The following is a 57102-nucleotide window of genomic DNA, read 5'->3' as shown; positions in this document are numbered from 1 at the left end:
GCTGGCCAAGGGCGGCAACGTCTCGCTGAGCAAGGAGGCCCCGGGCCTGACGTCGGTCATCGTCGGCCTCGGCTGGGACGTCCGCTCGACCACGGGCGCCGACTTCGACCTCGACGCCAGCGCCCTGCTGTGCGGCGAGAACGGCCGGGTGATGACCGACCAGCACTTCGTCTTCTACAACAACCTGGCCAGCCCGGACGGTTCGGTCGAGCACAGCGGCGACAACCTGACCGGTGGCGGCGACGGCGACGACGAGCAGATCAAGGTCGACCTGGTCGCCGTGCCGCTCGCCGTCTCGAAGATCGTCTTCCCGGTGTCGATCTACGACGCCGAGAGCCGGCTGCAGAACTTCGGCCAGGTCCGCAACGCCTTCATCCGCGTGGTCGACCAGGCCACCGGCCGCGAGGTCGCCCGCTACGACCTCTCCGAGGACGCCTCCAGCGAGACCGCGATGGTCTTCGGCGAGCTCTACCGGTACGGCACGGACTGGAAGTTCCGCGCGATCGGCCAGGGCTACGCCTCGGGTCTGCGCGGCATCGCGCTGGACTACGGCGTCAACGTCTGATCCGTCCTACAGGTCCAGCCGGTAGTGGCAGAGGCGGCGCGTCTGACGGTAGCCGAAGGCATCGTTGGCGCGCCGCATCGGCGTGTTCTCCTCCGCGGTGTCGGTCATCAGGCCCTCCAGCGCCGGGTGCCGGCGGCGGGCGTTGCCGATCGACGCCGCCTTCATCCAGCCGGTCAGGCCGCGGCCGCGGTGGGCGGGCAGCACGCCCGTGCCGTAGTGCTGCCCGTCGCCGGTGCCGTCGCCCGGCACCACCAGTTCGGTGAAGGCCACCATGGCGCCGTCCTCCTCGGACAGCACGGCGACGGTGTGCAGCAGGTCCCCGCGCTCGGCGACCTGTTCGGCCGCGAGACGCAGCCGCTCCGCCGTCCAGCGGACCGGGGCGTGGCCCGTTGCACCGACCGGCATGTCGTCCATCGCCGGGCGGGCGGCCAGGTAGCGCTCCAGCAGATCGTCCGGGACGGCGCCGTCCCAGTCCACCAACCGGTAGCCGGGGTACGGCCGTTCGACGCGGGCGGCGAGCTCCGCCTCGTCCGTGTCGGCCAGCGGCAGCCGCGCCTCGACCAGGACCAGCACCCGACGCAGCCCGCGGGCGGCGAGGAAGGCCTCGCCGGGGTCGCCCTCCTCCGCCACCGCGAGCAGGATCTCCCGGCCGTCCGCCCGCGCGGCCGCGGCGGCGGCCTCCAGCAGCAGGCTTCCGGTGCCGCGGCGGCGCTCGGCCGGGTGCACGGTGATCTCCACCTCGGCCAGCCGGGACTGCTCCTCACGGTCGGACAGCCGCAGGAAGGCCGATCCCACCGGCACCCCGTCGCCGTCGGCGGCGAGCCAGGCGGTCCGGCGCCGGTACGGGCCGGCGGAGGGATCGGTGAGGACGGTGAGGCGGATCGGCACGGCGGCTCCAGGCGCTGCAGGCGGACGGCGGCCCGGCGACCGTAGGCAGCATCCGGCCTGCGCCGCAAAGCGTTTACGGCTCCGCATCCCCGCCCGCCGCGGCGGGCACCAGGGCCTGGCCCGCGTCGTCCGGCCGTCGGCGGGAGCCGGTGGTGACCACCAGGACGGCGGCGAGCAGCACCAGGTTCTTCACCACGAACTCGCCGACCAGGGTGAGCAGCAGCGGGTTGCCGTCGTCGAAGGCGGTGCCGGGCATGAACAGCAAAACGCCGAAGGTGCCGCACAGGTGGGCGCCGAGCACCGGCAGGGCGACCACCAGGCCGCGACCTGAGAGCAGCCAGAGGCCGAGCAGCACCTCGACCCAGCCGAGGGCGGGGACCACCCAGCCGCCGGGGTGGCCGGGGATGGTGCCGGTCACCAGGACGCCAGCCGGGCTGCGGTCGATGATCTTCAGAATGCCGAACCACACGTACAGCACGCCGAGTCCGGCCCGCAGCAGGGTCAGGCCCCAGCGGTGCAGGGCGGGGCGCAGGCGGGCGGTCAGGGTCTGCGGCGCGGGCGCGGCGGACAGCAGCGGGCCGGGCGGCTTGAGCTCGGGGGTCACGGTCACGACGCATTGCCTCCAGAACACGGCTGATGACGGGTCGGGACGGGTCTGCGCGGGCAGGGCGCACCGGCCCGCGGTCCAGCGGGCGGAGCGGTGTGGGTGGCCGCGCGGACGGGTCCTGGGAGTTCTTCCAAGTGCGCTCGGGGGGTCCTTTCACGCGCCCCTGAACGACCTCCCGAGTGCCTTTTGAAGACAGGCCCTGGCTAGGGGGCGTCCTGGCGGCCCGTGGAGGGCCGGTGCAGGCTTCGCAGGCTGCGGATGCCCTGCTCGCCGCCGTCGTGCGGCCCGCCGGGCCGGCCGCCCGTGTCGCGGGCCGCCGGCTCGCGGCCGCCGAGCTCCCGCCGGAGCAGGTCCCGGTAGGTGGCCCGGTAGGTGGTGGCGGCGATCCGGTTGCCGGCCGCCAAGTAGGCGGCGACCAGCGTCTCGTGTGCGCTCTCGCGCAGGTTGTCGGCGTGGATGGCGATCAGTGCGGCGTCCACCGCGGCGCCCACCCAGCCGGCCTGGACGAGCCGGAAGGAGAGTGCCTCCAGGGTGTGCAGGCGCTGTTCGCGCCAGCGCATCCGGTGGTGGTCGAGCCAGTCCTCCTCCCAGTCGGGCAGCAGGTCGTGGCCGAAGTCGCAGGCGGCGGCCCGGCCGAGTTCCTCGGCGTCCAGGGGGAGCGCGAGGTTGAGCACCCGGGTGGCGGTGGCGCGCAGTTCGCCCAGGTCGGTGGCCACGTCCGGGGCGAGCCGGAGCCGTTCCCGGCCTTCGTGCAGCAGGTCGGCGCGGCAGCCGGGGAGCCGGTGCAGCGCGGTGCGCAGTGCCGCTCCGGCGCGGGCGGGTTCCAGGCCCGGCCAGAGGACGGCGGCGGCCCTGGCGCGGGTGAGGCCGCCGGGTTCGACGGCGAGCAGGGCGAGCAGGCGGCGGGCGCCGATGCCCGGTTGGACCTCCTCGCCGTCGAGGTGCAGCGCGAAGCCGCCCAGCAGGTCGATCCGCACCCCCCTGGCCGGGCACGGGCGAGGGCCGTCCGGGCCGTCGGCGGGCCGCAGGGCGCGTGGGCGCGGTGGTGGTGGAGGGAGTTCGGCCGCGGCGCTCCGACGCGCCTGGCCGCCCCCGGCGGTGGCGACGCTGCGGATGCCGGCGCCGCCCGGAAGTGCTTGGATCATGGCTTGCCCCCGTGTTCGCACCGTGGTCCGCCCGGGGGCGGTCCACGGCGTCGCGGCGCCGGGGGCGGGCACCTCGCCGCGGTGTCGTCCGCGCTGCGGTGCCGTGCCCGGTGCCGCTCGTCGGTCCCGCTCCCTGGTGTCGGGCGGCCTGTTTTCCACGCTAACCACCACGGGTCGGCGGCAGCGAGCGCCATCGCCGCATTGCATGGGAGCCATAGAAGAAGCCGATCGGCCTCCGGGCGGGCACCGCTCGTCTGAGCAGCATCGATTCCGGCCCGTACAAATGTTTGACGAGACACCGTCAGCTCCCGTGCAACACGGTGCAATGCGGCTGCAACGTTCATGCCACGAACCGTCACATACCTTCCGCACAAAGCCGCTTCCCCGGCCGTCGGCCCGAACGCGAGAAGGAACGACACCGATGACCCTTCCCCTCCCCACCCGAAACACCACCCGCCGCCGGGTCATCGCCGCCGGACTCGGCGTGGCCGGCGCGCTGGCCCTGCCCGCCACCGCGTGGGCCTCGGAGGCCCGGACCGGCCGCCGCGCGCCGGGCGCGCACCAGGTCAGCGTCATCGTCCGCTGGAACCAGGCCGTGATGGACGCCATCCTCGCCGAGTACAAGCTCGCCGGCACGGTGTTCGGCCCGGCGACCATCAACGCGCGGGCGCTGGCCGTCATCCACAACGCGATATTCGACGCCTGGGCCTGCTACGACTCCTGCGCCGTCGGCACCCGGTTCGGCGGCTCGCTGCGCCGCCCGCGCCGCGAGCGCACCCTCGCCAACAAGAACGAGGCCGTCAGCTACGCGGCGCACCTCGCGATGCGCGACCTCTTCCCGAACCAGGCGGCCGCCGCGGACTCCTTCATGCTCAGTCTCGGCTACGACCCGAACGCCCAGGCCGGCCCGAACACCCCGGCCGGCATCGGCCGCCGGACGGCCCGGGCGGTGCTCGACTTCCGCCACCAGGACGGCGCGAACCAGGGCGGCGGCTACGTCGACACCACCGGCTACACCGCGGTGAACCAGCCGCAGGCCGTCGCCGCCTTCGACCCCGCCCTGGTCACCGCGCCCGAGCACTGGACCCCGCTGATCGTCGGCGGCAAGACGCAGAAGTTCCTGACCCCGCAGTTCTCCGTGACGACGCCGTTCGCGCTGAGCCGGCCGGACCAGTTCACCGTGGCGGCGCCGCCGGCCTACCCGTCGACCCGGATGTCGGACGCGATCGAGGAGCTGGTGGAGATCAGCGCCGGCCTCACCGACGAGCACAAGGCGATCGCCGAGTTCTGGCTGGACAACGACGTCACCCCGCCCGGCGCCCAGCAGTCCTGGGCCCGGTTCGTGTCGGCCCGCGACGGCTACGGCATCGACGAGGACGCGCCGTTGTTCTTCGGCCTCAACATGGCCGAGTGCGACGCCGCAATCGGCTCCTGGGCGGTCAAGCGGCAGTTCGACTTCGCCCGCCCGTCCACACTGGTGCCCTACGACCGGCGCGGCCAGCAGATCCGCGCCTGGGGCGGTCCCGGCCAGGGCACGGTCACCATGGACGGCGTGCACTGGCGGGCCTACGTGGCGGTGCCGGGCTTCCCCGCCACCGTCTCCGGCCACTCCACCTTCTCCGGCGCCGCGGCCGAGTTCCTCCGCCGCTTCACCGGCACGGACTCCTTCGGCGACTCTTACCTGTTCAAGGCCGGCACCTCGACCGTCGAGCCCGGGCTGACCCCGGCCGTGGACGTGAAGCTCAGCTGGCCCACCTTCACCGCCGCCGCCGAGCAGGCCGGCATCTCCCGGATCTACGGCGGCATGCACTGGAGCTTCGACAACGGTCCCGGCCTGGAGATGGGCCACAAGATCGGCGGCGTTGTGCACCGCAAGGCCATGGACCTCCTCCACGGCTCGCACAACTGACGCCGTCACCACGGGAGCTGACACACCATGACGAACCAGACCGCCAACCGGCCGGCCTCCGCCCCCGCCCCGGCCGCCGGGTCCGGCGGCGGCCTCGGCGGCCGCGCGCCGGCCTTCGCCGGCACCCGGGCCACCGTGTCCGGCACGCTCGCCACCATCGTGTCGCTGCTGGTGCTGGCGGCGATCGGCAGGGCGACCGACTCGCTGCTGCTGATCGCGCCGCTCGCCGCCACCGCGATGATCATCTGCGCCAGCCCGGCCCTGCCGCCGGCCCAGCCGCGCAACGTGCTGCTCGGCCAGATCGGCTCAGCGGTGATCGGCTACGCGGCCGCCGCGGCCGCCGGCCACTCGCTGTGGACGGCCTCGGTCGCGGCCGGCCTGTCGGTCGGCCTGATGGGCGTGCTGCGGGCCGTCCACGCCCCGGCCGCCGCCACCGCGGTGCTGGTGGTCGTCCAGCACCCGGCCCCGGCGCGGTTCCTGCTGCTGCTCGCAGCGGGCAGCGTCCTGCTGATCCTCGTCGGCCTGCTGGCCTCCCGGATCGGCGCGATCGGCAAGTACCCCACCTACTGGTGGTGACCGCACCCGGCGGACCGGCGGCCCTCGGCCGCCGGTCCGGCCGGCCCAGCGATCCGAAGGGAGAAACGATGGACCGCGAGAGCGTCCTGGTCGACTGCGACTGGGTCCGGGCTCACGGCTCCGACGAGGGCGTGGTCCTCGTCGAGGTCACCGACGGCGGCCCGAACCCGGGCGGCCGGATACCCGGGGCGGTCAGCCTCGACTGGACGACCGACCTGCAGGACCGTGTCCGCCGCGATCTGATCGGCCCGGAGGCGTTCGCCGCCCTCCTCGGCCGGCACGGCATCGGTCCGGACGACACGGTCGTGTTCTACAGCGGCAACAGCAACTGGTGGGCCGCGGCCGGCTTCTGGCAGTTCCGGCTGCACGGCCACCGCGAGCTGCGGCTGCTGGACGGCGGCCGGGCGCGGTGGGAGGCGCTCGGCGGCGACCTGACCGTCGAGGCCCCCGTCCGGACGCCCGTCGAGTACCCCGTCCGCCCGGTCGAGGAGTCGTTGCGCGCCCACCGGGACACCGTCCTCGGCGGCATCGGCGCGATCAACCTGGTGGACTGCCGCTCCCTGGAGGAGTACCTCGGCGAGCGCACCGCCCCGCCCGGCGTCCCGGACGACCAGGGCGTGCGGCCCGGCCACGCCGAGTCCGCCCAGCACATCCCGTGGAGCGCGACCGTCCGCCCGGACGGCACCTTCCGCGACGCGGAGGAGCTGGAGGCGCTCTACAGCCAGCTCGACAAGGACGCGCCGACCGTCGTCTACTGCCGGATCGGCTGGCGGTCCGCGCACAGCTGGTTCGTGCTGAGCGAGCTGCTCGGACGCCCCGGCGTCGCCAACTACGACGGCGCCTGGCGGGAGTTCGGCTCCCTGATCGGCGCCCCGATCGTCTCCGGGCCGCTGCCCTGGGGCGTCGTCCGCGCCTCGGAGGTGGCCCGTGCCTGACGTGACGGTGATGCGCGACGTCCTGCGCAACGGCTTCGACCAGACCGACCTGCCCTGGGTGCCGTGGACCGAACCCGGCCGCGTGGGCGTCGAGTTCGTCGTCCTGTGGGGCCCGGACGCGGAGCGGGGCGAGGACTCTGCGGCCCTGCTGCTGCGCTTCCCGCCCGGCGCGCACGGCGACTTCCACGAGCACCTCGGCCACGAGCTGATGCTCGTCCTCGACGGGGTCCTCGACCACAGCGACGGCCGCCGCTTCGTCCGCGGCGACCTCGTCGTGGAGGAGCCGGGCACCCGGCATCAGATGTCCAGCGCCGAGGGCTGCACGGTGCTCGCCGTCCGGGCCCGCCCGGCCTCGGCCCGCACGCCCGAGCCGGACGAGATCACCACCGGGGTCGGCGCCGGCGCCTGACCCGTCGTCCGCACCGCTGCCGGGTACCGGAGGCGCGCCCACCACGGCGCCCCGGTACCCGGCCGCCGCACGACGGGCGCCCGTCACCCGCGACCGCGCCCGTACCCGCCCGGCACAGCCCCGTCGCCACCCGAGGAGTAGCCATGTCGCCCACCCGAACCCTGACGCCGTACCCGCTGCGCCCCGCCGCTGCCGCGCCGGAGCCCGCCGAGAGCCGCCGCGTGCTGCTCACCACCGGCTCCTCCGACGCGCACACCTGGAACCTCGTGTACCTGCAGCTGCTGCTGGAGGAGAACGGCCACTCGGTGCTCAACCTGGGCCCGTGCGTGCCGGAGCAGCTGCTCGTCGACACCGCGCAGCTGACCCGCCCCGACCTGGTGGTGTTCAGCTCCGTCAACGGCCACGGCCACCTGGACGGCCTGCGGGCGGCCCGTGCGCTGCGCGCCGAGCGCAGCACCAGCGACATCCCGCTGGTCATCGGCGGCCTGCTGGGCATCTCGCCGGACGGCGCCGAGCAGCGCACCGCCGAGCTGCTGGCGGCCGGCTTCGACCAGGTGCACAGCGACGGCACCAAGCCCGACGTGCTGCTGTCGTACCTCGCCCAGCTGCCCGCCACCTGTACCGAGCGGGCCGCCGCGTGACCCGCTCACCCGCCTCCCCACCGGACCTCGGTTCCTACGTCCGCGCCGCCGCGGGCGCCGGCGAGCTCGTCGTCCAGCCCCGCATGGGCATGGCCGTGCCCAGCGAGATGGCGGCCGGCCTGACCGCCGTGGCGGGGCTCGCCGAGCGCACCGTCGGCACCATCACCCTCGACAGCTACACCCGGGTCGGCGACCACAGCGCCGCCGTCGCGGCCGTCCGGGCCGGCAAGCCGCTGAACGGCTTCCCGCTGGTCGGGCACGGCCCCCGGATCACCGCCAAGGTCGCCGCCGCGGCCGGCCGGCACACACCGGTGCAGGTCCGGCACGGCTCCGCCGACCCACGGGCGATCTTCCGCACCATGGCCGCCGCGGGCCTGGGCACCAGCGAGGGCGGCCCGGTCTCGTACTGCCTGCCGTACGGCCGCACACCGCTCGCCGAGTCGGTCGCCGCCTGGCGGGAGGCCACCCGCTTCCTCGCCGAGGAGAGTCGCGCCAACGGGATCCGCGCGCACCTGGAGTCCTTCGGCGGCTGCCTGCTCGGCCAGCTCTGCCCGCCCTCGCTGCTGGTCGCGATGTCGGTGCTGGAGTGCCTGTTCTTCGCGCAGAACGGCATGACCAGCGTCTCGCTCAGCTACGCGCAGCAGACCAGCCCGCAGCAGGACGTCGAGGCGCTCGCCGCCCTCCGCCTGCTCGCCGAGGAACTGCTGCCGCCGACCGTCGACCGGCACGTCGTCCTCTACACGTACATGGGCGTCTTCCCGCGGAGCGTGGCCGGGGCCGGCCTGCTGCTCAAGCGCAGCGCCGACCTCGCCGTCCGCGGCGGCGCCGAGCGCCTCATCGTCAAGACCGAGACCGAGGCGCACCGGATCCCCACCGTGGCCGAGAACCTGACCGCGCTGCGGGCCGCCGCCGCGCAGGCCCGGCGCACCCGCCGTGAGCTGGCCGACGCCCCGCGCGAGGGCTCCGGCGAGGCCGGCGAGGTGCTGTTGGAGGCGCGCGCCCTGATCACCGCGGTGCTGTCGCTCTCCGACGACGTCGGCACCGCGCTGCTGCGGGCGTTCCACCGCGGCGTCCTCGACATCCCGTACTGCCTGCACCCGGACAACCGGGGCGCGGCCCGCGGCACCATCGGCGACGACGGCCGGCTGCGCTGGTCCGAGGTCGGCGCGATGCCGCTGCTGGCGACCGTCGGCCGGTCCGGGGCGATGACCTCGAACCGGCTGTCGCTGATGCTCCGCCGGGTCGCCGAGCAGCACGACCGGGAGGCCTCCCGGCAGGCCCCGGAGCCGGTGGCCGCGCCGGTCGCGCCCGAGCCGCTGCGGATCGGCCTGATCGGCGGCGGCCCGCGGGGCCTGTCCATCCTGGAGCGGCTGGTCGCCCGGTGCGCCGAGCGGCCGCCCGCCCGGCCGGTGGAGGTCACCGCGGTGGACCCGTACTGCATCGGGGCCGGCCGGATCTGGCGGCCGGAGCAGTCCCCGTGGTTCCTGATGAACACCCCGGCGCGCGAGGTCACGATGTTCTCGGGGCCGTCCGACGGCGGCCCGGCGAGACCGGGCGCCGGCCCGACCCTCGCCGAGTGGTGGGCCGTCGCCGATCCGGAGAACGCCGACCCGGAGGGCTACGCGCCGCGGGTCGTCTACGGCCGGTACCTGCGCTTCGTGCTCGGCCTGGTGCTGGACGCCCGGGTGCCCGGGCTGACGATCCGTCCGGTGAAGGCCAGGGCGCTCACCACCGACCGCGGCCCGGCCGGGGACGGCACGGGCGAGCCGGTGCACCGGGTGCGGCTGGACCGCGGCGACGTGATCACCGTGGACCGGCTGGTGCTGGCCTCCGGCCATCCCACCAACGAGCTGGACGAGCAGCAGCGCGAGTGGCTGAACTTCGCCGAGATGCACCCGCCGCTGCGGTACGTGGTCGGCGACTCGGCGGCCGAGATGCCGCTGGACGCCGTCCCGCCGGGCGCCACCGTGGGTGTCCTGGGCATGGGGCTGACCTTCTACGACGTGGTCGCGGCGCTGACGCTGGGCCGCGGCGGCCGGTTCCTGCCCGCGGAGGGCGGCGGCCTGCGCTACCTGCCGAGCGGCCGGGAGCCGAGGATCGTCCCGGCCTCCCGCAGCGGCATTCCGCTGCTGACCCGCGGCCGGAACCAGAAGACTGCCGAATTCCGTTACCGGGCGCGACTGTTCACTCCGGAGCGGATGGCCGCGATGCGGGCCTCCGGGCCGCTGGACTTCCAGTCCCAGGTGCTGCCGTGGCTGCTCGCGGAGATGAACATCGTGCTGCTCGGCACCCGGCTGCGGCACGCCGTCGGGCCGGACGCCGAGCGGGAGTTCGGCGAGGCGGCGGCGGCCGTCCACCGGGAGGAGCCGCCCAGCCCGGCCGCGCTGGCCGTGCTGGCGGAGGGGTTCGGGCCGGCCGGCGAGCCGCTGGACGCGCTGTGGCGCCTCGCCCGGCCGTTCGCGGGCCGCCGGTTCGCCTCCCCCGCCGAGTACCGGCAGGAGCTGGCCGACTGGCTGCGCGAGGACCTCGCCGACGCCGTCCTGGGCAACTACGAGGGCCCGGTGAAGGCCGCGAGCGACGTGCTGCGCGACGTCCGGGCGACCATCCGCTCGGTGGTGGACTTCGGCGGGCTCACCCCGGACTCGCACCGCCGCTTCCTGGCGGACTTCAACCCGGTCGCGGCGGTGATCTCCACCGGTCCGCCGGCGCAGCGCTCGGAGCAGTTCCTGGCGCTGCTGGCGGCGGGGGTGCTGGAGCCAGTCGGTCCGGCGGCCCGCTTCCGGGCCGACCGCGACCTGGGCTGCTTCACCGTCGAGTCGGGGCAGGTCGAGGACTCCCGGGTCCGGCTGGACGCGCTGGTCGACGCCCGGGTGCCGAGCACCGACCTGCGCTCGGACCGCGACCCGCTGATCCGCGGTCTGCTCGCCGACGGGGTGATCCGCACCTTCGTCAACTCCTGGGCGGGCGGCGCGTTCGACACCGGTGGGCTGGCCACCACCGACACCCCGTTCCACCCGGTGCGGGCGGACGGCGGGATCGAGCGGACGATGTTCGTGCTCGGCATCCCGAGCGAGCACACCCGCTGGTTCACCCAGGTCGGCAGCGGCCGGCCGGGCCCGTGGGGCGCCTTCACCCGGGACGCCGACGCGATCGCCGAGGCCCTGCTGGCGGAGGCGGCGCCGCGGCCCCGGTCGGCCACGGCCGAGCCGGCCGGGATGCTGGCCGGGCGGGCCGCCCGGTGAGCGGACGCCCCGCGGCCTGGTGGACGCACCGCCGGACGGCCGCGCACGAGGAGTACCGGGCGGCCCGCGACCTGCTGCTGGAGCTGCGCGGCGACCGGGCGGCGGCCTGTGCCGCCCACCGGCCGCCGCGCGCCCGGGAGTTCAACTGGGCGCTGGAGTGGTTCGACGTGGTCGCCGCGGACAATCCGCTGCCTGCGCTGCGGCTGCTCTCCCCGCCGGACGCCGAGGGCCGCACGGGCGTCGCCGAGGAGTTGTCCTTCGCCGAGCTGTCGGCCCGCTCGGACACCCTGGCGGTGGCGCTGGCCGGCCTCGGGGTGCGCCGCGGCGACCGTGTCCTGCTGCTGCTCGGCACCCGCGCCGAGCTGTGGGAGAGCCTGCTCGGCTGTCTGAAGCTGGGCGCGGTGGTGGTGCCCTCGTACCAGGACGTGACCCGGGAGGAGGCCGCGGACCGGATCGGGCGCGGCCGGATCCGGCACGTGCTGTGCTCCGAGGAGGCGGCCGTGCTGCTGGGCGGCCTGCCGGTGCCGGGGCTGCGGATCGCGCTCACCGACCGGCCGGCGGCCGGCTGGACGCGCTACCCGGACACCCGCTCCGCGCAGGTGCCGTTCCTGCCGGACGGCCCGACCCGCTCGGCGGACCCGGCGTTCTGCTACTTCACCTCGGGCACCACCTCGCTGCCGAAACTGGTCGAGCACACCCACGCCAGCTATCCGGTCGGCCACCTGTCCAGCCTGTACTGGAACGGGCTGCGGCCGGGCGACCGGCACCTCAACCTGTCCGCCCCTGGCTGGGCGAAGCACTCCTGGAGCAGCTTCTTCGTCCCGTGGACGGCCGAGGCCGTGGTGCTGGCGCCGCCGGACGGCGGTCTGCCGCCGGAGGTCCTGCCCGGAGTGCTGGCCGACCACGGCGCGGACAGCTTCTGCGCCCCGCCGAGCGCCTGGCGGGCGATGCTGCCGCACCTGCACCGCACCCGCTCGGCCGTCCGGCTGCGCGAGGCCACCGCGGCGGGCGAGCAGCTGACCGCGGAGGTGTCGGCGGCGGTGGCCGCGGCCTGGCGGGTGCAGGTGCGGGACGGCTACGGGCAGACCGAGGCCACCGCGCTGATCGGCCGCACCCCGGACGACCCGGCGCCCGTCTCGCCGCTCGGGCACCCGCTGCCCGGCTGGACGGTGGTGCTGCGCGACCCGGCGACCGGCGCCCTGGGCGAGGCGGGCGAGGTCTGCCTCGACCTCGCCGAGCGCCCGGCCGGTCTGATGGCCGGCTACGCGGACGACCCGGAGCGCACCGCCGCCGCGCTGGCCGACGGCCTGTACCGGACCGGCGACGTCGGCGAGCGCTGCGCGGACGGCTCGATCCGGCTGCTCGGCCGGCTGGACGAGGTGTTCAAGTCGTACGGGCACCGGGTGTCGCCGGTGGAGATCGAGGCGGTGCTGCGCGGGCACCCGGAGGTCGCGGACGCGGCCGTGGTGCCGCGTCCCGATCCGGCCGGCGGGCTGGTGCCGTACGCGGTGGTGACGACCCGTCACGAGCCGCCGCGCGGGGCCGGGGCGGCCCGACTGCGCGGCGAGCTGCTGGCGCGGGCCGCGGAGCGGCTGGCACCCATGTTCGTGCCGCGCGGACTGGAGTTCGCGGCCGAGCTGCCGCGGACGCGGTCGGGCAAGGTGCGCCGCGCGGAGCTGGCCGCGCGGTTCGCGGACGGCTGACCGGATGCACCGGTCGGCCGTCCGCGGCTCCCGGCGGCCGCCGGGCGGTGCGCCCGGCGGCCGGCCCGGTTCAGCAGTCGGCCAGTGGCAGCTGCTCCTCGCGTTCTGCGGTGGCGAGCAGCGCCTCGGCGACGGCCCGGGCGCGCGGCGCGGCGTCGGTGGTGCGCTCGCGGAGCGCGGCGACGATCGCGCCGTCGCCCAGCAGGGCGAGCTGGCCCGCCAGCGTGCGGTGGCCGCGGTACCCGGCGGCGGCGAGCAGGCCGTCCAGGTACTCGATGACCTTCTCCTTGTGCTCGGCGGCGACCCGGTGGGCGGGGCTGGCCGGGTCGGCCTCCTCGACCATGGTGTTGATGAACGCGCAGCCGCGGAAGTCGGCTGCGGCGAAGCGCTCGGCGAGCCCGTCGAAGAGTGCGAGGGCGAGGTCGTCGGTGCCGCGCCGGCTGGACTCGACGGTGTCGGCCAGCCAGCTCCGCCAGGCCGCGTCGCGGCGCCGCAGCACCTCGACGACCAGGTCGTCCTTGCTGGGGAAGTGCCGGTAGAAGGAGGCGCGGCCGACGCCGGACTCGCTCAGGATCCGCTCGACCCCGACCGCGCGGATGCCCTCCTCGTAGAACAGCCGCTCAGCGGCGGTGAGGAGTCGTTCTCTCGCATTGCTCGGCATCCGCAAACGGTACCACTCGGTTCTGATTTTCCGATGGGCGTTGACGAAGGTCGGTACCGATCGGTACCGTCCTAGCTGTTTGGTACCGATCGGTTCCATCTCCGCCGCAACCGAGGAGACGCCATGTCCCGCCTGCCCCTGCTCACCACCGAGACCGCCAACGAGGAGCAGCGCGAGCTGCTGGAGAGCACGCTCAAGCAGCTCGGCAAGGTCCCGAACCTGTACGCGGCGCTCGCCAACGGCCCGGCCGCCCTGCGCGGCTACCTGGCGATGCGCGAGGCCCTGGTCGGCGGCACCTTCAGCACCAAGCAGCGCGAGCAGCTCGCCCTGTTCATCGCCCAGCGCAACAGCTGCACCTACTGCGTCTCCGCGCACACCATGCGCGGCGGCAAGGTCGGCCTGAGCCAGGAGCAGCTGCTCGACACCCGCCGCGGGACCGACACCGACCCGCACATGGACCAGGTGCTCAAGCTGACCGGCGAGGTCATGGCGAGCGGCGGCCGGGTCTCCGACACCGTGCTGGCCGAGGCCCGCGCGGCCGGTGTCACCGACGCGGAGATCGCCGAGATCGTCGGCCACGTCGCGCTGAACGTGCTGTCCAACTTCTTCAACCACGTCGCCGAGCCGGAGCTGGACTTCCCGCTGGTCGACGCCCACGACCTGGCCTGACGGCCGCGGCGGTCGCGGGGCGTCCGGAGTCGGCACTCCGGCGCCCCCGCCGCCCGCCGGCGGCCGCCTCCACCACCACACCGGCACCACACGGGCGGCATGCGGGAGCAGCAGCAGTGGACATCGACGTCAAGACCCTGAGAACGTTCTGCGAGGTCATCAGAACCGGCTCGTTCACCAGCGCCGCCCACCGGCTGGGCTACTCCCAGTCGAGCGTGACGGCCCAGATGCGCGCCCTGGAGCGGCAGGTCGGCGCACCGGTCTTCCACCGGCTGCCCAACGGGGTGCGGCTCACCCCGGCGGGCTCCACCCTCCGCGGCTACGCCGGACAACTGCTCACCCTGGTGGGCGAGATGGAGGAGGCCCTGCGCGGCCCCTCGGCCACCGCGCCGCGGCTGCGGGTCGGCCTGGTGCCGGCCCTGGCGTACGGCGAACAGCTCGCCAGGATCGCCCAGTTCGGCCGTCGCCTGCTGCCCGGCGTGCAGCTCGCACTGCGGGTGATGGGCACCGCGGAGATCCACGCGGCGCTGCGGGCCGGCGGCCTGGACGGCGCCATCCTGCTGACCGGCCGCGAGCACCGCCCGGCGCCGGCCGCCCCCGTTCCGGTGCTCAGCGGCGCCCCGGGCCGGGCCGCCGACCGGGCCCGTACCGCGGTGCTCGCCGAGCGCGCCTCGGCGCACCGCGAGCGGCCCGAGGCGCCGACCGAGATCCCGGTCCAGGACCTGGAGTTCACCCCCAGCACCAGTGCCGGGGCGCGCCCGCCGCTCTCCTGCCACCAGGTCGTGGTGGCCGACCCGGACTGTCCCTCGCAGCGCTGGCTGCCCGAGTTCCTCCGACTGCGCGGCGGCGAACCGCCGGAGAGCCTCGAACTCGGTTCGATGGACGGGGTGCACGCCACCGTGCAGGCCGGCCTCGGCTGCGCGATGCTGCCGACCGGGCTGGCCGCCCAGCCGTACGGCGCCGGCCTGGCACCGATCCCCGGCGTACCGCGGATGCAGTGGACGGTCTCCCTGCTGGCCTCCCGCACCAAGGAGTTCCGCGAGGGCCACCGCCAGGGGCTCGCGGACGCGATCCGGCTCGCGCTGACCTGCCCGGCCTGACCGGGACCCTCGGGCACGCGGCCGGGCCGCCGCGCGCGGCCCGGCGGTCAGCCCTGTGGCGACAGGTCGTGGCGGTGCACCTCGGACACGGTGTAGGCCACCCCGGGCACTCCGACGCCGAGGGGCCCCATCCGCTCCGCGAAGCGGTTCATCGACTCCGCGGAGTCCCACAGGTCGACGACCCGGACGCCGTCGCCGGTCACCGCCGCGACATGGGCCAGGCAGCCGGCGAAGACGCCGTCCTCCCGGGCGAGCCGTTCGTGGAACTCCTCGTACTGTTCGGTGGTCGTCCCGGGCAGGTCGACCTCCACCAGAACCGCCATCGGGCCCTCCTCGGCTCGGCGCCGCCGCGACCGCCGCGGCAGGGTGCGCACTCCCGATCTCGGCCCGCCCACCCGATCTCGGCCCGCCCGCCGGGTGCCGCAAGCAGGGCCGTCCGGCCCTGTCGGCGGCCGCGGGCGGCCGGGGAGAATGCGGTGGCCCCTCCACGGCGGACGGGCCGGGGAAGGAGAGGTGCCATGCTCGACGGCACGGTACGGACGGGTGCCGAGGGTCCGGTGCGGGTCTTCCTGCTCGACGACCACGAAGTGGTGCGCCGGGGCGTACAGGACCTCCTCGACTCCGAACCCGGTCTGACCGTCGTGGGGGAGGCCGCCACCGCGGAGCAGGCGCTCGCCCGCGTCCCCGCGCTGCGCCCGGACGTGGCCGTCCTCGACGTCCGCCTGCCGGACGGCGACGGCGTCACCGTCTGCCGCGAACTGCGCTCCCGGATACCGGAGCTGGCCTGTCTGATGCTGACCAGCTTCGACGACGAGGAGGCGCTGCTCGACGCCATCATGGCCGGCGCCTCGGGGTACGTGCTGAAGCAGATCACCGGCACCGACCTGGTCTCCGCCGTGCGCACGGTCGCCGCCGGGCAGTCGCTGCTCGACCCGGGCGCCACCGGCCGGCTGATGGCCCGGCTGCGCCGCCGGGAGGACACCCCGCAGCCGTCCCTGCTGCCGGCGCTCACCGAACGCGAGACGCAGATCCTCCAGCTCGTCGGCGAGGGGCTGACCAACCGGCAGATCGGCGAGCGGCTCTACCTGGCCGAGAAGACCGTCAAGAACCACGTCTCCCGGCTGCTGGCCAAGCTCGGCGTAGAACGCCGGGTGCAGGCCGCCGTCCTCGCCACCCAGGTGACGGCCGACCGGGCGCCCGACCGCCACTGACCCCACCCGGGGCCGTACGGGCTCCCGACCCCCATGGGTTCGCATACGCATCATGGGGTCGGACGGCGGAGCCGAACGTCACCGGGCCGGGGTCGGTGGGCCCCCGGCCGCGGGGACCAACGGCCCTGGGACGCCCACCCGGACGCGACGGAGCATGGAGCGCCGCCGGCCGGAGCTCACCCGGGTGCCCCTGCACCCGCTTGCCACACCTCCGAAGCACCGTGCGGCGTCCAGGGTTCGGCGAGCGAGCGAAGGAGAGCGTCCGGTGGCTGCCATCGAGGCGACGGAGGCGACGGCCGGCAGGCCTGCCCACGGGCGGCGGCGCCCGGGGGCCCGACTGGTGCGGTGGCTGACCACCACCGACCACAAGGACATCGGCACGCTGTACCTGTGGTCCGCGTTCGGCTTCTTCCTGGTCGGCGGCGTGCTCGCTCTCGTCATGCGGGCCGAACTGGCCAGGCCTGGGACACAGTTGCTCTCCAACGAGCAGTTCAACCAGGCCTTCACCATGCACGGCTCGATCATGCTGCTGCTGTTCGCGATGCCGCTGTTCACCGGCTTCGCGAACTGGATCATGCCGCTGCAGATCGGCGCCCCGGACGTCGCCTTCCCCCGGCTCAACATGCTGTCGTACTGGCTGTTCATGTTCGGCTCGCTGATAGCCGCGGCCGGCTTCGCCACCCCGCAGGGCGCCGCCGACTTCGGCTGGTTCCTCTACGCGCCGCTCTCCGACGCGGTGCACTCCCCCGGCGTCGGCGCCGACATGTGGATCATGGGCGTCACGCTGTCCGGCTTCGGCAGCATCCTCGGCGCGGTCAACTTCATCACCACCATCATCTGCATGCGCGCCCCCGGCATGACGATGTTCCGGATGTCGATCTTCTGCTGGAACGTGCTGCTCACCGCCGTCCTGGTGCTGATCGTCTTCCCGGTGCTCGCGGCGGCCCTGCTCGCCCTGGAGGCCGACCGCAAGTTCGGGGCGCACGTCTTCGACCCCGCCAACGGCGGCGCCATGCTGTGGCAGCACCTGTTCTGGTTCTTCGGCCATCCCGAGGTCTACATCCTGGCGCTGCCCTTCTTCGGGATCGTCTCGGAGGTCGTCCCGGTCTTCAGCCGCAAGCCGATGTTCGGCTACTCCGGCCTCATCGCGGCCACCGTCGCCATCGCCGGCCTGTCGGTCACCGTCTGGGCCCACCACATGTACGTCACCGGCCAGGTGCTGCTGCCGTTCTTCTCGTTCATGACCTTCCTGATCGCCGTCCCGACCGGCGTGAAGTTCTTCAACTGGATCGGCACCATGTGGAAGGGCTCGCTCAGCTTCGAGACCCCGATGCTCTGGGCGACGGGATTCCTCGTCACCTTCCTCTTCGGCGGCCTCACCGGCGTGCTGCTGGCCGCCCCGCCGATCGACTTCCACGTTTCCGACTCGTACTTCGTCGTCGCCCACTTCCACTACACGCTGTTCGGCACGGTGGTGTACGCGATGTTCGCCGGCTTCCACTTCTGGTGGCCCAAGATGACCGGCAAGATGCTCGACGAACGGCTCGGGAAGATCACCTTCTGGACGCTGACGGTGGGCTTCCACACCACCTTCCTCGTCCAGCACTGGCTCGGCGCCGAAGGCATGCCCCGCCGCTACGCCGACTACCTGGCCTCCGACGGCTTCACCACGCTGAACACCGTCTCCACCGTCGGCTCGTTCCTGCTCGGCCTGTCGATCCTGCCGTTCCTCTACAACGTGTGGAAGACGGCCAAGTACGGCGAGAAGGTCACCGAGGACGACCCATGGGGCTGGGGGCGCTCGCTGGAGTGGGCCACCTCCTGCCCGCCGCCGCGGCACAACTTCGCCGTGCTGCCGCGCATCCGCTCGGAATCCCCGGCGTTCGACCTGCACCACCCCGGCATCGCCGCCCGCGACCACCTGGACCACCACGGCGAGCCCGCCAAGCACCTCGCCGGGGTCACCCCGGCGGCGTACGACGCTCCGGTCGACCGGCGCCACCGCCGGGACTGACCCGAAGTCCCCGTCCCCGCCCCGTCCTCCCCCGTCGGGGCGGGGGCGGTCCCACCGCAGTCCGCCCCCATCGCAAGGAGCAGCCATGAGCCACCTCGTCCCGGCCATCGGTGCGGCCGCCCTCGCAGCGGCCGGCAACGTCTGGTGGGTGCCCGCCCTGGTCGATCTGCGGGCCGGCGACGACCGGCCGCACTCCGCCCGCCCGGCCGCCCTCGGCTGCCTCGCCTGGTGGCTCGGCACCGCGCTCACCGCCATGCTCTGGCTCACCCCGGCACCCGGCCGCCTCGGGCTCGCCGTCCTCGCCGCGGCGGCGGTCACGGGCGGTGCCCTCCGGCTCGCCGCGGTGCCCCGGCGGGAGGCCGAACTGCGCGAAGCGGCACGCACCTGGGCCGCCGTCGCACCGGCCACCGTGCCCCGGCCGGCCCGGAGGGGCGGCCCCCGGATCGGCCGCACGAGCCCGTGACCGGGCCGTTCGGCCCTTTCCGGGGGCAATGCGGCGGAGTTGGGTAAGGACAGGGATGCGTTCAATCGTCCGACACCAGTGGCAGGAGGAGCGGTCCACATGACCGAGGCGATCACTGTTCAGGCCTTCGACGGCGTCCCGCGCGAGGTCCTCGACGAGGCCCGCGGCCGGATCTCGGCCGCCGCGGACTGCGCCAACGCCCTCGTCGAGTCGCTGCGGGTCCGGCTGACCTCGGCCGGGCTGGCGCAGGTCAACGCCGAGGTCGACGGCCGCCGGATCCGGGTGCAGGAGACCGCGCGGGGCCTCGGCGAGGCGCTGGACCGGCTGGCCGACGGCCTGCGCCGCCGCATCACCGCCGTCACCGGCACCTGGACGCCGCGGTCCTGGCCGCAGCCGTCCCGCCCGCCGCTGCCTCCGATCGCGCCCGCGGCCGGCCCGCAGGTCATCGCCCGCGTCAAGTCGCCGTCGCTGGTGTGGTGTTCGCCGGACGCCGCGGCCCGCACCCTGGACGCGATGGACTACCGGATCCACCTGTTCACCGACCCGGCCACCGAGACCGACGCCGTCGTCTACCGGGTCGGCCCGACCGGCTACCGGCTGGCCAGGACGATCGCCGCCGCCCCGCCGCGCGGTTGCACGGCCCCGCTGACCGTCAGCCCGCACGGCGCCCCGGCGCTCGACGACCGGCAGGCCGCGGAGCGCCTGGCGGCCGCCGAACTGCCCTTCCTGTTCTACGCCCACCCCGCCGACGGCCGCGGCCGGGTGCTCTACCGTCGCTTCGACGGCCGGCTCGGCCTGATCACCGGCTCCTCCTGAGCCCCGGCCGGGCGGCTCACCGCGTGCCGATCACGACGGTGGCGTCCAACTCCTCGCAGACGGCGGTCCGGGCGGTCAGCCCGGCCGCCGCGAAGGCCGCCAGGGTGGTGGGGGCCTGGCGTTCGCTGGTCTCCACCAGCAGGTGGCCGCCGGGCGCGAGCCACTGCGGCGCGTCCGCGATCACCCTCCGCTGCACGTCCAGGCCGTCCGCACCGCCGTCCAGGGCGACCCGCGGCTCGTGCTCGCGGGCCTCCGCGGGCAGCAGGCCGATCGCCGCGGTCGGCACGTACGGCGCATTGGCGAGCAGGACGTCGACCCGGCCGCGCAGCTCGTCGGGCAGCGGCTCGTAGAGGTCGCCGAGGTGGACGGTGCCGCCGGCGGCGGCCGCGTTGCGGCGGGCGCAGCGGACGGCCGCCGGGTCGACGTCCGCGGCGTGCAGTTCGACCCCGGGGCCGAGGGCGGCGGCCAGCGCCACCCCGAGGGCGCCGACGCCGCAGCACAGGTCGAGCACCACCGCGGACGGTCCGGCCAGCAGCGCGGCCCGGCGGACGAGGAACTCGGTGCGCCGCCGCGGGACGAACAGGCCGGGGTCGACGGCGATCCGCAGACCGCAGAACTCGGCCCAGCCGAGGACGTGCTCCAGCGGCCGGCCGGCGGCCCGGGCGGCCACCATGGTGTCGGTTTCGGCCGCCGAACGGGCGGTGGCGAGGATCAGCTCCGCCTCGTCCTCGGCGAAGACGCAGCCCGCGGCGCGCAGCCGAAGCACGACGGCCGGGAACGCGGGAAGCGAGCGGGGGGAGTCGGAAGAACCGGTACTACGGGAGGAAGAAGACAACGGGAGCCTTTCGGGAACCGCCGAGGGGCGCTCCCGCGACCGCTACCGCGGTCGTGCCGTCCGGCCGTACGAGGAGAGCACCCAGCCTGCACCTGCGTCGATGGGTCCCACCTCCTCGATCCGTTCCCTGCTGGAGTGCCGCCACCCTACCCGAGTCCGGCCCGTTCGCGACCGTCCTTTCGGGACCGCCCGCCTTGTCCTGTCGTCGCTTCAGGAGCGGCCCTCGCCCGCCCCGCCGCCGAAGCGGGCCGTCCAGGCGGCCAGTTGCTCGTCGGTGACCTTGGCGAAGAGGACCGGCGGGACGGTGAAGCCGGTGCCCGCGCGCAGCAGGTCGAGGGAGCGGGCCTCGTCCGCGCCGGCCCAGCCGCGGGTGCGCGCGGCGGAGCCCTCCGGCACGGCGAAGCTCTCCCGCACCGTCCGGCAGGCGGCCGGCACGAACGGCTCGGAGACGACAGCGCAGAGGTGGATCACGTTCATCGCGGTGCGCAGGGTGAGCGCGGCCCCCTCCGGGTCGGTCCTCACCTGCTGCCAGGGCGCCTTCCCGTCGAGGTAGGAGTTGCCCGCGCTCCACAGCGCGCGCAGGCTGCGGACGGCCTTGCGGAACTCCAGCGCGTCGAGTGCGGCCTCGTACCCGGCGAGCAGCTCCGCGGCCCGCTCGCCGAGCTGCCGCTCGGCCTCCCCCGGTGCGCCGCCCGCCGGAACGGTGCCGCCGAACCGGCGGTGGGAGAACGAGAGCACCCGGTTGACCAGATTGCCGAAGGTGTCGGCGAGGTCCTTGTTGACCACGGCCCCGAAGAGCTCCCAGGTGAAGCTGGAGTCGTCCGACTCGGGCGCGTGCGCCATCAGGAACCAGCGCCAGTAGTCGGCCGGCAGCAGCTCCAGCGCGGCGTCGGTGAAGACGCCCAGCCGCTGGCTGGTGGAGAACTTCCCGCCGTAGTACGTCAGCCAGTTGAACGCCTTGACGTGGTCGACCTTCTTCCACGGGCGACGGGATCCGAGCAGCGTGGCGGGGAACATCACGGTGTGGAAGGGGACGTTGTCCTTCGCCATGAACTGCGTGTAGCGGACGGTGTCGTCGGCCTCGTACCACCAGGACGTCCAGTCCCGGACCTCCCCGGGCGGGGCGGCGTCGGCCCACTCCTCCGTGGCGCCGATGTACTCGATCGGGGCGTCGAACCAGACATAGAAGACCTTGCCCTCGGCGGCCAGCCCCGGCCAGGTGTCGGCCGGCACCGGCACCCCCCACTCCAGGTCGCGGGTGATCGACCGGTCCTGCAGTCCCTCGGCCAGCCACTTGCGGGCGATCGACGAGGCGAGCACCGGCCAGGAGTCCGCGCGGTCGGCGATCCAGCGCTCGACCTCGCCGGTCAGCGCGGACTGGAGCAGGAACAGGTGCCTGGTCTCGCGGACCTCCAGGTCGGCGCTGCCGCTGATCGCCGAGCGCGGCTGCAGCAGGTCGGTCGGGTCGAGCACCCGGGTGCAGTTCTCGCACTGGTCGCCGCGGGCCCGCTCGTACCCGCAGTGCGGGCAGGCGCCGACGATGTACCGGTCCGGCAGGAACCTCCCGTCCGCGGCGGAGTACACCTGGCGGACGGCCCGCTCCTCGACGAAGCCGTTGGCGTGCAGCTGCCGGGCGATCTCCTGGGTGATCCCGCGGTTCTGTGGCGAGGAGCTGCGGCCGAAGTGGTCGAAGGACAGGTGGAATCCCCGGTAGATCTCCTTCTGCCGCGCGTGGGCCCGTGCGCAGAACTCCTCGACGGGCAGACCCGCCTCCTGGGCCGCGAGCTCGGCCGGGGTGCCGTGCTCGTCGGTGGCGCAGATGTACAGCACCTCGTGCCCGCGCTGCCGCAGGTAGCGGGAGTAGACGTCAGCCGGGAGCATCGACCCGGCCATGTTGCCCAGGTGCTTGATCCCGTTGATGTACGGAAGAGCGCTGGTGATCAACTGCCGAGTCATCCCGGGCTGCTCCAGTCGGGGTGCGGATGCCGGTGCCGTCGGTCCTCCGGCTCACCGTACGCGGCACGGGCACCCCCTGCACGGCGCCGTCCCGGCGCTGCGGGCACGAGCTGCTCCAGAGCACGTCTTCAACGGCGTACGGGCACCCACAAGGGGCCGCGGGGAACTGCGCGACTCGGATGCCGACCGCCGTACAGAACCCGGCCCGGCCCATGTCACTGCACTGCCCGCCGCCCGGACTGCGCAGGTCTCCCCCAGCCTTCGGCCGGGAGGTGCCCCACGCGCCCCTGAATCAACCACCCGGCTGCCCTTTAGAGTCGGACGGACGCCTTCCACCGCCGACAGACAGGCCAGCCGTGCCGACCGCGCCCGTGATCCGCATCGACGTCCCCGGCTCCTTCCCGTGGGGCGTCTTCCACGAACGGCACCCCGAGCTCGTCCGGCAGGTCCTGGCGGCGCGGCCGTACGGGCCCGCCGAGCGGGCAGCGGTCGAGGACCTGCTCGCGGAGAGCACCGGCGGCCTGCTGGAGCCGCCCGGCACCGGTCTGCACGACCGGGCCCTGTGGCTCGCCCGGGGCGCCGGGCTCTGGGGCCGGCCCTGGAGCGAGGCACCCTTCCTGTGGGCGGAGAGCTGGTTCCACCGCAGGCTGCTCGAAGCGACCGGGTACTTCCGGCCCGGGCCCTGGCAGGGCATCGACCCCTTCGCCCCCTTCAAGGACGCCGAACTGGCCGGCGAGGCCGTGGACGGCGAACTCGCCGCTCTCGACGGGCTCGCCGACCTGCCCGGGGAGGCGCGGGCCCGGGCCCTGCTCTCCTCCGCCCTCTGGGGCAACCGCGCCGACCTGAGCTTCCGGATGGCGGCCGGTACGGACGGCGAGGCCGCCGCCGACCTGGTCGCGGACGACAGCGGGCCGCTGCTGGCCGAGCTGGCGCGCGCCCGGGGCGGCACGGTCTGTCTCATCGCCGACAACGCCGCCCGGGAGCTGCTGCCCGACCTCGTCCTGATCGACCACCTGCTGGCCGCGGACGGGGCGAACCGGGTCGTGCTGTACGTGAAGCCGCAGCCGTACTTCGTCTCCGACGCCACCATGGCGGACGTCCTGGCCGCGGTCGACCGCCTCCGTACGGCCGCCGGGGCCGCCCGGGTGGTGGGCGGCCGTCTCTGGCAGGCGATGGAGAGCGGCGCCCTGCGGGTCGCGACCCACCCGTTCTTCTGTGCACCGCTCCCGTACCGGGACATGCCCGCGGACCTCCGCGGCGAACTCGCCGGCGCCGCCCTGACCGTCCTCAAGGGCGACCTCAACTACCGTCGCCTGGTGGACGACCGCCACTGGCCGCCGACCACGCCCTTCGCCGAGGTGGCGGGCCACTTCCCGTCCCCGGTCGCCGCCCTGCGCACCCTCAAGTCCGATGTCGTGACCGGCCTGTCGCAGGCAACCGTCACCCGCCTCGACGCCACCCGTCCCGCCTGGCGCACCGCAGGCACCCACGCCCTCGTCCAGGTCCACGTGCCGCCCCGACCCTAGGAGTTCTCCAAGGTGTTCAGTGGTCGATTCGGGGGCGCGTGGGGCACCTCCCGGCCGAAGGCTGGGGAGAGCTGCGCAGTCCAGGGGCGGGCGGGCACCGAAGTGCCATGGGCCGAGCCGGGATTCGTACGGCGGACCACATCCGAATTGCGCAGTTCCCCGCGCCCCCAACGGCTGCCCGATCGCCTTTGAAGACACGCCCTGGCCGACCGCGGCCAAAGCGCCGGGGCGGAGTCCCGCGGCCTTCGCGCTCCGTATGGCGGCACGGACCGCGGTCGCCCCGCGGCGGGTGGCCGCCTCACCGGTACCGACCGCGAGCGTCCTGCTGCCGAGACCGGCGCAGGCGCGGCAGATCCCGGGCCACGGCACCGGGTCGTGGCACCTGCCACACTCCGCGTACCGGGTGCCCGCGGGCGGCCGGGCCCCCGGCACCGCGGGCATCCTGCGGGTCAGCCGATCCCGCAGCACCCCGAACGCCGAGTGGAGCGGGGCGGGCAGGCCCGGGAGCAGCGCCTGGGCGAGGTCGGCCGGGCTGCTGCCCCGTTCCAGCCGGCCGGCGACCAGCGGCGCCAGTCTCCGGGCCTCGGCCTGGCCGAGGCAGAGCCGGGGCTCCGGCCGGATCACCCGGAACAGCACGGACACGGCCTCGTCCGTGCGGTCGGCCGACCGCACGGCGGCCTGCTCGCCCGTCGCAGGTGCGGGCTCGGCCCGTTCGGGCTTCGCCGGTGCGGGCTCGGCCGGTGCGGGTTCTTCCCGTTCGGGCTCTGCCCGTTCGGGCTCCGACGGCGGGACAGGGAGAGCGGGTTCTCGTGTCGTAGACGTGGGTCGAGCTGTACCACCTGCCGTCCTCGCCCTGATGCTTGGCGACCCAGTAGGACCCGGCCTCGGTCAGCTCGTGGAGCGCCTTGGCGACGGCGCGACGGCCCTGCACGCTGCTGTCGGCCATGGTCCGGCCGTCGTCGCGCCAGCCGTTCGGCCGCGAGAGGAGGTCGCCGAGCAGCCCGCGCGCGGCATAGCTCAGGCGCCGGTTCTGCAGGGTGACATTCGGCAATGCCGTGAAGCTCGTTGCCGGTTCGGTACGATAGATGTGCATGGGGAGGTTGGACCCCTGGTGGCATGCCCCGGGGTGTTGCCGCACCGCCGGGGTCCTCTGCGTCTGGTCGCACGGAACGTCACACATGCAGAGTCAGCAGATCGACACGGTCCGTGTCGCTCGGATACAAGCGCCATTCGATCAACTCCCGCACCACGGCGGGCACCTCAGGTTATGACCGGAGCCGCGGGTCGATCGTCCACCGCCGCAGCAACGGGCTGTCCATTCGGCGCGAGGGCGGCTCGATCCTCCGGGCCATCCTCGGCCCGGGGGCCGCACTGCACCCTTCCGCAGCAACGCGCCGGGGAAACGGCGAAGGAACGCACGGGGCGCTGCGCAAACCACTCGGCTGAGCCTGCGTCACATCCGGTGTCGCCCTGGCGCACGGCACGCCCGGGGCGGCACTAGTCTTCCGATCATGGCCCTGCGACCCGATGAGTTCCACGACCGTGCACGCGCCGCCGCCGACGGTGAACTGCGGCTTCCGCTGGCGCGGATGACCGGCTGGGACATCAGCCCCTTCGAACCGGACGGGCTTCGCGTCGCGCCGCTGCGCCCGCCCGTGCTGCCCGAGCCGCCGCGCCACGGCGAGGACCCGGCGGACTGCCACATCTGCCGCGACCGGGACGAGGGCATCTGGTTCGACGACCGGTGGCGGCTGGCCCGGATCCCGGGCGTCGGTGTGCCGCTGGTGCTGATGCTGTACCCGCGCGACCACCACGACATGGCGGATCTGCCCGACGACCTGGCGGCCGAACTGGGCGTGCTCACCACGCACATCGTCCGCCACGTGCAGGCACTGCCGCACGTCTCCCGGGCCCACGTCTACCGGATCGGGGACGGCGCCGCGCACCTGCACATCTGGTTCTTCGCCCGGCCGGAGGGACAGGCCCAGCTGTATGGTTCGTGGCTGCCCGTCTGGGACGACCTGCTGCCGGAGTACCCGGCGGAGCCGGCCGATGCGGACGCGGCGGCCGTCGCCGACGCGCTGGCCGCCTCGTACGGAGGCCGCCGCACGGCCGCCCTCACTGAGACGTAGGGACACGCAGGGGCACGGAGCCAGGAAGGACACCGGGAAACGCGAGAGGCCCGGCTCGGGGATCACAACCCTGAGCCGGGCCTTCACTCCTGGAGCGGGCGACGAGAATCGAACTCGAGCATCTGCCACCTGGCTGTGGCCGAACCTTCGTGGGCAACCGGCAGCGCCTGATGGTCGGCATCACGTCCTACGGTCCTGCCTGCCCGGAGGAGCTGGCGAAGATGCGGCGGCACGATGCGACCTGGAGACGGTCGGCGTGCGCTTCGCCAGGCGGCACCCGGACTGCAGAGGCAAAAGGTCCCGGGCGAGACCAAGTCCGAGGCCGGCAGGCGGTTCCTCGTGTGCGGCGTTCCACTTTCGGGCGGAAACGGCGCGCGGCCCGCGCGAAGGTCGGCCCGCCGGTCGGCTTCAGGTCCGAGCCCACGCCGAAGGACACCATGGTGCGCCGGGGCAGTCGTCCGAGCGCGCCGCCATGATCTACCAGCACTCGGACCTCGATCGGCAGAGGGAGATCGCCGAGACGCTCGACACCCGCGTCCAGGCGCACCGGAAGGCCGTCCAGGAGCGATCTGGTGCGGATCTGGTGCAGGCTGCCTGAAGAGGTCTGGACACAGCAGAAACCCCAGGTCGCCGACCTGGGGTTTCTTGCTGGAGCGGGCGACGAGAATCGAACTCGCGCTCTAAGCTTGGGAAGCTCATGTTCTACCATTAAACTACGCCCGCATCTGACGACCCGTCAGGGGTCGCCCGATCAAGCACCACTGTACCCCATCCGCAGAGCGGCACGGGGCATGGCGTGAACGCGCCGCCGGCCCGGTGCAGGGGGGCGTCCGAGGGGCGTACTGTGTGGGCCGTTCCGACTGCACGAGGCGGCGAGCCGCTCCATGGAATGTCCGGAACATCCCCTAATGTGACGCTGGCGTCCGCGGTGCAGCCCTTCGCCCGGGCCCGCCGCACGGGCCGGGCGGGCCGCGCCGGGGCGCGAGGCGGACGGGGACCACGGGGAAGTATGGGAAGGGGATCGATGGAGCAGCGCACCGTCGTTCGTTGTGCCGAGGGGCACCTGTTCAGCACGGCCACGTTCCCGATGCAGAATCTCGGCACCGCCCGGCTCGGCCCGGGCAGACTCATCCGCTGTCCGCAGTGCGGACGCCTGCGGAGCTCGGTGCCGGCGGACGTGGGCGAGCTGTCCGGGGCGCAACTGGCACGCGCCATGCGGCTGGAGGCCGTGGAGTTCCTGGCCTGACGGTGTTCGGGCACGGCCGCGGGGCCGCGGACGATCGGTACCTGATTCGTCCGCGGCCCCGCGTTGCCTTTAACCTCGACTGCGTGCTGCTCTCTGACAAGGACATCCGGACCGAAATCGACAAGGGCCGGGTCGTGATCGACCCGTTCGACCCGAAGATGGTCCAGCCCTCCAGCATCGACGTCCGGCTGGACCGTTTCTTCCGGGTGTTCGAGAACCACCGCTACCCGCACATCGACCCCTCCGAGGAGCAGCCGGACCTGACCCGGCTGGTCGAGCCGGAGGGCGACGAGGCGTTCATCCTGCACCCGGGCGAGTTCGTGCTGGCCTCGACCTACGAGGTGATCACGCTGCCGGAGGACGTCGCCTCGCGGCTGGAGGGCAAGTCCAGCCTGGGCCGCCTCGGCCTGCTGACGCACTCCACGGCGGGCTTCATTGACCCCGGCTTCAGCGGCCACGTCACGCTGGAGCTGTCGAACGTCGCCACCCTGCCGATCAAGCTGTACCCGGGCATGAAGATCGGCCAGCTCTGCCTGTTCCGGCTCTCCTCGCCGGCCGAGCACCCGTACGGCTCGGAGCGGTACGGCTCGCGCTACCAGGGCCAGCGCGGCCCGACGCCGTCCCGCTCGTACCTGAACTTCCACCGCACCCAGGTCTGACACCGGCCTCCGCGGGCCCCGCAGGGCCCGCGGAGCCGGCACGGGGAGCGCAACGGCAGTGGGCCGCCGGTCGGTGATCGGCGGCCCACTGCTGCGTGCACGGGTGCGTGCGGGTTACTTCTTCTCGGCCAGGCAGAGCACGAACTTGTCGCTGAGCAGCTGCTGGGCCAGGCCGGCGGTGGAGCCTTCGACGGTGCCGCAGGCGTTCGGGTCGAAGGAGTTGTCGACGACCGAGATCACCTTGTAGTTGGCGTCGGCGCTGCCGCAGTCGACGGTGTCGACCTTGGGGTTGTTGTCGCTGCCGGTGACCTTGACGCACTCGCCGGCCTTGGCGTGCACCGGCTTGTCGGCGGCGGCGTAGCCGATGCCGAAGCTGATGGCGAGCTTGACCGCGACGATCAGCACCAGGGTGCCGACGCCCACGAGGATCTTCTTGAGCGGGCTCTTCTTCGGGGCGAGCACCGCCGCCTGGGCCGCCTGGGCGTACCCGTCGGGCACCTGGCCCGGGACGGGCTGGCCGTAGGCGGGTGCCGGCTGGCCCGGGGCGGGCTGGCCGTAGCCCTGGGCGGGACCGAAGCCGCCCTGCGCGGACGGGTCGGTGGGGAGGCCCTGGGGCGGCTGCGGGGTCGTCATGGTGTTCCTCGGCTGGGGACGGGTGCTGAGTGCAGCCGAACGCTACCGAGAGCGACCCTGCCCCGCCCCGAACAATTCGAACAATTGCCGCATAGGCTCACGGTGCGTTATCGATCTGCAACGGAGCCCGCCCCCGGGCCGGGAACCTCCGCGGTCCGCTGTGAGTTCAGACCCGCTTCGGCCGGGTCACGGCGACCAGCTCGCTGCCGTCCTCAGAGAGGGTCAGCTCGGTGCGCAGCTCGGCGAGCTCGCCGAGGTGGTGCAGGTGGGTGCCGCCGCAGAAGATCCGGGCCGAGCCCTGCGGGAGCTCGCAGTGCCACTGCCGGCGCGCGGTGAGCTCCGGCCCCGGCACGTCGATGCCGACCGGCGCGTCGGCGGCGACCCAGGCGGCGAGCTGCGCGTTGACGGCCTCGGTGAGGGCGGGGATCGCGTCCGCGAGCGCCGGGAAGTCCTCGCCGGCCTCGGTGGTGAAGCCCTTCTTCCGCAGCGACTTGCCGAGGCGGTAGGTGTCGGTGCTGGCCCCGGTGTCCATCACGGAGGTGGCCATGGCGAGGCTGTCGAAGTCGGGGTTGCCGAAGGCGTCGCTGCGGCCCGGATCCTTGCGCCAGCGCGGGGCGAGGGCGGCGTTGAGGGCAAGGGCGAGCAGGTGGCAGCCGCTGTGCGAGGCGGAGAGCAGGGCGCGGCGCTCGGCGTCCACGGCGAGCTCGGCGGTCGCGCCGACCGCGTCGGCGGGCTCCTGCTCGACGACGTGCAGCACCAGCCAGGACCACTCCTCGTCGCCGCGGCGGACGGGGATGTCCGCGCCGACCAGCAGCTCGCCGCCGTCCGGGCCGACCGCGCCGGTGAGGCAGTCCACCACCGGGTGCGCGACGCCGCCGACGGTGAGCGTGCCGAGGTCGGCGGGCTGGTCGGGCCAGGTGTGGTCGAGCGGGTGGAAGGGCGTCGCCTCGGTGACGACGGCGTACCGGCCGCCGTCCAGCGGGTGTACGGCGAGCACCGGCGAGGTGCCGGTCACCGCACCGGACGGGAAGCTGACGTGGGTGGTGGCGAGGGTCATGAGGGTGCTCCGGGCACTGCGTGGGGCAGACGGACAGACTGTCCACCCTATCGCCGCGGTCCGGTGCGCCTGCCGTCCCCGTGGTCACCGGCCCTCCCCGCAGCCGTCCGGACACGGCGACGGCCGGCACCCCGGTGCGGGGGCCGGCCGTCGGGGACACAGGTCAGCTCAGCGTCGGCAGCTTGATGAGGACGAGCAGCGCGAGCAGTTGCAGGGCGGCCGCGCCCGCGGCCTTGCCCCAGGGCAGGTCGTGCACCCGGCGGACCATGGTGGTCAGCAGGACCGCGCAGATCAGCCAGGTGATCCAGCCGACCACCTGGACGACCAGGTTGTCGGCGGGCAGGAACAGGGCCAGCAGCAGCCGCGGGGTGTCGCTCGTCCAGCCGATCAGCACGGCCAGGCCGACGGTGGACTGCCACGGGCCGTCACCGCCCAGCTGGCGGGCCAGCGCGTAGGTGACCGCGCCGAGCATGGCGCCGGCCAGTGCGAAGCCGATCGCGGCGGCGATCAGCGCCCAGGCCGCGACCGAGAAGGTGGAGTTGACGATGTCGTCGTGGGTGGCGCCCATGCCGAGCACCGCGAGCACGCCGTAGGCCAGCGAGACGGTGAGGGCGGGCAGCCAGGCCTGGTGGTCCCGCATCCGGTCGAAGGTGCGGGCGGGCTCGCGGTAGATCCCGACCAGCAGTTCCTTCCAGGTCGGGCGGGGCCCTGACACCCGGGGCGCCACCTGGCCGCCGGCCCGGTAGACGGCGACGTTGTCCTGCGCGCCGTAGGGCTCGCCGCCCTGCGCGTAGGCCTCCTGCCCGTAGCCGCCCTGGCCGTACGCCTCCTGCCCGTAGGGGTCGGCGGCGTAGCCGTCCGGACCGTACGGGTCCTGGCCGACCGGGAAGGCCCGGGTGTGGCCCTGCCCGTCGTCGGCGTACCCGTCGCCGAGGCCCCCGCCGGGGCCGGGGTGGCCCGGGATGGGCGCGGTGAAGTACTCGGGCTCCCCCGTGGGCCCGCCGCCGGGCTGCTGCCGCGGCGCCGGGCCGGCGGGCGCGGACCATCCCTGCCGGGGGTCGGCGCCATGCCCGTTGTCGTATCGATTGCCAGCCACGCCTCGACGGTACCTGCTCCGGCTGACCGGCCGTCGGTTGATCAACGGCCGGGCACCGGATTGCAGCCGTCCTGTGACGAGCGGCGGGATCGGCGCGGGGCGGCCGGTCTCCCGGCCGCCCCGCGCAGGTCAGCGCTGGGCGCCGATGGTCGGGCCGTGCACGGTGGCCGCGGCGGTCTCGCCGGCCGGGCAGCCGCCGGGGCCCGCGGTGGTGCGGACGGCGCCGACCGGCAGCAGCGTGCCGCAGGCGATCCGCAGGCCGCTCGGCAGCTCGTTGTCGGACTCGACGGTCGCGCCGTCGCCGATCACCGTGCCGTCCAGCGAGGTACGGGCACCGATGACGGCGTAGGCGCCGACGATGGAGTCCTTCACGTAGGCGTCGGCGCCGATCACCGCGCCGGGCAGGATCACGCTGCCCTCGACGATCGCGCCGGCCTCGATCTCGGCGCCCTCGGAGACGACGGTGCCGTTGCTGAGCACCGCGCCCGGGTCGACCTGGGCGCCGGGCAGCAGCAGGGCCTCGCCGGTCGGGCCGGGCACCGCCGGGGAGTCGACCTTGCCGAGCACCAGGTCGGCGGAGCCGCGGACGAAGGCGGCGGGGGTGCCGAGGTCCAGCCAGTACGAGGTGTCGACGACGCCGCGCAGCAGGGCGCCGGTGGCGAGCAGCTCGGGGAAGGTCTCGCGCTCGACGGAGACCTCGCGGCCGGCCGGGATGCGGTCGATCACCGAGCGGGTGAAGACGTAGCAGCCCGCGTTGATCTGGTCGGTGACGATCTGCTCGGGCGTCTCGGGCTTCTCGAGGAACTCCAGCACCCGGCCGTTCTCGTCGGTGGGGACGAGGCCGAAGGCGCGCGGGTCCTCCACCCGGGTGAGGTGCAGGGTGACGTCGGCGCCGGCGGCCACGTGCCCGTCGCGCAGCGCGGCGATGTCGAGGCCGGAGAGGATGTCGCCGTTGAACACCAGGACGGGCTCGTCGGGGCCGCAGGTCAGGCCGGCGGCGGCGTTGCGGATGGCGCCGCCGGTGCCCAGCGGCTCCTTCTCGGTGAGGTACACCAGCTCGATCCCGTACGGGCTGCCGTCCTGGAAGTGGTCCTCGAAGACCTCGGCGAGGTACGAGGTGGCGAGCACCACCCGGGTCACCCCGGCCGCCGCGGCCCGCGCCAGCTGGTGCGCGATGAACGGCACGCCCGCGACGGGCAGCATCGGCTTGGGGGTGTGGGTGGTCAACGGGCGCAGCCGGGTGCCCTTGCCACCGACCAGCATGATCGCCTCGGTCATGGTCTGAGCTTCTCCCCTGTGTACGGTACGGTCCCGGCCGTGATCGTCTCCTGGCCGGTGTCGATCTGTTCGACGCGTGGCCGGCGCGACCCCACGGGCCGTCCCCCGGCGGACCCGCGCACCGCGTGTCCAGCGCCTACTGTATTTCCTCCCGAGGCGCCCCCTGCCGCACGGCCCCCGGTTGTGCCTTCCCGACAAACGCGGGTGCCGCCGATCCGGCGCGGTCAGGGCAGCAGCCAACCGGCGGCGGGCTGGGTTCCGGCGGCCGTTCCGCCGCTCCTCCACAGCTGCGTGACGCGCTCCGCGGGCAGCGCCTGGCTCCAGATCTGCACGTTCGTGAGGGCGCCGTCCCAGGGGTCGGTCCAGGTGTTCTTCCAACGGGTGCGGCCGATCTGCAGCGGCCCGGTGGTCTGCCAGATGCCCGACACGGAGGTGGTCTGGGCGGGCGCGCCGTTGACGTACAGCCGGATCTGCTTGGTGCCGGCGTCGTACACGCCGGTGAGCATCACCCACTGGCCGGTGGTGGCCTGGCCGGTGGAGAAGGCCTGGCGGCTGGTGCTGTCCTCGCCGCCGGCCGCGGTCTGCACCTTGAACACCCACTGGTTGTGGCTGCCCCAGTAGTCCCGGCCCAGGTAGAAGGAGTAGTAGCTGCCGGTGCCCTGGCTGACGACGGCGCGCGCGCCGGTGGCCGCGTCGTTCCGCACCACCGCGGAGACGGTGAAGCTCTTCGAGGTGTCGACGACCGCGGCGGAGGTCTGCGCCCAGCCGTCGGCGCTGCCGTGCAGCAGCAGCGCCGGGCCGGTGTGGCCGGCGGCGGTGCCGACGGCGGCGCCCTGGCCGAGGGCGGCCGGGCGGGCGCCGCGGAGGTCGTCGAGGCGGGTCGGCGCCGCGCTCGGGGTGGCGGACCGGCCCGCGGAGGGGCTGCCCGAGGGGGCGCCGGAGGGCGTGGCGGAGGCGGACGGCGGCGGCGACGAGGCCGCGGAGACGCTCGGGACGGCGCTGGGCGGGCCGTCCACGGCGACGGTGGCCAGCGCGGTGGGTTCGGCGGTCCGCGGCCCGTCCGGGCCGTCCTGGCGCAGCAGGAGGGCGGTGGCGACGATGCCCGCGACGGCCAGCACACCGGCCACGGCGCCGCCGGTCATCAGCAGTCTGCGGCGGCGCTGTTGCCGCTCGTTGGACTCGGCCAGCGCGGCCCAGTCCGGGGTCGGGCTGCCGGGCGGTGCGATGCCCACCGGTGGCAGCAGGTACGCCGGCCGCCCCTCGCCCGCCGGGCCTGTGCCGTCCGGCGCGCCCCCGGGCCCGGGTGTGCCGCCGCTGCCGATGTGCGCTGTGCCCCCGCCGTCGCTCATGGGCGCTCATGCTAGGACACCGGTCGGGGCCGGACGCGCCCCGGCCCCGTGCGCCGTGGGGGGCGTACAGGGCCGGGACGGATGCCGGAGGGATCAGGCCTGGACGGTCTCGGGCTCGGGCTCGACCGGCTGCGCCTTGACGGAGTCGAGCAGCAGCTGGGCCACGTCGACGACCTTCAGGTGCTCCTTGGCCGCGCCCTCGTTCTTCTTGCCGTTGACCGAGTCGGAGAGCATGACGAGGCAGAACGGGCAGGCGGTGGAGACGATGTCCGGGTTGAGGGACAGCGCCTCGTCGACGCGCTCGGTGTTGATGCGCTTGCCGATCCGCTCCTCCATCCACATCCGCGCGCCGCCGGCGCCGCAGCAGAAGCCGCGTTCCTTGTGGCGGTGCATCTCCTGCTGGCGCAGGCCCGGGACCTTGTCCATGATCTCGCGCGGCGGGCTGTAGACCTTGTTGTGGCGGCCCAGGTAGCACGGGTCGTGGTAGGTGATCAGGCCCTCGACGGGGTTGACCGGGATCAGCTTGCCCTCGTCGATGAGGTGCTGCAGCAGCTGGGTGTGGTGGATGACCTCGAAGTGCCCGCCGAGCTGCGGGTACTCGTTGGCGATGGTGTTGAAGCAGTGCGGGCAGGTGGCCACGATCCGCTTGACCGGGGCGTCCTCCAGCGCGGCGTTCAGCGTCTCGACGTTCTGCGCGCCGAGCATCTGGAAGAGGAACTCGTTGCCGAGGCGGCGGGCGGAGTCACCGGTGCAGGACTCCTCCTTGCCGAGGATCGCGAACTTCACGCCCGCGGTGTGCAGCAGCTCGGCGAAGGCCTTGGTGGTCTTCTTGGCGCGGTCCTCCAGGGCGCCGGCGCAGCCGACCCAGTAGAGGTACTCGACCTCGGCGGGTTCGATGTCCTGGCCGATCACCGGCACCTCGATGCCGGTCTCCTTCTTGAGCTCCTTGACCCAGTCGAGGCGGGCCTTGGTGGCCATGCCCCACGGGTTGCCCTTGTTCTCCAGGTTCTTGAGCATCGTCCCGGCCTCGGTCGGGAAGGAGCTCTCGATCATGACCTGGTAGCGGCGCATGTCGACGATGTGGTCGATGTGCTCGATGTCGACCGGGCACTGCTCGACGCAGGCGCCGCAGGTGGTGCAGGACCACAGCACGTCCGGGTCGATGACACCGCCCTCCTCGGCGGTGCCGACGAGCGGACGCTCGGCCTCGGCGAGGGCCTCCGCGGCCACGCCGGCGAGCTGCTCGGCGGTGGCCTTCTCGTCGCCCTCCATGGACTTGCCGCCGCCGGCGAGCAGGTAGGGGGCCTTGGCGAAGGCGTGCTCGCGCAGGCTCATGATGAGCAGCTTCGGCGAGAGCGGCTTGCCGGTGTTCCAGGCGGGGCACTGCGACTGGCAGCGGCCGCACTCGGTGCAGGTGGAGAAGTCGAGGATGCCCTTCCAGGAGAAGTGCTCGACCTGGGAGACGCCGAAGACCGCGTCGTCGGCCGGGTCCTCGAAGTCGATCGGCTGGCCGCCGCTGGTCATCGGGCGCAGGGCGCCGAGCGCGGTGCCGCCGTCCTCCTCGCGCTTGAAGTAGATGTTGAAGAAGGCGAGGAAGCGGTGCCAGGCCACACCCATGGACGGGTTGATGCCGATGGTGATCGCCCACGCGAAGGAGATGCAGATCTTCAGCATCGCGAAGACGTAGATCAGGTTGACCAGCGTGCCGTGGGCGACGCCGTCGAACGCGGCGACGATCGGGTACGAGACCAGGTACGTCGGGTCGTAGGAGTCGACGCCCTCCAGGGCGCCCTCCAGGCCGCGCAGCATCATGATGCAGAGGCCGATGCCGAGGATGGTGTACTCGACGTAGAAGGCCTGCCAGGCGATCGAGCCGGCGAAGCGGGACTTGCGGCCGGCCCGGGAGGGCAGGCTGAGCAGCCGGATCACGATCAGCACCAGGATGCCGAGCGTGGTGAGGGTGCCGATGAGCTCGACGAAGATGTTCCAGGGCAGCCAGTGACCGATGACCGGCAGCGCGAACTCGGCGTCGAAGAGCTGGCCGAAGGCGTTCACCAGGGTGAGCACCAGCGAGAAGAATCCGACGGCGACGAACCAGTGGGCGACGCCGACGACGCCCCACCGGTTCATCCGGGTGTGCCCGAGGAACTCGGTGGCGACGGTCTTCACCCGTCGGGCGGGCTGCCCGAAGCGGGTGGCGTCCGCCTGTCCGGCCCGGACGACCTTGTAGATGTACGCGGCCGCCCGGGCGGCGAGCGCAGTGCCGATCACAGTGGTGACCAGCGAGATGACGATCGCTGCTAGCTGCATCGGCTCTCCGTCTCCAGCGGCTGGTGTCTAGGGGTCGCCCCAGTGTACTGGTCGGTAACTTAGCGACCCAACGCCCGGACCCTACCGCCCCGTAGCACTCGTTCAGAAGACGCTCAAGGTATGGCGGCAGTCACTAAGGACATACTCACCCATCCGGCGGCACCGAACGGCCACCGCCACCCGCCCGGCGCCTTCCGCCGACCGCGCAGCAAAGTTGAGCGACACCGACTCATGGCTGTTGACGGTCCCCGAACCGTCAGGCATGCTTGAGCCCGTAACGCTCAACTCTCCCGTGGAGGTATCTACGATGGCACGCGCGGTCGGCATCGACCTCGGTACGACGAACTCCGTCGTCAGTGTTCTTGAGGGCGGTGAGCCCACGGTCATCACCAACGCCGAGGGCGCTCGGACCACGCCGTCCGTCGTCGCCTTCGCCAAGAACGGCGAGGTCCTGGTGGGTGAGGTCGCCAAGCGCCAGGCGGTCACCAACGTGGACCGGACGATCCGGTCGGTCAAGCGCCACATGGGCACCGACTGGAAGATCAACCTGGACGGCAAGGACTTCAACCCCCAGCAGATCTCCGCCTTCATCCTGCAGAAGCTGAAGCGCGACGCCGAGGCCTACCTGGGCGAGACGGTCACCGACGCCGTCATCACCGTCCCGGCGTACTTCAACGACTCCGAGCGCCAGGCCACCAAGGAGGCCGGCGAGATCGCGGGTCTCAACGTCCTGCGCATCGTCAACGAGCCGACCGCCGCCGCCCTGGCGTACGGCCTCGACAAGGACGACCAGACCATCCTGGTCTTCGACCTCGGCGGTGGCACGTTCGACGTGTCCCTGCTGGAGATCGGCGACGGCGTCGTCGAGGTGAAGGCCACCAACGGTGACAACCACCTCGGTGGTGACGACTGGGACCAGCGCGTCGTCGACCACCTGGTGAAGACCTTCCAGGCCGGCCACGGCGTCGACCTGTCCAAGGACAAGATGGCCGTCCAGCGCCTCCGCGAGGCCGCCGAGAAGGCCAAGATCGAGCTGTCCTCCTCCTCGGAGACCTCGATCAACCTGCCCTACATCACGGCCTCCGCCGAGGGCCCGCTGCACCTGGACGAGAAGCTCACCCGGGCCCAGTTCCAGCAGCTGACCGCGGACCTGCTGGAGCGCTGCAAGCACCCGTTCCACAACGTCATCAAGGACGCCGGCATCGCGCTGTCCGAGATCGACCACGTCGTCCTCGTCGGCGGCTCCACCCGCATGCCGGCCGTCGCCGAGCTCGTCCGCGAGCTGACCGGCGGCAAGGACGCCAACAAGGGCGTCAACCCGGACGAGGTCGTCGCCATCGGCGCGTCCCTCCAGGCCGGTGTCCTCAAGGGCGAGGTCAAGGACGTCCTGCTGCTCGACGTCACCCCGCTGTCCCTCGGCATCGAGACCAAGGGCGGCATCATGACCAAGCTGATCGAGCGCAACACCACGATCCCGACCAAGCGCTCGGAGATCTTCACCACGGCCGAGGACAACCAGCCGTCCGTGCAGATCCAGGTCTACCAGGGCGAGCGCGAGATCGCGGCGTACAACAAGAAGCTCGGCATGTTCGAGCTGACCGGCCTGCCGCCGGCGCCGCGCGGCCTGCCGCAGATCGAGGTCACCTTCGACATCGACGCCAACGGCATCATGCACGTGGCCGCGAAGGACCTCGGCACCGGCAAGGAGCAGAAGATGACCGTCACCGGCGGCTCCTCGCTGCCGAAGGACGAGGTCGACCGCATGCGCCGCGAGGCCGAGCAGTACGCGGACGAGGACCACAAGCGCCGCGAGGCCGTGGAGACCCGCAACCAGGGCGAGCAGCTCGTCTACTCGACCGAGAAGTTCATCGCCGACAACGCCGACAAGCTCCCCGCCGACGTCAAGACCGAGGTCGAGACCGCCATCGGCGAGCTCAAGGAGGCGCTGAAGGGCGAGGACATCGCGGCGATCCGCGAGGCCACCGAGAAGGTCTCCACCACCGCCCAGAAGCTCGGCGCCGCGCTCTACGCGCAGGCCGACGCCGCCGGTGCGGCCGGTGCCGGCGAGGCCGCCGGCGCCAAGGAGGACGACGTGGTCGACGCCGAGATCATCGACGACGAGAAGCCCAAGGGCGGTGCCGCATGACGGAGAAGGCGCGGGGCGGCGAGCCCGGCGACGACTCCGCCGAGGAGGCCGTGCTCAAGGCCGCCGAGGAGGCCGTGGCGGGCGCCGACGAGCTCGCCTCGGCCAAGCGCGAGGCGAGCGAGCGCACCGCGGACCTCCAGCGCCTGCAGGCCGAGTACCAGAACTACCGCAAGCGGGTCGAGCGCGACCGTCTGACGGTCCGGGAGATCGCCGTCTCCAACATCCTGGAGTCGCTGATCCCGGTGCTGGACGACATCGGCCGGGCCCGTGAGCACGGCGAGGTGACGGGCGGCTTCAAGTCGGTCGCCGAGTCGCTGGAGACCGTGGTCGCCAAGCTGGGTCTGCAGCAGTTCGGCAAGGAGGGCGAGGCCTTCGACCCGACGCTGCACGAGGCGCTGATGCACAGCTACTCCTCGGACGTCACCGAGGACACCTGCGTGCAGATCCTCCAGCCGGGCTACCGGATCGGCGAGCGGATCATCCGCCCGGCGATGGTCTCGGTCGCGGAGCCCCAGCCGGGCACCCAGACCACGTCCGCCCCGGACGCCGACAAGCCGGAGTCCGCCAAGGGTGACGGTGCGGCGGACAGCTGACAATCTGTGTGCTGCGGAGTCGTACGCCGACCGCGTCGGGGTGCGACTCCGCAGCGCCGTTCAGACACATTTCGGGAGGTGGCGGCAGCCATGAGCACCAAGGACTACGTGGAGAAGGACTACTACAAGGTCCTCGGAGTGCCCAAGGACGCCACCGCGGCCGAGATCAAGAAGACCTACCGCAAGCTGGCCCGCGAGTTCCACCCGGACGCCAACAAGGGTGACGCCAAGGCCGAGGAGCGGTTCAAGGACATCTCCGAGGCGTACGACGTCCTGTCGGACGAGAAGCGCCGCAAGGAGTACGACGAGGCCCGCAGCCTGTTCGGCAACGGCGGGTTCCGTCCCGGCGGCGCCGGCGGCAACTACAACTTCGACTTCGGTGACCTGTTCTCCGGCTCCGGCGGGGGCGGCGGCGGGATCGGCGACGTCTTCGGCGGCCTGTTCAACCGCGGCGGCCGGCAGGCACAGCCGCGGCGCGGCGCCGACGTCGAGACCGAGGTGACGCTCTCGTTCGTCGAGGCGGTGGACGGCGCGACCGTCCCGCTGCGGATGACCAGTCAGGCCCCTTGCCGCGCCTGCGCCGGCACCGGCGCGAAGGCCGGCACCACCCCGCGGGTCTGCCCGACCTGTGTCGGCGCGGGCACCGTCAGCCGCGGCCAGGGCGCCTTCGCGCTCTCCGACCCGTGCCGCGACTGCAAGGGCCGCGGCATGATCGTCGACGACCCGTGCACGGTGTGCCACGGCAGCGGCCGCGCCTCCTCGGCCCGGACGATGCAGGTGCGCATCCCGGCCGGGGTGCAGGACGGCCAGCGGATCCGCCTCAAGGGCAAGGGCGCCCAGGGCGAGCGCGGCGGCCAGCCGGGCGACCTCTACGTCACCGTGCACGTGGACGGCCACCCGGTGTTCGGCCGCAAGGCCGACAACCTCACCGTGACCGTGCCGGTCACCTTCCCCGAGGCGGCCCTCGGCGGGACGATCGAGGTCCCGACCCTCAACGGGCCCGCGGTGAAGCTCAAGCTGCCGGCCGGCAGCGCCAACGGCCTCACCCTCCGGGCCCGGGGCAAGGGCGCCACCCGCAAGGACGGCACCCGCGGCGACCTGCTGGTCACCGTCGAGGTCGTCGTCCCCAAGCACGTCACCGGAGACGCGCTGAGCGCACTGGAGCAGTACCGCGAGGCCACCGCCTCGGACGACCCGCGAGCCGCCCTGTTCCAGGCGGCGGAGGGAGCGTGACCAGATGACGACCCCCGACAGCCCGATCGGCCCCGGCCTCGGCGAGGGCCTGCCCGGCTCGGTGCCGCGCCGGCCGCGCGGTACCCCGGCTCCGCAGTACGTGCTGACCGAGGACACCCCGGTGTACGTGATCTCGGTGGCCGCGGAGCTCTCCGGCCTGCACCCGCAGACCCTGCGGCAGTACGACCGGCTCGGCCTGGTCTCGCCCGACCGCACGGCCGGCCGGGGCCGTCGCTACTCGGCCCGGGACATCCAGCAGCTGCGCGAGGTCCAGCGGCTCTCCCAGGACGAGGGCATCAACCTGGCCGGCATCAAGCGGATCATCGAGCTGGAGAACCAGGTCGCCGCGCTCCAGTCCCGGGTCGCGGAGCTCGCGGACGCCCTCGACGGTGCCGCCACGGCCATCCAGCAGCGCGAGGCGGCGGTGCACGCGTCCTACCGCCGCGACCTGGTGCCGTACCAGCAGGTCCAGCAGTCCAGTGCGCTGGTGGTCTGGCGTCCCAAGCGCTGATCGGGCCCCCAGGGGCCGCCCGGGCCGCCGGTTCCCTCCTCCCGGGGGGTGCCGGCGGCCTGCTGTCGGATGAGACAGTGCGGTACTCCGCCGTGCGCGGGTGGTGGGAATGTCCGGCGCGGGGGCTCCCCGCAGCTCCGGGGCGCCTATGATCCCCGGAGAAGCGGTACCGGCCGCGCCGCACCGGTTTGACCGATGGCAAGGAGCCTGATGAGTGAGACCGACGAACCGGGCCTCACCCCACGCGGGCTGGGCGTCCTGTCGAGCGAGGCCCGCCAGCTCTACCGCAACGTCCTGAAGTCGCACGGCCGGGTCTCCCCCGAGCAGGAGGCACCGGAGGGCAGCAAGGCCCTGGACGAGCTGCTCGACATCGGTCTGCTCGTCCCGGACACCGACGACCCGGCGGTGCTGGTCGCCGTCGACCCCGAGCAGCTGTCCGCCCGGCTGACCAGCCTGTGGCAGCGGAAGGCGCTCGACCTGCTCCAGCGGGCGGTGGCCCTGCCGGCCGATCTCCAGGAACTCGCCGAGGACTTCCGCACCCCGCGCAAGGCGGGCGGGATCATCGAATACGTCCACGGCAAAGTGCTGATAAACCAGCGGCTGGGCCAGCTCGTCAGCGGCTGCTCCGAGGAGATGCTGGCGGCCCAGCCGGGCGGCCCCCGCCCCCCGGAGGCGCTGGCCGGAGTCATCGCCCGGGATCTGGAAACCCTGCGCCGCGGCGCCACCATTCGGACCATCTACCACCCGAGCACCCGGTATCACGCGCCCACCCGCGACTATGTCGCCTCGATAACCACGGCCGGCGGGCGGGTCCGAACCCTGGACGAGCCCTACACCAGATTGATCGTGATCGATCGGCGCACTGCGGTGATCCCGGTGGTCGACGATCTCAACTTGGCCGCGTTCATTCACGATCAGGCCGTCATCAGCTACCTGATCGAGGAGGTCTTCGAGCGGAACTGGAGTCGGGCCCTGGATTTTGACGGCTCACCGACAGTTCCACCCCAGGTGGTTTCCCGGCTGCGGCAGACGATCATCGATCTGATGCTCAAGGGAATCAATCACCGCGTCATCGCCCGGCGTCTGGGCATCAGCGAGCGCACGCTCGCCCGCCACATCGCGGAGATGCGCGAGGACTACCAGGTGGAGTCGCTCTTCCAGCTCGGCTGGGTGCTCGCCCGCTCGGCCAAGGATTCACCGGCCGACCAGGCAGACTTCGGCTGACGGTCGGACCCCGGGCGCCCCGTCCCGCCCGGGAGCAGTACCTTCGCCGCCCGTCAGGTCCAGGCGGAGTCGTCCAGCAGCAACAGCGAGCCCGCCCTGGCCTGCACGGTCTCCGTCGCGGTCGCCTGGTCGGCGCGCACGCTGCGGAGTGTCCAGGCGCTGTCGGCCGCAGCCGGATTACTACCCGTCAATATCGCCGCACCCATGACAACTGGCACGACGGCAAGCCGAACAAACCGGCGCATACGAGACATTGCGACCGATCCCTCCTCTGGGAATGCCTACCGAGTGAATAGAGAAGTCTCGAACATTGGCCCAAATCATGCCGCAAGAGCACGCTCGGTGTCACGATCGGCGCATTCCCGCGGGTGCGTCATCTCGCTGCCAGGCAGCCATATGACACCACGTGCCGGTGGACTTGTCGGTCACGAACGTTGGACGATCAGCACGGTCACACCACATCCGCGGCGCCCGAGCAGCCACGACGGCACCGCCCCCGACCACACCACAGCGGAACTCGCCTCGGGGCGAGCCCGGACGCCAATCGCTCGCAGGACGCCAGACCAGCCAGCGGCCAATCCCCGGAGTCGACATGAGTGAGCCCTACCTGCGCCACCGCACCGCCCAGGCCTCCGAGGGCCGGCGCGCACGGGTCTTCCTGGCCGCACCGCTGATGCGGCTCACCGGCCCGGCCGACAGCGTGGTGACGCTGGCCAGTCGCACCCGGCTGACCACGCTGCGGACGACCCTGCTGCGCAGCGGCGCGGCCGTCTACAGCGCCCACCACAGCGACGCCTGGACGGTCGCCGGACGCGCCCCCGAGCCCCGGGTGCCCTCCGACTTCCGGGCGCTGCAGACCGCGGACCTGGTCTTCGCCTACGTCGGCGCGCCGCTGTCGGCCGGTGTCAGCCTGGAGCTGGGCTGGGCCTCGGCGCTGCGCAAGCCGATCGTGCTGCTGGTGGACGAGGCGATCACGCACAACCCGCTGATCGCCACCATCGAGCAGGTCGCGCCGGTGCTGCCGCTGGTCTTCGACGACGGCTGGTCGCAGGACGCCCTGCAGCACACCGTGGAGACCGCGCTGGACTGGGCCGGCATGGCGCTGTCGCTGCGTGAGGGCTTCTGGACGGCCCCCGGCGAGCAGTTCCCGGTGCCGCGGCAGTCCAAGGGCGACTCGTTCGGCTACTGGTCCCCGGGGATCGCGACCGGCTGACGCCGCATCACTCCGGCCGGTCCTCGGCCGCGTCGGCGCGCATCTGCCAGCCCAGCTGGAAGAGCGTCTCGGCACCGTACAGCTCGCGCAGCCGGGCGATGTGGGCGGCCACGGTGCGCTCGCCGAGCCCCAGCCGGCTCGCGACCGTCCGCTGGGTCAGCCCCTGGGCCAGCAGCCGGCCGACCTGCTCGTGCACCGGGAGGCCGTTGCCGTCCTGCGGGGCGGTGCGCCACTGCACCCGCTCCGCGCGCTCCCAGTCGCGTTCGAAGACGCCGACCAGGTAGCCCACCACCGCCGGGTCCTCCACGAAGGCCGCGCTGCTGTTATCGGCCGCGGCAGGGAGCACCGCGATCCGGCGGTCGAAGATCAGCATCCGGGTGAAGGGCTCGGCGAGGATGCGGAACCGGGCCCCGAGCTCGGTCAGTTCGGCCGCGTAGTCGGCCGTCGCCTCGTCCAGCCGCGCGCCCGGGTGGTAGACCGTGCGCAGCGCGGCGCCGCGGGCCAGGAAGGCCCGGGCGCGGTCCCGGCCGGCCGCCAGGTGCCCGGCCGGGCGGGCACCGCCGGGCTGGAGCGCCAGCCCCTCCTCGCGGGCGTCCGCCTCCAGTTGCAGGATGCGGTGCCGGATCTGGCCGAAACCGTGGACGTGCTGGACCTCGCCGGTGCGGTCGACCCTGGGCGGGGTGGCGTCGTAGGCCTGGGCCAGGTCCTCCAGTGCGCCGGGCGTCTGCTCGGCCCGGATCAGCATCCGGGTGCCGGCCGATCGAAGTTCGGCGCTGAGCCGGTCGCTGACCGTCCGTGGGTTCACCGCGGTGAGCGAGGCGTCCTCCGCGTGGTGCACCAGGAATCCCAGCTCGACCAGCCGCAGCACCGCCTCCGGGTTCTCCGCCAGCGCGTCGCGGAACATCACCCGGCCGCCCTGGGCCAGGACGGCCCGGTAGAGGGCCCGTTCCTCCTCGTTCGGGAGCGCTCCCGTCCCGCCGTCAGCCATGCCGCTCTCCCTGCTGTGACCGTCCCATGGAGATAGAGCGTCCGCGGGCGGAAAACGTCACAGGACATGTCAGGGGCGGCGGTGCCGCGTGGGCCCGGTCAGTCACGGCGGCTCCCCCGCATCAGCCAGCCGAGCTGGAAGAGCGTCTGGGCGCCGTACTTCTCGCGCAGTCGGGAGATGTGCCCGGCGACGGTGCGCTCGCTGAGCCCGAGCCGGGTGGCGACGGCCCGCTGGGTGAGCCCCTGGGCGAGCAGCCGGCCGACCCGGTTGGCGGCGGAGGCGGCGACGGCGGGTGCGTCGACCTCGGCCCACTGGACGACGTCGGCCCGTGCCCAGTCGCGTTCGAAGGTCTTGACCAGGAAGGCGACGGCCGCCGGGTCGGAGATGAAGGCGGCGCGGCTGTAGTCGTCGGCGGCGGGGACGACGGCGACCGCCCGGTCGATGATCAGCATCCGCTCGAAGGGCTCGTCGAGGACGCGCAGTCCGGCACCCTGCTCGGTGAGTTCGGCGGCGTAGCCGAGCGTCCAGGGCTCGGCGAGGACCTGCGGCTGGTAGAGGGTGCGCATCCGGGCGCCGCGCTGCACCAGGGCGAGGTCCTGGTGCCGGGCGAGGGTGATGGTGGCCGGCTGCCGGGGGCCGGGCTGGGCGGTGAGCATCTCCTGCTTGCAGTCGGAGACGAGCTCGGCGATCCGGTGGCGGATGCGTTCTCGGCCGTCGACGTAGGTGGCGCGCTGCGGGTCGTCGCTCTGCCGGGGCAGCGAGTCGTACGCCCGGGTGAGCGGGTCGAGGTCGGCGGGGAGGCGCTCGGCCCGCCAGAGCAGGTCCGCGGCGGCGGAGCGCATCTCCGAGCCGATCCGTTCGCCGACCGCGCGCGGGCTGACCGCCACATAGGCGCCGTCGATCGGGTTGGGCACCAGCAGGCCGAGCCGGACGAGCTGGTCGACCGCGGCGCGGTCCCGCTCGGGGACGGTGGACAGCGGAATCCGGCCGCCCTGGGCGAGCACGGCGAGGTAGAGCCCGCGTCCCGCCTCGTCGGGCAGTCCGGAGCTCCGGTCCGTCGGTTCCGCAGCCACCTGGAAGTCTCCCTGCCGAACTTTCCCCTCAGTGTTGTCGGATCATGATCTCAACAAGTTCGGATCGGGAGGGATTCGGTACCCCGTTTCGACGCGTCCCCCGGCCGGCGCGCACGGAGCGCGCCGGCCGGGGGACCCGTCATGTCACGCCGTTGCCGAAGGCGCTTCCGGCGAGGCGGAGCAGCAACGCCTCGCCGAGTCCGGTTCCGGGGGCCATCACCACACATGGCGTCCCGGCCGGCGCTCTTCCCCCCGCGGCAGCGGCACGGACGCACCACCACCCACACTGAAGAGCAAGTCACCGTCCCTCGGGCTGCGGTTGCCCGGACGGCTGGCGTGGTTCCACCCTCACAGCGTGACGGCCGAGTCACAAGTGGCCACCGCCTGCAGGTTTCCGCAAGTGCAGGAACTTGCAGTCTCCGGGCCGGGCCGCGGAACGGGAATCTCCGGTCCGCCGGACATCCGGGTGTCCGGCCGGGGTGCGGTGCCCACCAAACGTCCATTCGGCATCCGTGAGCCCTCCACACGGCCGATCCCCCCCTGTGTGGAATTGCCGCGTCAGCGGGCCGACGGACGCCGGATCGTGCACACGATCAAGCCGGCGGCGCCGCCGGAGCCGCCCCGACCTGGGCGGCAGCCGTCGGGTGGCACCGCGTGCCACCGCCCTCCGGACGCCTGTCCGAATACCTCGGAATGACCGTCGCGGGATTCGTGCACCGAGCATCTGCGGGCGGATTCCCGCCGTCCGCCCCGGCCGCCCGGGATTGCCGCGACGGGAAACCGCAATTCGCCGCCGGATGTGTTCCGCCACGCCGTCGACGTGCGCCGCGACGGACCGCACGGAGCGGCGTTCAGCGATTCCGCGCGGGCTCCGGCGGGCGGGCCGCCGCCCGCCGGGTGGCCGGGAGGGCGGAGACGGTGCGTGCGGCGGCCACCGCCCAGGCGCCGAGCAGCAGAACGTACAGGGCAGCGGAGAGCCCGGCGAAGCCGCCGAAGCCGGTGTGCCGGGCCAGCACCGCCGCCCCGGTCACCAGGGTGCCCACCGGGAAGGTGAACGCCCACCAGGTCATCGCGAACGGCATCCCGGCCCGCCGGGCCCGCAGGTTCGCGGCGGCCGCCGGGACGAGCCACAGCAGGGCGAAGCCGAGCACCGCCACCCCGTACAGGACCGAGAGCGCCCGGGCCGGCCCGGCGAGCGCCGGGGCGGCCGTGCGGGCGGCGTCCGCCAGCCCGCCCGCCGCGGTGGCGGACTGGCCGAGCGGGCCGAGGACCAGGAAGAGCGACGGGGTCAGCACCAGGGCGAGCCGCCCGTGCAGCAGACCGGCGAAGACCACCGGCAGCACCAGCGCCACACCGAGCAGACCGGCGCCGAACAACGCGCAGCCGGCGTACAGCAGCGCCGGCCGCCAGGCCTCCGGCAGGTGCGGGACGAGCGCCGAGCCGGCGGAGGCGGCGACCAGCGGGGCGACCGCGGGCAGCAGCCAGGTCGGATTGGCCTCGCGGGCCGGGATCCGGTGCCGCGTGATCATCAGGAACGGGATGCCCGACGCGACGGCGACCGCGTACAGCGTGCCGGCGCACCACAGCACCAGGTCGGCGGCGACCGCGGCCCGGTCGCCCAGCACCGGGGCGCCCGCCACCAGGGTGGCGTGCCCGACCGCGAGCAGCGCCATCGGCGGACAGCCCTGGAAGACGGCGGTCGCCGGCTCGTCCAGCAGCTGTGCACGGACCGTGCCGGGGTGCCGGACCAGCTGCACCGCCCGGGCCGCCACGACGGCCGCCAGCGCCGCCACGGCGACCAGCCAGACGGCCGCCGCGAAGCCCGCCCGCCCGGGCGGGCCCACCGGGACGGCGGTGGCGCCGGTGGCGACGATCGCGGTGCCCATGACCGCCGCGTACCAGTTCGGCCCGAGCCGGCCGAGGCCGGGCCGCGCGGGCGCGCCCGTCCGGTCGGGGCTCCGGTGGTCGGCGGGCCGCTCGGCCGCAGTCGGCGGCGGTGCCGGGGCGGGCGCGGGGAGCGGCGTGGTGGTGAGGGCGGGCATGGCAGCAGCCTCCGCCGCGGGCCGGCCGATCGGTAGCCGCCCGCGATCTATGAGGACATAACCTGGCTCTATGCCTCTCTCGTCGCGGGTCCCCGACATCGGCGCCCTGGAGCTGCTGCTGGCGGTCGCCCGGCTGGGCAGCGTCGGACGGGCCGCCGCCGAACTCGGGGTGAGCCAGCCCGCCGCGAGCGCCCGGATCCGCGGGATGGAGCGGCAGATCGGCGTCGCCCTGCTGGAGCGCTCCCCGCGCGGCTCGCGGCCCACCGAGGCCGGGCTGCTGGTGGTCGAGTGGGCGCGCCACGTGGTCGAGGCCGCGCAGGCGCTGGACGCCGGGATCGACGCGCTGCGCGGCCGCCGGGACGCCCGACTGGTGGTGGTGGCGAGCCTGACCGTGGCCGAGTACCTGATGCCGGGGTGGCTGCTGGCCCTGAACGAGGTGAGCCCGGACACCGCGGTGACCCTGCGGACGGCCAACTCGGCGGACGTGGCGGCGCACGTCCTGGCGGGCGACGCCGACCTCGGCTTCGTGGAGGGGGCGAGCGCCCCGCCGGGGCTGGCCGGCGCGGTGGTGGCCGCCGACCGGCTGGTCGTGGTCGTGGCGCCGGAGCACCCGTGGGCCCGCCGCCGCAGACCGCTCGCCCCGGCCGAGCTGGCGGCCACCCCGCTGGTGCTCCGGGAGCCCGGTTCGGGCACCCGCGAGGTGCTCGACCAGGCGCTCGCCCCTCACGGCGGGACGGCGCCGCCCCGCCTGGAACTGGCCTCGTCGACGGCGCTGAAGGCCGCGGCGATGACCGGCGCCGGTCCGGTCTGCCTCTCCGAGCTGGCCGTCGTCGAGGAACTGGCGACCCGGCGCCTGGTGGCGGTGCCGGTCGAGGGCCTCGACCTGCACCGGCCGCTGCGGGCGGTCTGGCCGGTCGGACGCCGGCCGGCCGGCCCGGCGCGGCTGCTGCTGGGCCTGACCAGGGAGCCCACTCGGCGGGGATGAACAGCGGGTGACAGGACCGGTACCCACTGGACCGGGAAGGGTTGAGCGAAATAGACTCAACTTACTGGATGCTGTACGAGGCAGACTCGATGCCCGAACGGAAGGAGAACGCCACCAGTGGATGCCGGCAAGTTCACCAGCAAGACGCAGGACGCCCTGTCCGCCGCGATCCGGCAGGCCAGCGCCGCAGGACACCCGGACGTCAAGCCGGTGCACGTCCTGCTGGCGCTGCTGGAGCAGCCGGAGGGCATCGCCCGCCCGCTGCTGGAGGCCGTGGGTGCGGACCCGTCGAGGGTCGTGGCCGCCGCCCGCCAGCAGCTCGCCGCCCTGCCCACCGCGCAGGGCTCGACCGTCGCCGCGCCGCAGCTGGCCCGCGACACGCTCGCCGTCCTCCAGGAGGCGGGCAAGCGCGCCACCGACCTGGACGACCAGTACCTCTCCACCGAGCACCTGATGGTCGGCCTCGCCGCCGAGGGCGGTGCGGTCGCCGACCTGCTGCAGCAGAACGGCGCCACCCCCAAGGCGCTGCTGGCCGCGTTCAAGGACGTCCGCGGCAGCGCGCGGGTCACCTCCGCCGACCCGGAGGGCACCTACAAGGCGCTGGAGAAGTACGGCACGGACCTCACCAGGGCCGCCCGCGACGGCAAGCTCGACCCGGTCATCGGCCGGGACACCGAGATCCGCCGGGTCGTCCAGGTGCTGTCCCGCCGCACCAAGAACAACCCGGTGCTGATCGGCGAGCCCGGCGTGGGCAAGACCGCCGTCGTCGAGGGCCTCGCCCAGCGGATCGTCGCCGGTGACGTGCCCGAGTCGCTGCGCGGCAAGCGCCTGGTCGCGCTCGACCTCTCCGCGATGGTCGCCGGCGCGAAGTTCCGCGGCGAGTTCGAGGAGCGGCTGAAGGCCGTCCTGAACGACATCAAGGACAGCGACGGCCAGGTCATCACCTTCATCGACGAGCTGCACACCATGGTCGGCGCGGGCGCCGGCGGCGACTCCGCGATGGACGCCGGCAACATGCTGAAGCCCATGCTCGCCCGCGGCGAGCTGCGGATGGTCGGCGCGACCACGCTCGACGAGTACCGCGAGCGGATCGAGAAGGACCCTGCGCTGGAGCGCCGCTTCCAGCAGGTCATGGTCGGCGAGCCCTCGGTCGAGGACACCATCGCCATCCTGCGCGGCCTCAAGGGCCGCTACGAGGCGCACCACAAGGTGGAGATCTCGGACGCGGCGCTGGTCGCCGCGGCCACCCTCTCCAACCGCTACATCACCGCCCGCTTCCTGCCGGACAAGGCCATCGACCTGGTCGACGAGGCCGCCTCCCGGCTGCGCATGGAGATCGACTCCTCGCCCGTCGAGATCGACGAACTCCAGCGCTCCGTCGACCGGCTGCGGATGGAGGAGCTGGCACTGGAGAAGGAGTCCGACCCGGCCTCGGTGGACCGGCTCGCCCGGCTGCGCCGCGATCTCGCCGACAAGCAGGAGCACTTGAGCGTGCTCACCGCCCGGTGGGAGCAGGAGAAGAAGTCCCTCAACCGGGTCGGCGAGCTCAAGGAGCGCCTCGACGACCTCCGCGGCGCCCTCGAACGGGCCCAGCGCGACGGCGACTTCGAACGCGCCTCGAAGCTGATGTACGCCGAGATCCCGGCCGCCGAGCGCGAGCTCGCCGAGGCGCAGGACCGCGCGGCGGACGAGCCGAACGCCACCATGGTCAAGGAGCAGGTCGGCCCGGACGACGTCGCCGACGTGGTCGCGTCCTGGACGGGCATCCCGGCCGGCCGCCTGATGGAGGGCGAGAGCGCCAAGCTGCTGCGGATGGAGGACGAGATCGGCCGCCGCCTGATCGGCCAGGCCGAGGCGGTCGCCGCGGTGTCGGACGCGGTGCGCCGCACCCGCTCCGGCATCGCCGACCCGGACCGCCCGACCGGCTCCTTCCTCTTCCTCGGCCCGACGGGCGTCGGCAAGACCGAGCTCGCCAAGGCGCTCGCCGACTTCCTCTTCGACGACGAGCGGGCGATGGTCCGCATCGACATGAGCGAGTACGGCGAGAAGCACTCGGTCTCCCGGTTGGTCGGTGCCCCGCCCGGCTACGTCGGCTACGAGGAGGGCGGCCAGCTCACCGAGGCCGTCCGGCGCCGCCCGTACAGCGTGGTGCTGCTGGACGAGGTCGAGAAGGCCCACCCGGAGGTCTTCGACGTGCTGCTGCAGGTGCTGGACGACGGCCGGCTCACCGACGGCCAGGGCCGCACGGTGGACTTCCGGAACGCGATCCTGATCCTGACCTCGAACCTGGGCAGCCAGTTCCTGGTCGACCCGGCCACCCCGGACGAGCGCAAGAAGGAACTCGTCCTGGACACCGTCCGCACCGCGTTCAAGCCGGAGTTCCTGAACCGCCTCGACGACATCGTGGTCTTCGACCCGCTGGGCACCGACGAGCTCAGCCGGATCGTCGACCTGCAGGTGTCGCGGCTCGCCGAGCGGCTGCGCGACCGGCGGCTCAGCCTGGAGGTCACCACGGCCGCCCGGGACTGGCTGGCCCTCACCGGCTACGACCCGGCCTACGGCGCCCGGCCGCTGCGCCGCCTGGTGCAGTCCGCGATCGGCGACCAGCTGGCGAAGGAGATCCTCTCCGGCCGGGTGCACGACGGCGACACCGTGCTGGTCGACCGGGACGAGGAGCACGACCGGCTCTCCGTCGGACCGCGGCCCTCGCTGGTGAAGTGACGTGCGGCCGGCCGGGCCCCGCCCGGCCGGCGCAGGTCAGGCCCCGACGACCCGGGTGAGCCGCACCGCCTGTTCGTCGACCGACCTCCGGTACGCCGCCAGCCTCTCCTGGTTGGCGGCGATCAGCTGCCGCTGGTAGCCGGCCAGCACCGCGAACCAGATCCCGGCCAGGTTGCCGGCCGCGGTGCAGCGCTCGTCCGCGGTGGCCGCGGCCAGTTCCTCGGCGGTCGGCCGGCCGGGGCCGTGGTAGCGGGCGACCAGGCCGTCCGGGGTGGTGTCGGCGAAGCCCGCGTCCTTATGCAGGCCGACCAGACCCGGGTGGCCGCGACCACCCGGGCGTCCCGGCCGGTCGCCTCCAGCGACCGGCCGAACAGCGCGGCCACCAGCTCGGAACCAGCGGAGTCGGCCGGCCGGACGGCGGCCAGCGCCTTCTTCACGCACTCCTGGGCCGCCGCGCCCTCCGCCTCGGAGGCCGGCGGCCTCGGCGTGCGCACCGGCGCCGCCGCGCTCGGACCGTGGAAGCCCTGGACGGCGGCCACCTCGGCCCGCAGGTAGCCGAAAGCCCCGGCCGGCAGTGCCGACGCATCGGGGACCTCACCGCCGCTGTCCACCGCGTCGTCCCTGGTGAAGTCCGCCCAGCCTGCCGCGTGCATGCAGTCGGCGGTCAGCGCGCGGACGGCCTGCTCCCGCCGGGCGTTCTGCTCGCGGTCCGAGCCGTACGCCGACAGCGGCAGGGCCAGCATCCCCTCGCGCCCCGTCGGCGGGGCGGTGGGCGCCCCGAGCGCGGGCGGCGTGAGCGCCGGGGCGGCCGTGCCGCCCCCTCCCCCGCCGCATCCGGCGAGCGCGAGCAGCACCACCGCCGCTGCGGCGGCCCGCCGCCCGGCGACTGCTCTCACCGGTGCACTCCGCTCCCCTGGTCGGCTCCCGCACCGTCGCGCTTGGCCCTGGCCAGCCGGTGCAGCTCGGCGCGCTGCGCCTCCGACAGCTGCCAGGTGTGCGCGAGCAGCCGGAGCGTCGAGATCCGCGGGCAGGAGACCCCGCGTTCCAGATCGCGGATGGACCGCACGCTCATGCCGGACGCCGCCCCCAGCTCCTCCTGGGTCATCCCCCGGTCCAGCCGGATGCTGCGCAGCAGCGTCCCCAGCCGGTCCTGCGGCGCCCCCGCCCCGAAATCCCCCACCGTACGACTCCTCGTCAGTCGATGCACCCAACCTGACGTCCGGCGGCGGCACTTGTCACCGCCGGGAGGGTTGCACCGCAAACTAACCGCCGCCGTGGCGGGCGGCAACGCGTTCGGATCGTCCACAGCGTGACATGAATCACTCAAGAGGCTGGTTTGTCCGTACCGACCGGTCGTTCTGCCGTTCAACGTCCTGTCAACCACCTGGCCCGGCCGACGGCCCGGTTGCCAAACTCCCGTCCGCCACGACCGCCCGGCCGGCCCGTCCGGCCCCGCACAGGAACGGTGACCGCCATGACACGCCGATGGAAGCAGGCCGCCCTCACCGCGGCGGCCGCCGCGGCCCTCGTGCTCGCCCTCCCCGCCACCGGGGCCTCGGCGATCAACCGGGTCAGCTGCAACGGCCGGATGGACTTCGTCAACATCTACAACTACGGGTGGTCGGGTCACCTGTGCTTCGCCAACGCCGGCTACGCGGACGTGACCATCTACAACGTCGACAACGTCTACTCCGGCAACAACCTGCTGTACTACTACACCAGCGTGAACGGCGGGGTGACCCGGCATCTCGACCCGTGGACCTGGGAGGACGACCACTACTACGACAACGGCGCCGAGGGCACCGTGCGCTGGCTGCAGATCTTCTGACCAGGGCGGCAGCCGCCCGGCGCCGACCCGCCCCGCCACCGCCGGGAGCCCCTGTGCCCGCGGCGCGGGATGAGGCAGGATGGGACATGGAGGCGGTCTCTCATCGCCGACCACCCGTGCTGTGAGATTGAGGACCCCATGAGCATCGACCCGTCGTCCATCCCGTCGTTCGGCGCGCCCCAGCCGCCGCAGGGCGGCCAGCCCGGCGGCGCCCCGTCCGGCCCCCCGCCGGTGATCGTGCCTGACCAGAACCTGGTGGCCCAGCTGCTGGACCAGATGCAGCTGAAGCACGTGGTCGACGAGGAGGGCGACCTCACCGCTCCCTGGGAGGGCTTCCGCGTCTACTACATGTTCCGCGGCGACCAGAAGGAGCTCTTCGCGGTCCGCGCCTTCTACGACCGTGCGTACCCGCTGGAGCGCAAGGGCGAGATCCTCGACCTCGTCGACGAGTGGAACCGCGAGACCCTCTGGCCGAAGGTCTACACCCACACCCACGAGGACGGCGTCGTCCGCCTGATCGGCGAGTCGCAGATGATCATCGGCACCGGTGTGAGCCTGGAGTACTTCGTGACCACCACCGCGAACTGGACGCAGGCCTCGGTCGGCTTCGAGCAGTGGATGATCGAGCGCCTCGGTCTGCAGGACGACATCGAGGAGGGCGACAAGCCCGAGGACGGCGGCGAGGACGCCTGATCCCGCCAGGTCCGCGGTCGGGCCCGCACCCCGGTACGCCGGGGTGCGGGCCCGACCCGTTCCCGGCCGCGCCGGCGGCGGCTCCACGATCGGCCACCGGGACGGCCACTGGGAAGCGCCCGGTCCGGGCACTACGGTGGGCGCAGCCGCCGACGACACCGCTGGAGATCCCATGGAAGCCCGGCCCCTGCTCAACCGCCGCCTGTCCGGCCTCGGCACGACGATCTTCGCGGAGATGTCCGCCCTGGCCACGGCGACCGGCTCGATCAACCTCGGGCAGGGCTTCCCCGACACCGACGGGCCCGAGGAGGTCCGCGAGGCCGCGGTGCGGGCGCTGCGTGAGGGCCGCGGCAACCAGTACCCGCCCGGGCCCGGCATCCCCGAGCTGCGCACCGCGATCGCCGAGCACCAGCAGCGGTTCTACGGACTGACCCACGACCCGGACACCGAGGTGCTCGTCACCGCCGGCGCCACCGAGGCCATCGCCGCCGCGCTGCTGGCCCTGCTGGAGCCCGGCGACGAGGTGATCGCCTTCGAGCCCTTCTACGACTCCTACGCCGCCTGCATCGCCATGGCCGGGGCCGTCCGGGTGCCGCTCACCCTGCGCCCGCCGGCCTTCCGCCCCGACCTGGACGAGCTGCGCGCACTGATCACCCCGCGCACCCGGCTACTGCTGATCAACACCCCGCACAACCCGACCGGCCTCGTACTGAACCCCGACGAGCTCCGCGCCATCGCCGAACTCGCCGTCGAGCACGACCTGTTGGTGGTCACCGACGAGGTCTACGAGCACCTGGTCTTCAGCGGCGGCCACCACCCGATCGCCGCCCTGCCGGGCATGCGCGAGCGCACCGTCTCGATCTCCTCCGCCGGCAAGACCTTCTCCTTCACCGGCTGGAAGGTCGGCTGGGTCACCGGCGCCCCCGAGCTGGTGGCCGCCGTTCGCACCGCCAAGCAGTACCTGACCTACGTCTCTGCCGGCCCCTTCCAGTACGCGGTGGCCGAGGCGCTGCGACTGCCGGACAGCTACTTCGAGACCTTCCGCGCCGACCTGACGCGCAAGCGGGAGCTCCTCTCCGAGGGGCTGTCAGCGGCGGGATTCCGGGTGTTCCGGCCCGAGGGCACGTACTTCATCACCACCGACATCACCCCGCTCGGCGAGAAGGACGGCGCCGAGTTCTGCCGCTCCCTGCCCGAGCGCTGCGGCGTGGTGGCCATCCCCAACGCCGTCTTCTACGACAACACCGACGAGGGCCGCTCCCTCGTCCGCTTCACCTTCTGCAAGCGCGACGAGGTCCTCCAGGAGGCCGTCGCCCGCCTGCAGCGGCTCTGACGGCGCGCGCACGCCACTGGGCCGTTCCACGCCGGCCCGTCGAGTGCGGGGCGGCGTTTCGTCGCCGCGAAGCAGGATGGCGACAGTCCCGCGTCGGGCGTCTCGGACGGTCAGGGCGCGGGTGCGATGGGCGGCTCGGCCCGATCGCCGCGGCAACAAGCATGAACGTCCGCACGAGTACCGAGTGAGGCTCCGCCATTCCTTGACCGACGAGTGGTCGCACCGCTGCGCCGCACGGAGCGGTGGATCCGGGAGGTCGAACGGGCGAGCGGGTACGCGGGGCGCATCGCCGGCGCGGACGGCGCGTGCGCGGGTGCATGGGAACACGGTTCGCAGAGTCGACACCCCGAATGACCGGGGTGCGCCGACGGCTCCACCCGGAACGGTGAATGCTGGTCGAGGATGGGTAAATCCCCGACGGACCCGCAGAATTCGTGCTTCTCTGCTGCTGAGTCTCCAGCCGGAATCCTTCCTTCCACGGTCGGCCGCGTCCTGGACCGCACAGCCTCGAACGCCGGCCCGTCGGTGGAGTCGGACGCTGACGGCGGGCGCGTTACGGAGTTTGAAACGCGGAGCCGAGCATGCTCACCACACTGCAGACCTCGTACACGGACACCCGCGCCGGCGACCTCGCCTGGCAGTTGGGCGGCGAGCCGCTGCCGGCGCTGGCCGTGCGGGAGCTGAGCTTCGACGCCGAGCCCGGCGGCGCCGCCGGGCTCGGCACGGCCACCCTGCAACTGCGCCTGCTCGGGGCCTCGCACCAGGTGGTGGTGGCCGCCGGACCGGGCGACTGCCTGGAGACGGTGGCCTGCCTGCCCGGCCGCCGCACCCCGCTGCCCGCCCGGGTGGCCGAGCGGGTGGCGGGCTGGGAGTACGAGTTCGCGGCCCGGATCGAGGAGTTGTCCGCACACACCTTCGCGGCCCGCGCGCAGGAACTGCTGGCCCTGGTGGCCGAGCACCCCCACGGCCTGGCGGGCATCTTCCCCGGCGACCCGTGCGCCTTCACCGCCCTGGTCGCTCAGTGCGGTGAGCACCGGGTGCTCTGGCGCACCTGGCACGCCTACCCGCAGGAAGGCCGACTGGTGTGTACCCGCTCCGCACTGGTGCTGCAGGGGGCCGGCGGGGCGGCCGAGGGCCGGTGATTCACGCGAACGGAGCAGCGGAGCCGCGAAACGCCGACGAACCGTCAATTCCATCTGGTGCGGTGTCCTTCCAAGGGGTGCCGCCACGGACGGTCGATGTCGCTAGCGTTTGTGCATGATCAACCGTCCGGCGGATCCACCCGCTCGGCCGGGCCTCGACGGCCGCGCCGAAGCACCCCGCGTCCGGCCCGTCGCCCGGCCGTGGACCGGCGGCGCCGCCCCGCCCGGCGTGCGCCGCCGGCTGGCCCGGCCGCTGGTGCTGCTGGCCGCCTTCGTCTGCGCCGCCTGCGGCCTCGTCTACGAGCTGGAGCTCGTCGCCGTCGGGCAGACCCTGCTCGGCGACTCGGTCACCCAGACCTCCCTCGTGCTGTCGGTGATGGTCTTCGCGATGGGCGTCGGCTCACTGCTCGCCAAACGGCTGGCCCGCCGCCCCGCCACCTCCTTCGCCCTGGTGGAGTGCGGGCTCGCACTCACCGGCGGGCTGTCGGTCCTCGCCCTGTACTCCTGCTGGGCCTGGCTGGACGGCCACCGGGCGGCCGCCGCCGGCCTGACCGTCACCACCTTCCTGATCGGGGTGCTGATCGGCGCCGAGATCCCCCTGCTGATGACGCTCGTCCAGCGGATCCGCCGGGAGCACGCCGGACGGGCGGTCGCCGACCTGTTCGCCGCCGACTACGTGGGGGCGCTGATCGGCGGGCTGGCCTTCCCGTTCCTGCTGCTGCCCGCGCTCGGTCCGGCCGCCGGCGCGCTCGCCACCGGCGCGGTCAACGCGGTGGCCGGCGCGGCCGTGGTGCTGTGGCTGTTCCGCGAGGAGCCCCCGCCGCGGGCCCGGCTGCTGCTCTGGGCCGGCTGCGGACTGGTGCTCGCCGTGCTGGCCTGCGCGGCCGCGTTCACCGGCGCGATCGAGCGCGCCGCCCGGCAGGCCCTGTACGGGGCGCAGGTCCGCCTGACGGTGCCCGGCCGCGACCAGGAGATCGTGCTCGCCGGCGGGCCCGGCACCACCGGACCGCTGGAGCTCTTCGTCGGCGGGCGGCTGGCCGTCTGCGGCCCCGACGAGTACCGGGAGAGCGAGGCCCTCGTCCACCCGGCCCTCGCCGGCACGCCCAACGGGCGGGTCCTGGTGCTGGGCGGCGGCGGGCCCGCGGTGCGCGAGGTGCTGCGGCACTCCGCCGTCCGCGAGGTCGTCGTGGTGGAGCCGGATGCGGCGCTCACCGCCCTCGTCCGCCGTGACCCGGCCCTCGCCGCCCTCACCGGGCACGCCTACGACGACCCCCGGGTGCGGGTGGTGCACGCCGAGCCGATCCCCTGGCTCCGCCGCACCCGGCACGCGGGGCACCCGCCCTTCGACGTGATCGTCTCCGACCTGCCGGTGCCGCGCGGCGAGGACGGCCGGGCGGCGCACAGCCAGGAGTTCTTCGGTCTGGCAGCCGGACGGCTGGCCCCGGGCGGCCGGCTCGCCGTCCGCGGCGGCCCGGTCGCCCGCGGGCTGTGGACGGCCGAGGCGGCGCTGCGCGCCGACGGCCTGCGCACCGTCGCCTACCAGGCCCCGCCCGGACCGCCGCCGTCCTGTCCGCACGCCGCCGCCCCGGCGCCCGGCCCGGCCTTCGTGCTGGCGGCCCGCGGCCAACCCGTGCTCTCCCTCGGCCGGGACGCCCCGCCACCGCGGGCCCTCACCACCGACGGGCTCCGCGAGTCCGCCGCGAGACTCGCGGCCCGGCGCCCCGCCCGGCTGCCGGCGCCGTACTC

51 protein-coding genes and 1 tRNA gene (1 of these 52 only partly in view) are annotated in these 57102 nt (G+C 73.6%); 32 read left to right on the top strand and 20 right to left on the bottom strand.

All coding sequences use genetic code 11. The annotated features are described in order from the left end of the window. Window positions 1-565 carry the 3' portion of a TerD family protein gene (locus KSNIM_RS19810; RefSeq protein ID WP_263104540.1) on the top strand. Its footprint begins 11 nt before the window's first position, so 565 of the gene's 576 nt are visible here — the last part of the coding sequence; its start codon lies off the left edge, out of view; the stop codon is at window positions 563-565. A gap of 6 nt (window positions 566-571) precedes the next feature. On the opposite strand, the gene KSNIM_RS19805 is transcribed toward KSNIM_RS19810, so the two are convergent. The 3 genes from KSNIM_RS19805 to KSNIM_RS19795 all read right to left on the bottom strand — a co-directional run bounded on the left by KSNIM_RS19805 (window position 572) and on the right by KSNIM_RS19795 (window position 3205). Next, window positions 572-1453, bottom strand: coding sequence for a GNAT family N-acetyltransferase (locus KSNIM_RS19805; protein ID WP_263104539.1), 882 nt, complete (start codon window positions 1451-1453; stop codon window positions 572-574). 73 nt (window positions 1454-1526) lie between these two features. Next, complete coding sequence (locus KSNIM_RS19800; protein WP_263104538.1) at window positions 1527-2063, bottom strand: hypothetical protein; 537 nt, start codon at window positions 2061-2063, stop codon at window positions 1527-1529. 200 nt (window positions 2064-2263) lie between these two features. Further along, on the bottom strand, window positions 2264-3205 hold the full coding sequence (locus tag KSNIM_RS19795) for a BTAD domain-containing putative transcriptional regulator (protein WP_263104537.1): 942 nt from the start codon (window positions 3203-3205) through the stop codon (window positions 2264-2266). Window positions 3206-3626: 421 nt separating this feature from the next. Here KSNIM_RS19795 and KSNIM_RS19790 point away from each other — a divergent pair, with 421 nt between their 5' ends. From KSNIM_RS19790 to KSNIM_RS19760, 7 genes are all read left to right on the top strand, one after another. Next, a complete protein-coding gene (locus KSNIM_RS19790) occupies window positions 3627-5114 on the top strand; it encodes a vanadium-dependent haloperoxidase (RefSeq protein ID WP_263104536.1) in 1488 nt (495 codons plus the stop codon). Window positions 5115-5141: 27 nt separating this feature from the next. Next, window positions 5142-5690, top strand: a complete 549-nt coding sequence (locus tag KSNIM_RS19785) for an HPP family protein (RefSeq protein WP_263104535.1) — start codon at window positions 5142-5144, stop codon at window positions 5688-5690. 68 nt (window positions 5691-5758) lie between these two features. Then, a complete protein-coding gene (locus KSNIM_RS19780) occupies window positions 5759-6625 on the top strand; it encodes a sulfurtransferase (RefSeq protein WP_263104534.1) in 867 nt (288 codons plus the stop codon). Continuing rightward, window positions 6618-7034, top strand: coding sequence for a cupin domain-containing protein (locus KSNIM_RS19775; protein ID WP_263104533.1), 417 nt, complete (start codon window positions 6618-6620; stop codon window positions 7032-7034). Before KSNIM_RS19780 ends, KSNIM_RS19775 begins: the two co-directional genes overlap by 8 nt. Window positions 7035-7177: 143 nt before the next feature. Then, window positions 7178-7675 (top strand): cobalamin B12-binding domain-containing protein, encoded by a 498-nt coding sequence (locus tag KSNIM_RS19770; RefSeq protein WP_263104532.1) that lies wholly within the window; start codon window positions 7178-7180, stop codon window positions 7673-7675. Next, complete coding sequence (locus tag KSNIM_RS19765) at window positions 7672-10917, top strand: FAD/NAD(P)-binding protein (protein ID WP_263104531.1); 3246 nt, start codon at window positions 7672-7674, stop codon at window positions 10915-10917. The genes KSNIM_RS19770 and KSNIM_RS19765 overlap by 4 nt, the downstream gene beginning before the upstream one ends. After that, entirely contained in the window at window positions 10914-12620 is a 1707-nt protein-coding gene (locus KSNIM_RS19760; RefSeq protein WP_263104530.1) for an AMP-binding protein, read from the top strand. The genes KSNIM_RS19765 and KSNIM_RS19760 overlap by 4 nt, the downstream gene beginning before the upstream one ends. Window positions 12621-12690: 70 nt before the next feature. On the opposite strand, the gene KSNIM_RS19755 is transcribed toward KSNIM_RS19760, so the two are convergent. After that, the gene (locus KSNIM_RS19755; RefSeq protein ID WP_263104529.1) at window positions 12691-13281 is read right to left on the bottom strand and encodes a TetR/AcrR family transcriptional regulator; all 591 of its coding nucleotides are present in this window, start codon (window positions 13279-13281) and stop codon (window positions 12691-12693) included. Window positions 13282-13404: 123 nt separating this feature from the next. On the opposite strand from KSNIM_RS19755, the gene KSNIM_RS19750 reads away from it, so the two are divergent. Both KSNIM_RS19750 and KSNIM_RS19745 read left to right on the top strand, forming a co-directional pair. Then, window positions 13405-13950 (top strand): carboxymuconolactone decarboxylase family protein, encoded by a 546-nt coding sequence (locus KSNIM_RS19750; RefSeq protein WP_030273068.1) that lies wholly within the window; start codon window positions 13405-13407, stop codon window positions 13948-13950. A gap of 116 nt (window positions 13951-14066) precedes the next feature. After that, window positions 14067-15050 (top strand): LysR family transcriptional regulator, encoded by a 984-nt coding sequence (locus tag KSNIM_RS19745; protein ID WP_263104528.1) that lies wholly within the window; start codon window positions 14067-14069, stop codon window positions 15048-15050. A 47-nt stretch (window positions 15051-15097) separates the two neighbouring features. On the opposite strand, the gene KSNIM_RS19740 is transcribed toward KSNIM_RS19745, so the two are convergent. Next, window positions 15098-15373: a hypothetical protein gene (locus KSNIM_RS19740; protein ID WP_263104527.1), complete on the bottom strand. Its 276-nt coding sequence runs from the start codon at window positions 15371-15373 to the stop codon at window positions 15098-15100. A 195-nt stretch (window positions 15374-15568) separates the two neighbouring features. Between KSNIM_RS19740 and KSNIM_RS19735 the strand changes: the two genes are divergently transcribed. The 4 genes from KSNIM_RS19735 (at window position 15569) to KSNIM_RS19720 (ending at window position 19554) form a co-directional block, all read left to right on the top strand. Further along, window positions 15569-16261, top strand: a complete 693-nt coding sequence (locus KSNIM_RS19735) for a response regulator (RefSeq protein WP_263104526.1) — start codon at window positions 15569-15571, stop codon at window positions 16259-16261. Between the two features lie 265 nt (window positions 16262-16526). Next, a complete protein-coding gene (gene ctaD, locus KSNIM_RS19730; RefSeq protein ID WP_411543745.1) occupies window positions 16527-18275 on the top strand; it encodes a cytochrome c oxidase subunit I in 1749 nt (582 codons plus the stop codon). Between the two features lie 85 nt (window positions 18276-18360). Continuing rightward, complete coding sequence (locus KSNIM_RS19725) at window positions 18361-18738, top strand: hypothetical protein (RefSeq protein ID WP_263104525.1); 378 nt, start codon at window positions 18361-18363, stop codon at window positions 18736-18738. A gap of 99 nt (window positions 18739-18837) precedes the next feature. Further along, window positions 18838-19554, top strand: a complete 717-nt coding sequence (locus tag KSNIM_RS19720; RefSeq protein WP_263104524.1) for a sigma 54 modulation/S30EA ribosomal C-terminal domain-containing protein — start codon at window positions 18838-18840, stop codon at window positions 19552-19554. 16 nt (window positions 19555-19570) lie between these two features. On the opposite strand, the gene KSNIM_RS19715 is transcribed toward KSNIM_RS19720, so the two are convergent. Both KSNIM_RS19715 and metG read right to left on the bottom strand, forming a co-directional pair. Beyond that, window positions 19571-20320 carry a putative protein N(5)-glutamine methyltransferase gene (locus tag KSNIM_RS19715; protein WP_263104523.1) on the bottom strand — a complete coding sequence of 250 codons (750 nt, stop codon included), beginning with the start codon at window positions 20318-20320 and terminating at the stop codon, window positions 19571-19573. A gap of 279 nt (window positions 20321-20599) precedes the next feature. Next, on the bottom strand, window positions 20600-22345 hold the full coding sequence (gene metG / locus KSNIM_RS19710) for a methionine--tRNA ligase (protein ID WP_263104522.1): 1746 nt from the start codon (window positions 22343-22345) through the stop codon (window positions 20600-20602). Between the two features lie 356 nt (window positions 22346-22701). Between metG and KSNIM_RS19705 the strand changes: the two genes are divergently transcribed. From KSNIM_RS19705 to KSNIM_RS19695, 3 genes are all read left to right on the top strand, one after another. Beyond that, window positions 22702-23871: a damage-control phosphatase ARMT1 family protein gene (locus KSNIM_RS19705; protein ID WP_263104521.1), complete on the top strand. Its 1170-nt coding sequence runs from the start codon at window positions 22702-22704 to the stop codon at window positions 23869-23871. A 1511-nt stretch (window positions 23872-25382) separates the two neighbouring features. After that, window positions 25383-26003 carry a hypothetical protein gene (locus KSNIM_RS19700; protein WP_263104520.1) on the top strand — a complete coding sequence of 207 codons (621 nt, stop codon included), beginning with the start codon at window positions 25383-25385 and terminating at the stop codon, window positions 26001-26003. Between the two features lie 472 nt (window positions 26004-26475). Continuing rightward, window positions 26476-26601 carry a hypothetical protein gene (locus KSNIM_RS19695; RefSeq protein ID WP_263104519.1) on the top strand — a complete coding sequence of 42 codons (126 nt, stop codon included), beginning with the start codon at window positions 26476-26478 and terminating at the stop codon, window positions 26599-26601. Between the two features lie 51 nt (window positions 26602-26652). Here KSNIM_RS19695 and KSNIM_RS19690 read toward each other — a convergent pair. Next, a tRNA-Gly gene (locus KSNIM_RS19690) sits at window positions 26653-26726 on the bottom strand. A gap of 301 nt (window positions 26727-27027) precedes the next feature. Between KSNIM_RS19690 and KSNIM_RS19685 the strand changes: the two genes are divergently transcribed. Both KSNIM_RS19685 and dcd read left to right on the top strand, forming a co-directional pair. Further along, window positions 27028-27249: a hypothetical protein gene (locus KSNIM_RS19685; RefSeq protein ID WP_263104518.1), complete on the top strand. Its 222-nt coding sequence runs from the start codon at window positions 27028-27030 to the stop codon at window positions 27247-27249. Between the two features lie 83 nt (window positions 27250-27332). Next, the gene (gene dcd, locus KSNIM_RS19680) at window positions 27333-27908 is read left to right on the top strand and encodes a dCTP deaminase (RefSeq protein ID WP_263104517.1); all 576 of its coding nucleotides are present in this window, start codon (window positions 27333-27335) and stop codon (window positions 27906-27908) included. Window positions 27909-28022: 114 nt separating this feature from the next. Here dcd and KSNIM_RS19675 read toward each other — a convergent pair whose 3' ends face one another. From KSNIM_RS19675 to KSNIM_RS19650, 6 genes are all read right to left on the bottom strand, one after another. Next, window positions 28023-28541, bottom strand: coding sequence for a hypothetical protein (locus KSNIM_RS19675; protein ID WP_263104516.1), 519 nt, complete (start codon window positions 28539-28541; stop codon window positions 28023-28025). Between the two features lie 166 nt (window positions 28542-28707). Continuing rightward, a complete protein-coding gene (locus KSNIM_RS19670; RefSeq protein ID WP_263104515.1) occupies window positions 28708-29598 on the bottom strand; it encodes a metal-dependent hydrolase in 891 nt (296 codons plus the stop codon). Between the two features lie 163 nt (window positions 29599-29761). Then, window positions 29762-30694, bottom strand: coding sequence for a Yip1 family protein (locus KSNIM_RS19665; RefSeq protein WP_263104514.1), 933 nt, complete (start codon window positions 30692-30694; stop codon window positions 29762-29764). A gap of 129 nt (window positions 30695-30823) precedes the next feature. Then, complete coding sequence (locus KSNIM_RS19660) at window positions 30824-31972, bottom strand: NDP-sugar synthase (protein ID WP_263104513.1); 1149 nt, start codon at window positions 31970-31972, stop codon at window positions 30824-30826. A gap of 224 nt (window positions 31973-32196) precedes the next feature. Continuing rightward, complete coding sequence (locus KSNIM_RS19655) at window positions 32197-33321, bottom strand: LamG domain-containing protein (protein ID WP_263104512.1); 1125 nt, start codon at window positions 33319-33321, stop codon at window positions 32197-32199. A gap of 93 nt (window positions 33322-33414) precedes the next feature. Then, the gene (locus KSNIM_RS19650) at window positions 33415-35631 is read right to left on the bottom strand and encodes a (Fe-S)-binding protein (protein ID WP_263104511.1); all 2217 of its coding nucleotides are present in this window, start codon (window positions 35629-35631) and stop codon (window positions 33415-33417) included. 307 nt (window positions 35632-35938) lie between these two features. On the opposite strand from KSNIM_RS19650, the gene dnaK reads away from it, so the two are divergent. From dnaK to KSNIM_RS19625, 5 genes are all read left to right on the top strand, one after another. Continuing rightward, on the top strand, window positions 35939-37777 hold the full coding sequence (gene dnaK, locus KSNIM_RS19645; RefSeq protein WP_263104510.1) for a molecular chaperone DnaK: 1839 nt from the start codon (window positions 35939-35941) through the stop codon (window positions 37775-37777). Continuing rightward, window positions 37774-38370, top strand: a complete 597-nt coding sequence (gene grpE / locus KSNIM_RS19640; protein WP_263104509.1) for a nucleotide exchange factor GrpE — start codon at window positions 37774-37776, stop codon at window positions 38368-38370. Before dnaK ends, grpE begins: the two co-directional genes overlap by 4 nt. 90 nt (window positions 38371-38460) lie before the next feature. Further along, complete coding sequence (dnaJ, locus tag KSNIM_RS19635; RefSeq protein ID WP_263104508.1) at window positions 38461-39603, top strand: molecular chaperone DnaJ; 1143 nt, start codon at window positions 38461-38463, stop codon at window positions 39601-39603. Window positions 39604-39607: 4 nt separating this feature from the next. Further along, complete coding sequence (locus tag KSNIM_RS19630; protein WP_263104507.1) at window positions 39608-40114, top strand: heat shock protein transcriptional repressor HspR; 507 nt, start codon at window positions 39608-39610, stop codon at window positions 40112-40114. A 210-nt stretch (window positions 40115-40324) separates the two neighbouring features. After that, window positions 40325-41338 carry a TrmB family transcriptional regulator gene (locus KSNIM_RS19625; protein ID WP_263104506.1) on the top strand — a complete coding sequence of 338 codons (1014 nt, stop codon included), beginning with the start codon at window positions 40325-40327 and terminating at the stop codon, window positions 41336-41338. 53 nt (window positions 41339-41391) lie between these two features. Here the strand turns inward: KSNIM_RS19625 and KSNIM_RS19620 are convergent, their stop codons facing one another. Next, the gene (locus tag KSNIM_RS19620) at window positions 41392-41529 is read right to left on the bottom strand and encodes a hypothetical protein (RefSeq protein WP_263104505.1); all 138 of its coding nucleotides are present in this window, start codon (window positions 41527-41529) and stop codon (window positions 41392-41394) included. Window positions 41530-41930: 401 nt separating this feature from the next. Here KSNIM_RS19620 and KSNIM_RS19615 point away from each other — a divergent pair, with 401 nt between their 5' ends. Beyond that, window positions 41931-42551 (top strand): hypothetical protein, encoded by a 621-nt coding sequence (locus KSNIM_RS19615; protein ID WP_030274576.1) that lies wholly within the window; start codon window positions 41931-41933, stop codon window positions 42549-42551. A gap of 7 nt (window positions 42552-42558) precedes the next feature. Here the strand turns inward: KSNIM_RS19615 and KSNIM_RS19610 are convergent, their stop codons facing one another. The 3 genes from KSNIM_RS19610 to KSNIM_RS19600 all read right to left on the bottom strand — a co-directional run bounded on the left by KSNIM_RS19610 (window position 42559) and on the right by KSNIM_RS19600 (window position 46654). Then, window positions 42559-43539 (bottom strand): LuxR family transcriptional regulator, encoded by a 981-nt coding sequence (locus KSNIM_RS19610; RefSeq protein WP_263104504.1) that lies wholly within the window; start codon window positions 43537-43539, stop codon window positions 42559-42561. Window positions 43540-43637: 98 nt separating this feature from the next. Then, a complete protein-coding gene (locus tag KSNIM_RS19605) occupies window positions 43638-44612 on the bottom strand; it encodes a LuxR C-terminal-related transcriptional regulator (protein WP_263104503.1) in 975 nt (324 codons plus the stop codon). 851 nt (window positions 44613-45463) lie between these two features. After that, window positions 45464-46654 carry a C4-dicarboxylate ABC transporter gene (locus KSNIM_RS19600; RefSeq protein ID WP_263104502.1) on the bottom strand — a complete coding sequence of 397 codons (1191 nt, stop codon included), beginning with the start codon at window positions 46652-46654 and terminating at the stop codon, window positions 45464-45466. Window positions 46655-46724: 70 nt separating this feature from the next. Here KSNIM_RS19600 and KSNIM_RS19595 point away from each other — a divergent pair, with 70 nt between their 5' ends. Next, the gene (locus KSNIM_RS19595; protein ID WP_263104501.1) at window positions 46725-47639 is read left to right on the top strand and encodes a LysR family transcriptional regulator; all 915 of its coding nucleotides are present in this window, start codon (window positions 46725-46727) and stop codon (window positions 47637-47639) included. A gap of 117 nt (window positions 47640-47756) precedes the next feature. Further along, entirely contained in the window at window positions 47757-50360 is a 2604-nt protein-coding gene (clpB, locus tag KSNIM_RS19590) for an ATP-dependent chaperone ClpB (protein WP_263104500.1), read from the top strand. A 122-nt stretch (window positions 50361-50482) separates the two neighbouring features. Here the strand turns inward: clpB and KSNIM_RS19585 are convergent, their stop codons facing one another. Next, on the bottom strand, window positions 50483-51256 hold the full coding sequence (locus KSNIM_RS19585; protein ID WP_263104499.1) for a hypothetical protein: 774 nt from the start codon (window positions 51254-51256) through the stop codon (window positions 50483-50485). After that, complete coding sequence (locus tag KSNIM_RS19580) at window positions 51253-51540, bottom strand: multiprotein-bridging factor 1 family protein (protein WP_263104498.1); 288 nt, start codon at window positions 51538-51540, stop codon at window positions 51253-51255. The genes KSNIM_RS19585 and KSNIM_RS19580 overlap by 4 nt, the downstream gene beginning before the upstream one ends. Window positions 51541-51834: 294 nt before the next feature. Here KSNIM_RS19580 and KSNIM_RS19575 point away from each other — a divergent pair, with 294 nt between their 5' ends. The 5 genes from KSNIM_RS19575 to KSNIM_RS19555 form a co-directional block, all read left to right on the top strand. Then, window positions 51835-52188 carry a beta/gamma crystallin domain-containing protein gene (locus tag KSNIM_RS19575; RefSeq protein ID WP_263104497.1) on the top strand — a complete coding sequence of 118 codons (354 nt, stop codon included), beginning with the start codon at window positions 51835-51837 and terminating at the stop codon, window positions 52186-52188. 138 nt (window positions 52189-52326) lie between these two features. Next, a complete protein-coding gene (locus tag KSNIM_RS19570; RefSeq protein WP_263104496.1) occupies window positions 52327-52881 on the top strand; it encodes a YbjN domain-containing protein in 555 nt (184 codons plus the stop codon). 172 nt (window positions 52882-53053) lie between these two features. Then, window positions 53054-54214, top strand: a complete 1161-nt coding sequence (locus KSNIM_RS19565; RefSeq protein ID WP_263104495.1) for a pyridoxal phosphate-dependent aminotransferase — start codon at window positions 53054-53056, stop codon at window positions 54212-54214. A gap of 581 nt (window positions 54215-54795) precedes the next feature. Continuing rightward, on the top strand, window positions 54796-55356 hold the full coding sequence (locus tag KSNIM_RS19560) for a DUF2617 family protein (protein ID WP_263104494.1): 561 nt from the start codon (window positions 54796-54798) through the stop codon (window positions 55354-55356). A 115-nt stretch (window positions 55357-55471) separates the two neighbouring features. After that, window positions 55472-57102 (top strand): spermidine synthase (locus KSNIM_RS19555; RefSeq protein WP_263104493.1); only part of this gene is annotated, 1631 nt, incomplete at its 3' end.

The organism is Kitasatospora sp. DSM 101779, from assembly GCF_025655475.1.
In the GTDB taxonomy this organism is placed as follows: domain Bacteria; phylum Actinomycetota; class Actinomycetes; order Streptomycetales; family Streptomycetaceae; genus Kitasatospora.
The sequence above is the reverse complement of the archived record's forward strand: the minus strand, read 5'-3'. Positions and strand labels throughout refer to the sequence as shown.

Coding starts and splice junctions, on each gene's coding strand:
- KSNIM_RS19795 (WP_263104537.1), bottom strand. CDS start 3,205: ATGATCCAAGCACTTCCGGGCGGCGCCGGCATCCGCAGCGTCGCCACC.
- KSNIM_RS19790 (WP_263104536.1), top strand. CDS start 3,627: ATGACCCTTCCCCTCCCCACCCGAAACACCACCCGCCGCCGGGTCATC.
- KSNIM_RS19785 (WP_263104535.1), top strand. CDS start 5,142: ATGACGAACCAGACCGCCAACCGGCCGGCCTCCGCCCCCGCCCCGGCC.
- KSNIM_RS19780 (WP_263104534.1), top strand. CDS start 5,759: ATGGACCGCGAGAGCGTCCTGGTCGACTGCGACTGGGTCCGGGCTCAC.
- KSNIM_RS19770 (WP_263104532.1), top strand. CDS start 7,178: ATGTCGCCCACCCGAACCCTGACGCCGTACCCGCTGCGCCCCGCCGCT.
- KSNIM_RS19755 (WP_263104529.1), bottom strand. CDS start 13,281: ATGCCGAGCAATGCGAGAGAACGACTCCTCACCGCCGCTGAGCGGCTG.
- KSNIM_RS19750 (WP_030273068.1), top strand. CDS start 13,405: ATGTCCCGCCTGCCCCTGCTCACCACCGAGACCGCCAACGAGGAGCAG.
- KSNIM_RS19740 (WP_263104527.1), bottom strand. CDS start 15,373: ATGGCGGTTCTGGTGGAGGTCGACCTGCCCGGGACGACCACCGAACAG.
- KSNIM_RS19735 (WP_263104526.1), top strand. CDS start 15,569: ATGCTCGACGGCACGGTACGGACGGGTGCCGAGGGTCCGGTGCGGGTC.
- KSNIM_RS19725 (WP_263104525.1), top strand. CDS start 18,361: ATGAGCCACCTCGTCCCGGCCATCGGTGCGGCCGCCCTCGCAGCGGCC.
- KSNIM_RS19720 (WP_263104524.1), top strand. CDS start 18,838: ATGACCGAGGCGATCACTGTTCAGGCCTTCGACGGCGTCCCGCGCGAG.
- metG (WP_263104522.1), bottom strand. CDS start 22,345: ATGACTCGGCAGTTGATCACCAGCGCTCTTCCGTACATCAACGGGATC.
- KSNIM_RS19700 (WP_263104520.1), top strand. CDS start 25,383: ATGGCCCTGCGACCCGATGAGTTCCACGACCGTGCACGCGCCGCCGCC.
- KSNIM_RS19695 (WP_263104519.1), top strand. CDS start 26,476: ATGATCTACCAGCACTCGGACCTCGATCGGCAGAGGGAGATCGCCGAG.
- KSNIM_RS19685 (WP_263104518.1), top strand. CDS start 27,028: ATGGAGCAGCGCACCGTCGTTCGTTGTGCCGAGGGGCACCTGTTCAGC.
- KSNIM_RS19675 (WP_263104516.1), bottom strand. CDS start 28,541: ATGACGACCCCGCAGCCGCCCCAGGGCCTCCCCACCGACCCGTCCGCG.
- KSNIM_RS19670 (WP_263104515.1), bottom strand. CDS start 29,598: ATGACCCTCGCCACCACCCACGTCAGCTTCCCGTCCGGTGCGGTGACC.
- KSNIM_RS19660 (WP_263104513.1), bottom strand. CDS start 31,972: ATGACCGAGGCGATCATGCTGGTCGGTGGCAAGGGCACCCGGCTGCGC.
- KSNIM_RS19655 (WP_263104512.1), bottom strand. CDS start 33,321: ATGAGCGACGGCGGGGGCACAGCGCACATCGGCAGCGGCGGCACACCC.
- KSNIM_RS19650 (WP_263104511.1), bottom strand. CDS start 35,631: ATGCAGCTAGCAGCGATCGTCATCTCGCTGGTCACCACTGTGATCGGC.
- dnaK (WP_263104510.1), top strand. CDS start 35,939: ATGGCACGCGCGGTCGGCATCGACCTCGGTACGACGAACTCCGTCGTC.
- grpE (WP_263104509.1), top strand. CDS start 37,774: ATGACGGAGAAGGCGCGGGGCGGCGAGCCCGGCGACGACTCCGCCGAG.
- dnaJ (WP_263104508.1), top strand. CDS start 38,461: ATGAGCACCAAGGACTACGTGGAGAAGGACTACTACAAGGTCCTCGGA.
- KSNIM_RS19630 (WP_263104507.1), top strand. CDS start 39,608: ATGACGACCCCCGACAGCCCGATCGGCCCCGGCCTCGGCGAGGGCCTG.
- KSNIM_RS19625 (WP_263104506.1), top strand. CDS start 40,325: ATGAGTGAGACCGACGAACCGGGCCTCACCCCACGCGGGCTGGGCGTC.
- KSNIM_RS19615 (WP_030274576.1), top strand. CDS start 41,931: ATGAGTGAGCCCTACCTGCGCCACCGCACCGCCCAGGCCTCCGAGGGC.
- KSNIM_RS19610 (WP_263104504.1), bottom strand. CDS start 43,539: ATGGCTGACGGCGGGACGGGAGCGCTCCCGAACGAGGAGGAACGGGCC.
- KSNIM_RS19600 (WP_263104502.1), bottom strand. CDS start 46,654: ATGCCCGCCCTCACCACCACGCCGCTCCCCGCGCCCGCCCCGGCACCG.
- KSNIM_RS19595 (WP_263104501.1), top strand. CDS start 46,725: ATGCCTCTCTCGTCGCGGGTCCCCGACATCGGCGCCCTGGAGCTGCTG.
- KSNIM_RS19575 (WP_263104497.1), top strand. CDS start 51,835: ATGACACGCCGATGGAAGCAGGCCGCCCTCACCGCGGCGGCCGCCGCG.
- KSNIM_RS19570 (WP_263104496.1), top strand. CDS start 52,327: ATGAGCATCGACCCGTCGTCCATCCCGTCGTTCGGCGCGCCCCAGCCG.
- KSNIM_RS19565 (WP_263104495.1), top strand. CDS start 53,054: ATGGAAGCCCGGCCCCTGCTCAACCGCCGCCTGTCCGGCCTCGGCACG.
- KSNIM_RS19560 (WP_263104494.1), top strand. CDS start 54,796: ATGCTCACCACACTGCAGACCTCGTACACGGACACCCGCGCCGGCGAC.